Annotated in this window: 49 protein-coding genes and 1 pseudogene (2 of these 50 cut by a window edge); 22 read left to right on the top strand and 28 right to left on the bottom strand. The window is 65.5% G+C overall.

Annotated features, from left to right (window positions below; translation table 11 throughout):
* Positions 1-860 carry the 5' portion of an IS21 family transposase gene (istA, locus tag VSR34_RS13165; protein WP_342962691.1) on the bottom strand. It extends 157 nt beyond the left edge of the window, so only the first 860 of its 1017 coding nucleotides appear in the window; the start codon lies at positions 858-860; the stop codon falls past the left edge of the window.
* 507 nt (positions 861-1367) lie between these two features.
* Here istA and VSR34_RS13160 point away from each other — a divergent pair.
* The 4 genes and pseudogenes from VSR34_RS13160 to VSR34_RS13145 all read left to right on the top strand — a co-directional run.
* The gene (locus VSR34_RS13160) at positions 1368-1550 is read left to right on the top strand and encodes a hypothetical protein (RefSeq protein WP_028211711.1); all 183 of its coding nucleotides are present in this window, start codon (positions 1368-1370) and stop codon (positions 1548-1550) included.
* Between the two features lie 96 nt (positions 1551-1646).
* Positions 1647-2837 carry a hypothetical protein gene (locus tag VSR34_RS13155; RefSeq protein WP_342962663.1) on the top strand — a complete coding sequence of 397 codons (1191 nt, stop codon included), beginning with the start codon at positions 1647-1649 and terminating at the stop codon, positions 2835-2837.
* On the top strand, positions 2837-4036 hold the full coding sequence (locus VSR34_RS13150; protein ID WP_028211713.1) for an MFS transporter: 1200 nt from the start codon (positions 2837-2839) through the stop codon (positions 4034-4036). Before VSR34_RS13155 ends, VSR34_RS13150 begins: the two co-directional genes overlap by 1 nt.
* Positions 4036-4521, top strand: a pseudogene (locus VSR34_RS13145) (methyltransferase domain-containing protein); the annotation flags it as partial. The gene VSR34_RS13150 and the pseudogene VSR34_RS13145, both read left to right, overlap by 1 nt.
* Positions 4522-4609: 88 nt before the next feature.
* Here the strand turns inward: VSR34_RS13145 and VSR34_RS13140 are convergent.
* The 3 genes from VSR34_RS13140 to VSR34_RS13130 all read right to left on the bottom strand — a co-directional run bounded on the left by VSR34_RS13140 (position 4610) and on the right by VSR34_RS13130 (position 6456).
* The gene (locus VSR34_RS13140) at positions 4610-5200 is read right to left on the bottom strand and encodes a YceI family protein (protein WP_028211714.1); all 591 of its coding nucleotides are present in this window, start codon (positions 5198-5200) and stop codon (positions 4610-4612) included.
* A 54-nt stretch (positions 5201-5254) separates the two neighbouring features.
* Positions 5255-5830 (bottom strand): YceI family protein, encoded by a 576-nt coding sequence (locus VSR34_RS13135; protein WP_342962662.1) that lies wholly within the window; start codon positions 5828-5830, stop codon positions 5255-5257.
* A gap of 62 nt (positions 5831-5892) precedes the next feature.
* Complete coding sequence (locus VSR34_RS13130) at positions 5893-6456, bottom strand: cytochrome b (RefSeq protein ID WP_238327782.1); 564 nt, start codon at positions 6454-6456, stop codon at positions 5893-5895.
* A 105-nt stretch (positions 6457-6561) separates the two neighbouring features.
* Here VSR34_RS13130 and VSR34_RS13125 point away from each other — a divergent pair, with 105 nt between their 5' ends.
* Positions 6562-7479, top strand: a complete 918-nt coding sequence (locus VSR34_RS13125; protein WP_028211717.1) for a LysR family transcriptional regulator — start codon at positions 6562-6564, stop codon at positions 7477-7479.
* Positions 7480-7754: 275 nt separating this feature from the next.
* Complete coding sequence (locus VSR34_RS13120) at positions 7755-8132, top strand: hypothetical protein (RefSeq protein WP_342962661.1); 378 nt, start codon at positions 7755-7757, stop codon at positions 8130-8132.
* Between the two features lie 56 nt (positions 8133-8188).
* Here the strand turns inward: VSR34_RS13120 and VSR34_RS13115 are convergent, their stop codons facing one another.
* Complete coding sequence (locus VSR34_RS13115) at positions 8189-8338, bottom strand: hypothetical protein (protein WP_342962693.1); 150 nt, start codon at positions 8336-8338, stop codon at positions 8189-8191.
* A gap of 260 nt (positions 8339-8598) precedes the next feature.
* Here VSR34_RS13115 and VSR34_RS13110 point away from each other — a divergent pair, with 260 nt between their 5' ends.
* A complete protein-coding gene (locus tag VSR34_RS13110; RefSeq protein WP_028211719.1) occupies positions 8599-9411 on the top strand; it encodes a mechanosensitive ion channel family protein in 813 nt (270 codons plus the stop codon).
* A gap of 111 nt (positions 9412-9522) precedes the next feature.
* Here the strand turns inward: VSR34_RS13110 and VSR34_RS13105 are convergent, their stop codons facing one another.
* Positions 9523-10209 (bottom strand): VTT domain-containing protein, encoded by a 687-nt coding sequence (locus VSR34_RS13105; RefSeq protein ID WP_028211720.1) that lies wholly within the window; start codon positions 10207-10209, stop codon positions 9523-9525.
* A gap of 223 nt (positions 10210-10432) precedes the next feature.
* On the opposite strand from VSR34_RS13105, the gene mutL reads away from it, so the two are divergent.
* The 6 genes from mutL (at position 10433) to VSR34_RS13075 (ending at position 18631) form a co-directional block, all read left to right on the top strand.
* Entirely contained in the window at positions 10433-12589 is a 2157-nt protein-coding gene (gene mutL, locus VSR34_RS13100; protein WP_028211721.1) for a DNA mismatch repair endonuclease MutL, read from the top strand.
* Positions 12586-13599: a tRNA (adenosine(37)-N6)-dimethylallyltransferase MiaA gene (gene miaA, locus VSR34_RS13095; protein WP_342962660.1), complete on the top strand. Its 1014-nt coding sequence runs from the start codon at positions 12586-12588 to the stop codon at positions 13597-13599. Before mutL ends, miaA begins: the two co-directional genes overlap by 4 nt.
* Positions 13600-13825: 226 nt before the next feature.
* Positions 13826-15232 carry a D-arabinitol 4-dehydrogenase gene (gene dalD / locus VSR34_RS13090; protein ID WP_028211723.1) on the top strand — a complete coding sequence of 469 codons (1407 nt, stop codon included), beginning with the start codon at positions 13826-13828 and terminating at the stop codon, positions 15230-15232.
* A gap of 131 nt (positions 15233-15363) precedes the next feature.
* Complete coding sequence (gene xylB, locus VSR34_RS13085) at positions 15364-16845, top strand: xylulokinase (RefSeq protein WP_028211724.1); 1482 nt, start codon at positions 15364-15366, stop codon at positions 16843-16845.
* A gap of 44 nt (positions 16846-16889) precedes the next feature.
* On the top strand, positions 16890-17837 hold the full coding sequence (locus tag VSR34_RS13080) for a sugar-binding transcriptional regulator (RefSeq protein ID WP_028211725.1): 948 nt from the start codon (positions 16890-16892) through the stop codon (positions 17835-17837).
* A gap of 260 nt (positions 17838-18097) precedes the next feature.
* Positions 18098-18631 carry a hypothetical protein gene (locus VSR34_RS13075; RefSeq protein ID WP_342962659.1) on the top strand — a complete coding sequence of 178 codons (534 nt, stop codon included), beginning with the start codon at positions 18098-18100 and terminating at the stop codon, positions 18629-18631.
* A gap of 470 nt (positions 18632-19101) precedes the next feature.
* Here the strand turns inward: VSR34_RS13075 and ugpC are convergent, their stop codons facing one another.
* The 6 genes from ugpC to VSR34_RS13045 form a co-directional block, all read right to left on the bottom strand.
* Positions 19102-20211: a sn-glycerol-3-phosphate ABC transporter ATP-binding protein UgpC gene (gene ugpC / locus VSR34_RS13070; protein ID WP_028211726.1), complete on the bottom strand. Its 1110-nt coding sequence runs from the start codon at positions 20209-20211 to the stop codon at positions 19102-19104.
* A gap of 42 nt (positions 20212-20253) precedes the next feature.
* Positions 20254-20940, bottom strand: a complete 687-nt coding sequence (locus tag VSR34_RS13065) for an HAD family phosphatase (protein ID WP_238327784.1) — start codon at positions 20938-20940, stop codon at positions 20254-20256.
* A 40-nt stretch (positions 20941-20980) separates the two neighbouring features.
* Complete coding sequence (locus VSR34_RS13060) at positions 20981-21850, bottom strand: carbohydrate ABC transporter permease (protein ID WP_342962658.1); 870 nt, start codon at positions 21848-21850, stop codon at positions 20981-20983.
* Positions 21847-22791 carry a sugar ABC transporter permease gene (locus tag VSR34_RS13055; protein ID WP_028211729.1) on the bottom strand — a complete coding sequence of 315 codons (945 nt, stop codon included), beginning with the start codon at positions 22789-22791 and terminating at the stop codon, positions 21847-21849. Before VSR34_RS13055 ends, VSR34_RS13060 begins: the two co-directional genes overlap by 4 nt.
* Positions 22792-22922: 131 nt before the next feature.
* Entirely contained in the window at positions 22923-24257 is a 1335-nt protein-coding gene (locus VSR34_RS13050) for a sugar ABC transporter substrate-binding protein (RefSeq protein WP_028211730.1), read from the bottom strand.
* Positions 24258-24338: 81 nt separating this feature from the next.
* Entirely contained in the window at positions 24339-25121 is a 783-nt protein-coding gene (locus VSR34_RS13045) for an L-iditol 2-dehydrogenase (RefSeq protein ID WP_342962690.1), read from the bottom strand.
* 353 nt (positions 25122-25474) lie between these two features.
* Here VSR34_RS13045 and VSR34_RS13040 point away from each other — a divergent pair, with 353 nt between their 5' ends.
* The 3 genes from VSR34_RS13040 to VSR34_RS13030 are packed head-to-tail and all read left to right on the top strand — an operon-like array spanning position 25475 to position 28209.
* The gene (locus VSR34_RS13040; RefSeq protein ID WP_081715976.1) at positions 25475-26464 is read left to right on the top strand and encodes a metal ABC transporter solute-binding protein; all 990 of its coding nucleotides are present in this window, start codon (positions 25475-25477) and stop codon (positions 26462-26464) included.
* Between the two features lie 22 nt (positions 26465-26486).
* Positions 26487-27434 (top strand): ABC transporter ATP-binding protein, encoded by a 948-nt coding sequence (locus VSR34_RS13035; RefSeq protein WP_081715977.1) that lies wholly within the window; start codon positions 26487-26489, stop codon positions 27432-27434.
* Positions 27427-28209 (top strand): metal ABC transporter permease, encoded by a 783-nt coding sequence (locus VSR34_RS13030; RefSeq protein ID WP_028211734.1) that lies wholly within the window; start codon positions 27427-27429, stop codon positions 28207-28209. Before VSR34_RS13035 ends, VSR34_RS13030 begins: the two co-directional genes overlap by 8 nt.
* 123 nt (positions 28210-28332) lie before the next feature.
* Here the strand turns inward: VSR34_RS13030 and VSR34_RS13025 are convergent, their stop codons facing one another.
* A complete protein-coding gene (locus tag VSR34_RS13025; RefSeq protein ID WP_342962657.1) occupies positions 28333-29808 on the bottom strand; it encodes an FGGY family carbohydrate kinase in 1476 nt (491 codons plus the stop codon).
* Positions 29809-30411: 603 nt separating this feature from the next.
* Here VSR34_RS13025 and VSR34_RS13020 point away from each other — a divergent pair.
* Positions 30412-31884, top strand: coding sequence for a nucleobase:cation symporter-2 family protein (locus tag VSR34_RS13020; RefSeq protein WP_042289577.1), 1473 nt, complete (start codon positions 30412-30414; stop codon positions 31882-31884).
* Between the two features lie 215 nt (positions 31885-32099).
* Here the strand turns inward: VSR34_RS13020 and VSR34_RS13015 are convergent, their stop codons facing one another.
* From VSR34_RS13015 to VSR34_RS13005, 3 genes are read right to left on the bottom strand one after another with little or no spacing between them, the layout of a single operon-like run.
* Positions 32100-33638: an efflux transporter outer membrane subunit gene (locus tag VSR34_RS13015; protein ID WP_028211736.1), complete on the bottom strand. Its 1539-nt coding sequence runs from the start codon at positions 33636-33638 to the stop codon at positions 32100-32102.
* 1 nt (position 33639) lies between these two features.
* Positions 33640-36906: an efflux RND transporter permease subunit gene (locus VSR34_RS13010; protein WP_028211737.1), complete on the bottom strand. Its 3267-nt coding sequence runs from the start codon at positions 36904-36906 to the stop codon at positions 33640-33642.
* A 15-nt stretch (positions 36907-36921) separates the two neighbouring features.
* On the bottom strand, positions 36922-38184 hold the full coding sequence (locus tag VSR34_RS13005; protein WP_028211738.1) for an efflux RND transporter periplasmic adaptor subunit: 1263 nt from the start codon (positions 38182-38184) through the stop codon (positions 36922-36924).
* A gap of 430 nt (positions 38185-38614) precedes the next feature.
* On the opposite strand from VSR34_RS13005, the gene VSR34_RS13000 reads away from it, so the two are divergent.
* Positions 38615-39268, top strand: coding sequence for a TetR family transcriptional regulator (locus VSR34_RS13000; protein WP_028211739.1), 654 nt, complete (start codon positions 38615-38617; stop codon positions 39266-39268).
* A gap of 81 nt (positions 39269-39349) precedes the next feature.
* Here the strand turns inward: VSR34_RS13000 and VSR34_RS12995 are convergent, their stop codons facing one another.
* A complete protein-coding gene (locus tag VSR34_RS12995) occupies positions 39350-39985 on the bottom strand; it encodes an isochorismatase family protein (RefSeq protein ID WP_342962656.1) in 636 nt (211 codons plus the stop codon).
* Positions 39986-40148: 163 nt separating this feature from the next.
* Here VSR34_RS12995 and VSR34_RS12990 point away from each other — a divergent pair, with 163 nt between their 5' ends.
* Positions 40149-41174, top strand: a complete 1026-nt coding sequence (locus VSR34_RS12990) for a helix-turn-helix domain-containing protein (protein WP_342962655.1) — start codon at positions 40149-40151, stop codon at positions 41172-41174.
* Between the two features lie 56 nt (positions 41175-41230).
* Here the strand turns inward: VSR34_RS12990 and VSR34_RS12985 are convergent, their stop codons facing one another.
* From VSR34_RS12985 to VSR34_RS12960, 6 genes are all read right to left on the bottom strand, one after another.
* Positions 41231-41977, bottom strand: a complete 747-nt coding sequence (locus VSR34_RS12985; protein ID WP_028211742.1) for an SRPBCC domain-containing protein — start codon at positions 41975-41977, stop codon at positions 41231-41233.
* Positions 41978-42010: 33 nt separating this feature from the next.
* A complete protein-coding gene (locus tag VSR34_RS12980) occupies positions 42011-42376 on the bottom strand; it encodes a DUF427 domain-containing protein (RefSeq protein WP_028211743.1) in 366 nt (121 codons plus the stop codon).
* A gap of 305 nt (positions 42377-42681) precedes the next feature.
* Entirely contained in the window at positions 42682-43191 is a 510-nt protein-coding gene (locus tag VSR34_RS12975; RefSeq protein WP_238327788.1) for a carboxypeptidase-like regulatory domain-containing protein, read from the bottom strand.
* Between the two features lie 268 nt (positions 43192-43459).
* On the bottom strand, positions 43460-44962 hold the full coding sequence (locus tag VSR34_RS12970; RefSeq protein WP_028211746.1) for a DegQ family serine endoprotease: 1503 nt from the start codon (positions 44960-44962) through the stop codon (positions 43460-43462).
* 135 nt (positions 44963-45097) lie between these two features.
* Positions 45098-46399: an ATP-binding protein gene (locus VSR34_RS12965; RefSeq protein ID WP_342962654.1), complete on the bottom strand. Its 1302-nt coding sequence runs from the start codon at positions 46397-46399 to the stop codon at positions 45098-45100.
* 85 nt (positions 46400-46484) lie between these two features.
* A complete protein-coding gene (locus VSR34_RS12960) occupies positions 46485-47147 on the bottom strand; it encodes a response regulator (protein ID WP_028211748.1) in 663 nt (220 codons plus the stop codon).
* Between the two features lie 382 nt (positions 47148-47529).
* Between VSR34_RS12960 and dacB the strand changes: the two genes are divergently transcribed.
* From dacB to VSR34_RS12945, 3 genes are all read left to right on the top strand, one after another.
* Entirely contained in the window at positions 47530-49200 is a 1671-nt protein-coding gene (gene dacB / locus VSR34_RS12955; RefSeq protein ID WP_028211750.1) for a D-alanyl-D-alanine carboxypeptidase/D-alanyl-D-alanine-endopeptidase, read from the top strand.
* A gap of 271 nt (positions 49201-49471) precedes the next feature.
* Entirely contained in the window at positions 49472-50443 is a 972-nt protein-coding gene (locus VSR34_RS12950) for a sterol desaturase family protein (RefSeq protein ID WP_342962653.1), read from the top strand.
* Positions 50444-50612: 169 nt separating this feature from the next.
* On the top strand, positions 50613-51995 hold the full coding sequence (locus VSR34_RS12945; protein ID WP_342962652.1) for an acylhydrolase: 1383 nt from the start codon (positions 50613-50615) through the stop codon (positions 51993-51995).
* 92 nt (positions 51996-52087) lie between these two features.
* On the opposite strand, the gene VSR34_RS12940 is transcribed toward VSR34_RS12945, so the two are convergent.
* The 5 genes from VSR34_RS12940 to fba form a co-directional block, all read right to left on the bottom strand.
* The gene (locus tag VSR34_RS12940; protein WP_342962651.1) at positions 52088-53152 is read right to left on the bottom strand and encodes an L-threonylcarbamoyladenylate synthase; all 1065 of its coding nucleotides are present in this window, start codon (positions 53150-53152) and stop codon (positions 52088-52090) included.
* Between the two features lie 14 nt (positions 53153-53166).
* Positions 53167-54384 (bottom strand): 5-(carboxyamino)imidazole ribonucleotide synthase, encoded by a 1218-nt coding sequence (locus VSR34_RS12935; RefSeq protein ID WP_342962650.1) that lies wholly within the window; start codon positions 54382-54384, stop codon positions 53167-53169.
* Between the two features lie 146 nt (positions 54385-54530).
* Positions 54531-55049 (bottom strand): 5-(carboxyamino)imidazole ribonucleotide mutase, encoded by a 519-nt coding sequence (gene purE / locus VSR34_RS12930; protein ID WP_028211755.1) that lies wholly within the window; start codon positions 55047-55049, stop codon positions 54531-54533.
* A 39-nt stretch (positions 55050-55088) separates the two neighbouring features.
* Positions 55089-55979 (bottom strand): phosphoribosylaminoimidazolesuccinocarboxamide synthase, encoded by an 891-nt coding sequence (locus tag VSR34_RS12925; RefSeq protein WP_028211756.1) that lies wholly within the window; start codon positions 55977-55979, stop codon positions 55089-55091.
* Between the two features lie 252 nt (positions 55980-56231).
* On the bottom strand, positions 56232-56675 hold the 3' end of the coding sequence (gene fba / locus VSR34_RS12920; protein ID WP_028211757.1) for a class II fructose-bisphosphate aldolase. 621 nt of this gene lie beyond the right edge of the window; the window shows 444 of its 1065 coding nt (coding positions 622-1065); its start codon lies beyond the right edge, outside the window; it ends in the stop codon at positions 56232-56234.

Raw genomic sequence — 56675 nt, 5'->3', positions numbered from 1 at the left:
GCCGGGCGCTCACGTGTCGTCGCATGAACGCGTACGTTAGCGACTTCGGTGAGCCACCGCCCAATGTGCGCGTTCGCGGCATCGACGTCCAACGTCAGCCCCGATTGCTTGAGGGTAGCCGCGAGCGGCACTACGAAACTCTCCTTCAAATAGCGATTAAAACGTTCGACCTTGCCCTTGGTCTTGGCTCGATAGGGGCGGCATACCTTCGGCGTGAAGCCGTACGTTTCCGCCAACGCGAGTAACTGCGTATTCCATCGATGCTGCCCTTCGCCGAATGCATCACGCTCGATAATCACCGACTTCGCGTTATCGAACAGCACTTGCTCCGGCGTGCCACCGAAGTGGAAGAACGCTTCGCGCAGACATTCACACAGCGTCGTCGCGTCCTCGCTGACAGTAAAGCGCACGAAGCTCGCACGGCTGTAGCCAAGAGTCGCGACCAACGCCAACAACGGCGCGCGGCCCCGGCGAATGACCGTAAAGTCGGCCTGCATCTGCTTGCCCGGCGCAGTCTCGAAGCGAACCACCGGCTCGGCGGCAACGTGCTTGTGCGGCGCTAGGAACGCCTTCAACTGACTGATGCCGCCTTCGTACCCGACGTCGCGCAGTTCGCGAAGCAGCACCGTCGCCGGAATCCAGTGCGGCCGCGCCGCCGCCACACGTTCGAGCACATAACTCTTAAACGGCTCGAGCTTCGTCGCACGCGGCTCGCGCTGCTTATAGTGCCCGGCCTGTTCGTCACGCAGATAGCGACGCGCCGTATTGCGCGAGATGCCCAACTGCCTCGCTATCTCCCGTACGCCCATTCCACGTCTTGCCAACACCTTGATTTCCACTGCTTGCTCCTGACTCAGCATCGGCGGCAAAAAGCCGCCATCTTGCACCCCCGAGGTGGGTCAAGTTTACTTCGGCGAGGTGCGTCATTTTTACATCGGCGCTAACAAGTATGCGTGCCGTCCGTGCAAAACCCGCCTGTTAGCGCGATATCCAGCGCGCGAAAGCTAAATGATTGAGCTATCCGAAAATCATAATGTCGCGCGAATTGAAGACGACACATATGGCAATTTTTGCGCAATGTATGGTGAGTTCCACATCGCCTAAAGCGTTAGGCAAGAGCGCTAAGATTTAGGAAAACTCCTAAAAATGATAGATCACGTTTTATTTTCAAATTTATTGTCTAGACTGAAGACGTGCTTCCAATCAATACGACACATCGAAACAGGAAAAATGTTCTTGCCTGGCCCGTCTAATCAGGGCAGGGCCAGGACGATTGAATAGATCCCGATTTCGTCTACGCTGCAAGTCGATCAAGGAAGTGCGCATCACCTGCCATAAATGCAATTCGGTTAAAAAGGAGCATCAAAATGACGATTTCCCTGGAAAAGGTAAAGATAATTCATGAATTGACCGCTGACGAGGTCGAGCCCGCCGTGGCCAACGTCAAATACGCACAGCGCAATGATGTCGAGGTAGAGCCGGTTGTGGCCAATGTCAAATACGCGCAGCGTAATGATGAAGAAGTCATGGCTGTCGCCGAGGCTGCCTGAACGCTGCGGTAATGCTCTGCATTGCTGTTCCACTCCCGGAGCAAGGGCTTTGCCCCTTGCTCAATTCTCCATATTTTTCCGAACGAAGAGTCGAATATGGTCGCATTATTGTCAACGCAATTTGCAAAAGAATTATGGGGTAGGCAAGCGGCGGAGCTGGATATATCGCGGATCCCATTCAAGGATAAAGACGTGCTGGGTGCGCTCAAGGAATATGCGGTGTGCGCGAACGACATTCGATCGTGCAACTCCCGGTCCGAAGCCATAACCGCTTTCAATGGAAAGCGCACATCAGTACCGCGTCATGATTTTCTTGCGCTTCCGCCCGATAACACACTCGATGATTATGTATCGAGAATTGGAAGTCTTGCCGGCGACGACGAATGGATGGTCATGTACTACGGGCTTCATACGGCAAGCCCCATTATCTGGGATGTTGCAAAAGCGTTTTCCGACCAGCTCGCCTTGTCATTAGGCTATCGGCCTGGCGGCCGCGTGGATATTGATTTCTTTATCGGTCGATATTCATCCACATATATCGGCATTCATGCGGATCATGCACATAATTTCGGGTTCACCCTGCGAGATGGGAAAACAATGTTCACTTGGCCCGGAAACCGGTCGGATCTCCTTGGCGTGCGATTTCCCTATTATGAATCATTCAAGTCTGAAGGAAGTCCGCTTGAGAACAAAATCAATCGTGTAACCTATTTCCCCCATGACTGGCTGCACGTTGCAGAAACTAAATCGGACGTTTCGGTAAACGTGAATATCGCTTTTTGGGAAACCGGCAACGATTCCCAGCAAAATGTGAACTACCTGAAGGGCCTGCTTCAGGCACCCAATCGTACCCGCCATGACGTACGCTCCTCGGGCATCGCAAAGCTGAACCCTGATGGCGAGCTTCTGCTTTCATCCCTGAAGATCTTGCTTGACGGTGCGTTTCTGAAAAGACGCATGATCATTTCTCAACTGATCTCGGACACCAGCAGCCGTATGAATGTCGGCCGTCCAATCGTCGAAGTCGAAGAGTTGGACGATGTCATCGCCCTCAACGCCGTCAGCACCCTGCAGTGGACGCCAGTAATGCAGGCGGGCGAGGTGCTGGTCGCGGCCAACGGCCATTGCGGCAGCTTCAGATACAGCGACGCATTGCATGAATTTCTGAATTGCCTGTCGGCCGGTCAGCAAGTGAACATTTCGGATTTATCGAGCGGGAAAGACGAGCTGCTGAACGATGATCTCTTGAGTGTCGCCGCAACGCTGACGCGGTGGGGAGCACTTTGATGGGCATCAAAGGTCGATGGGCGTTTGCTCTTATTTGTATCTCCCTGTCGTTTGGCAGCTTCGTCGATGAAGCGGCTCAAGTGACCTTTGCCCTGAGGCTGGCTGACCAGACTTCCAGGGTATCGATATTGCTCGCCGCCGGCCTCATCGGAGGCATGCTTTCCAGCCCGATCTCACCGATGATCCTCCGGCGAATCGAGCCCCGCAAAACGATTCCCGCGGTATTTCTCCTACAGTCGATTCTGATAACGGTCGCGTCCTCGGCCGATCAGTTCTGGAGCTACGTCGTCGTGTCAATGGCGCTCGGATCCACGGGGTCCGTTCTTTGGGCAGCAATCATGGTCGCCATTCCAGGCTATACAAACGACGATCGGTACATCGATCGCGTAAACCGGATTACGCAATCGGTGCGGAACATGGGTTACGTGGGCGGCCCGGCTCTCGGCGGGCTGCTGTATGGCATGGCCGAGCGTTCACGGGGGCTGTTGCTGCTGGCATTGTTGGTGTTGGTCGCCGCGCCTGTTACCGCGCTAGGTTTCAAGGTACTGGATTCTTTCAATCAAAAATCCGTTCAGGCGCCCACGCAAGTAAAGCAGAAGGGACGATTCGACCTGCTCGATCTCTTTCGCACAGCAGGCGTGATCCGTGCGGTAGTGCCGGTATTGATCACGATCGTGCTGACATCCACGCTCAATGTGCTGTTGATATTTCGAATTCGCACCGAACTGCAGTTCAGTGCCGAGACCTACGGGTTCGTCGTCAGCGCGTTGAGTATGGGGCTGATCGTCGGTCCCATGGCTTTTGCCGGAATGTTTGCGAAATTCGGCGACGCTGCCGGCGCCTCCATTGCCGCAACTATCATCGGCTTCGGCATCTTGGGGCTCGCATTGAGCGACGCGGCATGGATCATCATGTGCGCCACGTTTCTGATCGGATCGGCAAACGGCATCCAGAACGCGCTCACAGCAAGTTTCATGATGAAGGCAATCAATCCGCAGCGGCGTATCGACCTGATGCCGGCCTACATATTTTGCATCCAGACTTCGGTATTTCTCGGATTCCTGAGCGCCGGCATGATTAGTACGGCCCACGTGAGCATGGCCCTCATGGCTGTTGGAGTCGCAACGGCGATCATCGGCGCATGCGGCATCGCACTGAATGTCAAAAACCGACCAGGCATGGTTCCCAAAGGAGCTTAATGATGGATGGCATAGGACGCTTCGGATCGAAGCCAAAAGATCCGAGATCAATCAAACTGCAAGCCCCTTTGGATCGCATCGTGACATCGGGCATGGCGGATCTCAGAGTCAGCCACTACTACTTCGACGAACCGCTATTCGACGAGTATGAATTGACGACAGTCCGTGCGACATGGGATTTTTCCGCCGCGGAATCCATTGTCCGCGATGGGCACAATATTCTTGATCTGGGCTGCGGTGATGGTCGCCTGCTCCTGCACCTCGCCAAAAAATTTTCGTTGGAGGAGAGTTTTGGCATCGACATCTCTCCCGTCGCCATTGATCGCTTCAATGCGTCCGTAAATCACAGCCATATTCATGCGCTCCAGGGCGACATATTTGATCTGCCGACGCCGATAACACAACGACGCTTCGACGTCGTTACGTTTGGCGATGCGACCGTCAATTTCGTTCTGGACGACGATAGACTCGAAGCGTTGTTGCGTACATCCACCGCATCTGCAAAAAAGCCCGTACGCCTGACAGCGCACGGGCTCCAAATCAAGCCGGGCGCGGCCTCTGCCGCGCGCAAACTCAGTCTGCCTTGACGCCTTCGACCTGGATCTGCAGCGTCGTGGCCGTCTTGAAGCCATACGACTGGCCCCAGTTCACGCCGTAGTCCGCACGGTCGAATTGCGCGGATGCGTCGGCGCCGCACACTTCGCGCTTGAGCATCGGGTTCTGGAAGCACTTGAACGAATCGATCTTCAGGTTCAGCGGCTTGGTCACGCCGTGCAGCGTGAACGTGCCGATCACTTCCACCGGCTTGTCGCCTTCAAAACGGATCGACGTGCCCTTGTAGGTGGCCGTCGGGTACTTTGCGATGTCGAGGAATTCGGCCGAGCTCACGTGCTTGTCCAGCTTCGCGTTGCCGGTATCGATCGACGATGCATCGATCGTCACGTCCACCGTGCCCGTCTTCGCTTCGCGATCGAGCGTGACCGTGCCCGAACTCTTCGTGAACTTGCCGCGCCACACCGAGACGCCGCCGAAGTGATCGGCCTGGAAGCTCGGGTACGTGTGCATCGGATCGAGGTTGTAGGTCGTGGCGGCCGCCAGCGCCGGCGTGGCCACGACAGCAGCGAGCGAAGCGGCAACGGCCGCGGCGATAAACGTGATCTTCATATGGCGATTCCTGGTGCGAGAGAAACTGCGTGAAAAAGCGATGTCCCGGGCGCGTCAGTGCGCGGCGGACACGATGTGAAACTTGATCTGGACGTCGTCGGCAACGACCGAGGTGTCCTTCCACTCGCCCGCGCCGATGTTGTACGCGAGGCGCTTGATGGGCAACGTGCCGTCGAACACCTGGTTGGCGCCGTCCTTGCGGTACTGGACCGGCACGACGACGTCGGTCGTCTTGCCCTTGATCGTCAGTTTGCCGGCCACGCTGAATGCACCGTTCGCGCCCGGCTTGATCTGCGTCGAGATGAAAGTCGCGTGCGGGAAGCGGGCGGCATCGAACCACTCGTCGCTGGCGACTTCCTTGTTGTACTCGGGCGCCCCGATGTCGAAGCTCGCCACTTCGACGTCGAGCTTCGCGCTCGATGCCGCGATGTTGGCCGGATCGAAGCGCACGTCGGCGCTGAAACGGTTGAAGCGCCCTTCCACCGGCACGTTCATCTGCTTGAAGACGGCGGTCACGGAATTCTTCGCGGCTTCGGCGGCAGCATCGGCGTTCGTCGCGAAAACCGCGCCGGCGGCGAGCGCCGCGCCGAGCGCGACGACGGAAGCGGTATGGGCAAGACGTTGGATCATGGGCGTTCAGTCCAGGGTGGGAGGCATCGGGATTGGGTATCGGAACGGGGTGCGCCGGGCGATCAGTCGCGCGGTGCGCCGAACGGCAGCATGCGCGAGAGGATGTTCTGGCGGTCGATCAACTGATGCTTGATGACCGCGAGCACGTGCAGCACGACCAGGATGAGCAAGGCGTAGTTGAGCGCGACATGCACGATGCGCAGCACGCCCTTGAGCTGGGTATCGGGGTCGATCAGCACGGGCATCGGCCAGATGCCGAGGTACACCACCTGAATGCCGGCTGCCGAACTGTAGAGGTAGCCCGTCACCGGAATGGCGACCATCAGCACATAGAGCGCAAAGTGGCCCACGTGCGCGGCGAACTTCTCCCAGCCATGCATGGAGCCGGGCAGCGCCGGCGCGGTGTGCGTGGCGCGCCACAGGACGCGCACGAGCACGAGCGCAAGCACGGTCACGCCGATCCACTTGTGCCACGAGAAATACCGCAGCTTGGTGGGCGTGATGCCGGGAATGTCGGTCATGACCCAGCCGAGCGCGAAGCCCCAGACGATCAATGCGGCAATCAGCCAGTGCAGCAGCATGGCGACGCCGTTATAACGGCCGACGGGCTTGACGGTAGGGTTCATCGACATACGGCTCCAATATTCAAAGGGGGCACTTTACCCGGTCAATCCTATTCAAACAATCGTCTACAATGGATCGTTACCATCCACTTTTTCGATAGATTGACGATGGACCGCTCCCCGAGCCTCGAACAGTTGCGCGCGCTGATCGCCGTTGCCGAAACCGGCAGCTTCTCGGCGGCGGCGCGGCAGCTCGACCGCGCGCAGTCGGTCGTCAGCTACACGATTGCCAATCTCGAAGCGCTGCTGGGCGTCGCGCTCTTCGAGCGCGGCAAGCGCAAGCCGGCGCTCACGGCCGCGGGCCGCGCGATCCTCGCCGACGCGCGCCGTCTCGATCTGCTCATGGGCCAGCTTAACGCCAAGGCGGCCGGCCTGCAGCGCGGGCTCGAGGGTGAGGTCTCGCTGGCCGTGGACGTGATGTTTCCGTCGCAACGCCTCGTCGAGGCGCTGCAGGCGTTCGCGCTCGCGTTCCCCACCGTCGCGCTCAATCTGACGATGGAAGCGCTCGGCGGCGTGCTCAAGCTCGTGCTCGACGGCGACTGCGCATTCGGCATCAGCGGGCCGAATGACAACTGGCCGCATGTGATCGAGGCGCAGTCCATCGGCACCGTGGAACTCGTGCTCGTGGCCGCCCCCTGTCATCCGCTTGCCCAGGCGGATCAGCCAGTGCGCATTTCGGATGCGCGCGAGCACACGCAGCTCGTCCTGACCGACCGCAGCCGCCTGACCGAAGGGCAAACCTTCGGCGTGTACAGCAATCGCGCGTGGAAGCTCGGCGACCTCGGCGCAAAACACAGGCTGTTGCTCGCGGGCCTCGGCTGGGGGTCCATGCCGAGGCATCTCGTGCAAGCCGATCTCGATGCCGGACGGCTCGTGTGCGTCGCGCTCGCCGACCGGCGCTCGGTGAACTACCACGTCTCGCTGATTCACCGCACGGATGCGGCAAGAGGCCCGGCGAGCGAATGGCTCGGCCATTACCTGACACAAGGCACGCCGCTGGAATCGCCCTTGCCCGATGCGGGCTGAAGCTGCGCTGCGCGCCCGGGCGCGAGAGAGTTGTGCGAACGCAACCCGTGCGCACACCTGACAATGCTTCACAAACCCGCGCAAGCCGCGTCCGGCCGCGCTCGCGCGGCCACGCGCCCCGACCGTGCGCCAGCGGATGCGGTGCGCCCGCATTTATCGAGATGCATCTCCGTGCCAAGATCGCGCCACCCGTCGCCCGGGGCCGGCGCGCGCAACGATCGCGAGCCCCGCTGCCCCGCGCGAGCATTGCGTCGCTCGTCCGGTCAACTCGCGTCATGGTCAACTTCGTCTCTTTTCTGATCTCGAATCTCGCCCTGCTCGTCGCCGTCCGCGCCGGCTGCTGGCTCGTCCGATGCGCGCGCCCCGATGTCACGCTCAATGGCACACGCGTCTTTGCCGGTTTGATGGCGATTGCCCTCACGTTCGATACGGCAGTCACCTTCCTCGTCTTCGCCGACGCAGGCGGCAACTGGCAAGCGCACAACCCGAGCGAAACTTACCCGGAACGCGCCCTCTCCTACGCGCTCGCCGCATTGCTCGCCCTACTTCTGGCGTGGCGGACGCGCCGGCGGAAAGCGCGCAAGGCACGCGCACGCCCCGGCGAACTCGAAATCGAAACGTCTGCCTACAGCAAATCGACGCTGCCGATGTGAGGCGCAGGCCGCGTATCGCGCCGATCCCTCGTCGGCCTTTCTTGCCCTTGGCGGTCTTACGAACGTTTTGCGCGGCTCCTCTTGCCGAGCGTATTCCAGTGCGCGCGCCTGGCGCTGACTTCGCGACAGCCGACCGCGATCTGCGTGGAGCGCAGTTCATCCAGCTTCTCGGTGTTGGCATTGAGCCCGGTGTTGTGAAGGTTCATGGCGGCTTCCCGGTTCGTATCCGTGCCGCTTTGCGCAACGAAAGTGGCGAAGGGCTATGCGTGCAGTATTGCGCGCCTGCGCATCGCGCGGCGCCCAGGGTCCACGCGGAGGCGATCGGGCACGTTCGATGCGCGCTTCCGCCACTTCGCCTATAAATAGGCACCGAGGGATAGACGCCGGCCACGACGCGCGCCGGACTCCCCGCCAATGTCAGTTGTACGTTCCTACCGGCTCAATCAACGGCACAAGCGAGGGCATCTTGGATCTCGAAACCATCCGTACATTCGTCATGACCCGAGGCATCGACTTCGGGACCAAGGTCCTGGCGGCGATCGTCCTGTGGATCATCGGACGCTGGGCCATCAACTTCATCGCCGGCCTCCTGCGCAAGGTGCTCGCGCGCAACGAGCGCGTCGACCCGACGCTCGCGCATTACCTCAGCTCGATTCTCGCCGCCGTGCTGAACCTGCTGCTGGTCCTCGCGATCCTCCAGGTGTTCGGCGTGCAGACCACCTCGTTCGCCGCGCTGCTCGCCGGTCTCGGTCTCGCCATCGGCACCGCGTGGGGCGGCCTGCTCGCGCATTTCGCGGCAGGCGTGTTCATGCAGGTTCTGCGGCCGTTCAAGGTGGGCGACTTCGTCACGGCGGGCGGCGTTACGGGCACGGTGAAGGAGCTGGGAATTTTCGGCACGACCATCATCTCGCCGGACAACGTGGTCAACATCGTCGGCAACAACAAGATCTTTTCGGACACCATCTCGAACTACAGCGCGACGCCCTGGCGCCGCGTAGAGCTAACCGCAAAGATCGCAAACGGCGTCGATGCCGTCGATGCAACCCGGCGCCTGCGCGCGGCCATCGCGAAAATTCCGAACGTCTCGCAGGAGCCGCCGCCCGACGTCGAGATCCTCTCGTTCACGCCGGAAGGCCCATTGCTCGCCGTGCGTCCCTACACGAACAACGAAAGCTACTGGCAGGTCTACTTCGACACCAATCGCGCGATCGTCGAGACCTTCAAGGACGCCGGCTATCCAACGCCCGAGACGCCATCGATCGTTCGCCGCGTCGGCTGAATCGCCCCTCGCATCGGCATATCGGCGCACCAGAGACGCACCAGACAAAACGGCATCGCCTTCGCAGGCGATGCCGTTTTTTCATGCACTAACGATGTTCGGGCGCAGCGTTCAGCCGCCGTTCGGCTTGCGCACCGTAGCGGCGCGCGAGTTCTTGCGCATCATCTTCCATACGCCGCCCAGCACGACCGGCACGACCGCCGCGCCTATGCCGACCAGCACGATCACGTTCAGATACTGGCGAATGAACGGGATGTTGCCGAAGAAGAAGCCGAGCAGCACGAGCAGCAGCACCCAGAAGAACGCGCCCGCGAAGTTGAAGACCTGAAAGCGCTGCATGCTCATTTGCGAGACGCCGGCGACGAACGGCGCGAACGTGCGCACGACAGGAATGAAGCGCGCCAGCACGATGGTCTTGCCGCCGTGACGCTCATAGAAGTCATGGGTTTTCTGCAGCGCGGCGCGATCGAGGAAGCGCTCGAGCACGGGGATGTGCGTGTTGAACACCTTGGGCCCAATGGCGCGGCCGATAAGGTAGTTGACCGTGTTGCCGGAAACCGCCGCGAGAACCAGAAGGAAAATCAGCAGCCCGAGATGCATCTCGTGCGTGGCGGCGAACGCGCCGCCGATGAAAAGCAGCGAGTCGCCCGGCAGGAACGGCAGGATGACGAGGCCCGTTTCGCTGAACACGATCAGGAACAGCACCGCGTAGACCCAGGCCCCGTACTGGTGGATGAAGACGCCAAGAAACGTGTCGATGTGCAAGACAAGGTTGGCGAACTGCAGAAGCGTATCCAAAGGTGTCCCTTATTGAACGTGGGTCGCGGACCTGAAAAGGCGCGTTCGCCCGGTGTTGCGCGAGAAGGCAAATTGACCGCGCCATGATACCGAAAGTGCCCGGCCGTCACGAAAAAATCCCGCCAAATTCGGTGATTTCACGCACAAAGCACCCCGAGATGGGCGTTTCGCGCGAGAGAGACGCACGCCGGGCTCGCCACGCCGACTCGCTATAATTGCGCGCATGTCTTCGAATCCCGAATCCACCGGCGGCACGCCCGATTCCGTTCGCGCCGCCGAAGCCGCGACCGCTGTCCTCAACGCGGCCGCACAGCGCGCCGCGCAGCCCGCGCGGGCGATCCAGGCGCTGCCCGATCAGCTCATCAGCCAGATCGCCGCGGGCGAGGTGGTCGAGCGGCCCGCCTCCGTCGTCAAGGAACTGCTCGAAAACGCGCTCGACGCGGGCGCAAGCACGCTGCGCATCCTGCTGGACGAAGGCGGCGTGAAGCGCATTTCCATCGCCGACGACGGCTGCGGCATTCCCGAAACGGAACTGCCGCTTGCGCTCATGCGCCATGCCACCAGCAAGATCCGCTCCCTCGCCGAACTCGAGAGCGTCGCGACGCTCGGGTTCCGCGGCGAGGCGCTGGCGTCGATCGCCTCGGTGGCCGAAATGTCGATCACGAGCCGCAGTGCCGACGCGGCGCACGCCGTGAAGATCGACGCACACACGGGCGCGATCTCGCCCGCAGCTGGCGGACAAGGCACGACCATCGAGGTGCGCGAGCTGTACTTCAACACGCCCGCGCGCCGCAAGTTCCTGAAGAGCGAGCAGACCGAGCTCGGCCATTGCCTCGAAATGATCCGCCGCAGCGCGCTCGCGCGCCCCGACGTGGCGATCTCCGTGCTGCACAACGGCCGCGCCGTCGAGCACTGGAATGCGAGCGACCCCGCCACCCGTGTCTCGAAGATCCTTGGCGAAGTCTTCGCGACGGCCCACCTGCCGCTCGACGAACGCGCGGGGCCGCTCGCCGTCTACGGCTGCGCGGGCCTGCCCACGGCGAGCCGCAACCGGGCGGACCAGCAATACTTCTTCGTGAACGGCCGCTTCGTGCGCGACAAGCTGCTCACGCATGCGGTGCGCTCGGCCTACGAGGACGTGCTGCACGGCGACCGCTACCCGTCGTACGTGCTGTTCCTCGACCTGCCGCCCGAGGCCGTCGACGTGAACGTGCATCCCTCGAAGATCGAAGTGCGTTTTCGCGACTCGCGCTCGATCCACCAGTTCGTGTTCCATGCCGTGCAGCGCGCGCTCGCGCGCCACGCGGGCGCCTCGCCGGAAACGACCGCGGGTGGACATGCCGCGCTCATCGAGCCGCGGCCCTTGCCGGGCGCGGGCGTGCTCGGCGCCTCGGCCGGGCTGGCTTCGGGCGCTGGCGGCAGCTCCGGCGCGGCAGACTACGCGCGTTCCGGCGGTTCGCACAGCGTGTCCGGCGCGAGCGGCGGCTTCGGCGCGGACGGCAGGTTCGGCACCGCGAGCGTCGCGAGCAGCTTTGGCGGCGCGGGCGGCGCAAGTTCGCGCGCGTCCGGTTTCGGCCCGGCAGGCGGCAGCGCCGGCGCGGGCAGCGGCAACACCTGGCTGCGCCAGTCGCGCATGACTCAAGGCAGCCTGCCCGTCGCGCAGCCGCTTGCACTTTACGACGCCCTCTTCGGCCGCAAGGACGTAGGCGCGGGCACGGCGCAAGGCGCAACGGTGGCGCAGGCGGAGGACGCAGCGGACCCGGGTGCGCCGCAGCCCGCCTTCGCAGCGGGCGAAGACCACCCGCTCGGCTTCGCGCTCGGCCAGGTCCACGGCATCTACGTGCTCGCGCAAAACGCGCGCGGCCTCGTGATCGTCGACATGCATGCCGCGCACGAGCGCATTCTCTACGAGCAGTTCAAACAGGCGCTGGCCGAACGCTCGCTCGCCGTGCAGCCCTTGCTGATCCCGATTTCGATGACGGCGGATCCCGTCGAGACTGGCACCGTCGAGGAAGAAAAGGCGACGCTCGAAGCGCTGGGCTTCGACCTCGCCGTGCTCTCGCCCACCTCGATCGCGATCCGCGCGGTGCCCGCGCTGCTCAAGGACGCCGACCTCCAGGCGCTCGCGCGCGCCGTGCTGGCCGACCTCCACGAGTACGGCGGCTCGCGCGTGCTGACCGAGCGCCAGCATGAAATGCTCGGCACGCTCGCCTGCCACCATGCGGTGCGTGCAAACCGGCGTCTCACGCTCGACGAGATGAACGCGCTGCTGCGCCAGATGGAAGCGACCGAGCGCGCCGACCAGTGCAATCATGGCCGGCCGACCTGGTACCAGCTCACGCTCGCCGATCTCGATCGGCTCTTCATGCGCGGTCAATGACGCAGTCCACGAAACACGGAAGCGGCGCAGAAGGCAACGCGTTGCCCGTCGCGTGCCTGCTCGGGCCCACGGCCTCGGGCAAGACGGCGGCCGCGCTCGCCTATGCCGCGCAGTCGGCGGCGCGCGGTCGCACGGTGGAGATCGTGAGCGTGGATTCGGCGCTCGTCTATCGCGAGATGGATATGGGCACGGCCAAGCCGACCGCTGCGGAGCGCGCGGCGGCCGCGCATCACCTGATCGACATCGTCGATCCGCTGGATGCGTACTCAGCCGCCGATTTTCGCGCCGACGCATTGCGCGTAACCGGCGAGATCGTCGCGCGGGGCAACGTGCCCCTGCTCGTGGGCGGCACGATGCTCTACTACAAGGCGCTCACGCAAGGCCTCAACGATCTGCCCTCGGCCGATCCCGCGGTGCGCGCGCAACTCGACGCCGAAGCCGCGCGCGACGGCTGGCCCGCCATGCATGCGCGCCTCGCGCTCGTCGATCCGGCCACGGCGGCGCGCCTCGCGCCCAACGACTCGCAGCGCATCCAGCGCGCGCTCGAAATCTTCATGCTGAGCGGGCAACCGATGTCGGTGCTGCTCGCCACGCCGTCCACGCGCGAGGACGAAGCCGCGCGCTACCGCTTCGTGCCGGTCGCGCTCGAACCGTCGGATCGCGGCGTGCTCCACGCGCGCATCGAAGCACGCTTCGACGCGATGCTCGCGGGCGGGCTCATCGACGAGGTCAAGGCACTGCGCGCGCGCGGCGACCTGAACGCCAACCTGCCGTCCATGCGCTGCGTGGGCTACCGTCAGGTGTGGGAATACCTCGACGGCGAGATCGACTACGACACCATGCGCGACAAAGGCGTGTTCGCCACGCGCCAGCTCTGCAAGCGGCAGCTCACCTGGCTGCGGGCGATGCCGGAGCGCATCGTCGTGGATTGCTGCGCGGCGGATGCGACCGCGCGGGCGGTTGCGGCGGTCGAGCGCGTCGTGGAGCCAGGCGGCGACCAGGGCGGCTAGCCCTTCGTCGAATTCCCCCGGCGCCTTGTGCGCCACAACATTCCCCATTGACGTTCGCGCGCCGCGCGTTTGAGCGCCGCGCGCCCCTTCCCGCCCGCCGCAACGCGCCACGGAAAACGGCCGCCGTCCGCTTGACTTTCGGTCGACCGGATACGATCATTCGTTCATCAATAGAGCAATTGCTCAATCTCGAGCCGGTCGGCCGGTTCGAGCAAGGAGACACCGAATGAACACCGAACGCAGCGATGCGAACGTGATCCTGCACATCGGCGCCGGCTCGTTTCACCGGGCGCATCAGGCGTGGTATCTGCACCGCGTAAACCTCGCGCGCAAGGCCAACGAGGCCGCCTGGGCGCTCACCGTCGGCAACATCCGCTCCGACATGAACGCCGTGCTCGACGCGCTCGCCGCCCAAAACGGCGTCTATACGCTGGAAACCGTGACGCCCAAGGGCGAGCGCGCCTACGAGGCGATCCACTCGATCACGCGCGTGCTGCCGTGGTCCGCGGATCTTGCGGGCCTCATCGATGCGGGTGCGCACGCATCGTGCAAGATCATCGCCTTCACGGTGACCGAAGGCGGCTATTACCTCGACGAGCACGACCGTCTCGACACCGCGAACCCCGATCTCGCCGCCGATCTCAATGGCGGCCGCACGACGATCTACGGCGCGCTCGCCGCGATCCTCGAAGCGCGGATGGCGCGCAACGGCAGCCCCGTCACGCTGCAAACCTGCGACAACCTGCGCAGCAACGGCAAGCGCTTTCATGCGGGCATGCGCGAATTCCTCGCGCTGCGTGGCGCGATGGATCTGCGAGACTGGTTCGACGCGAACACGGCCTGCCCCGACTCCATGGTCGACCGCATCACGCCGCGCCCCACACCGGACGTGCGCGAGCGCGTGAAAGCAGCGACCGGCGTGGACGACGCCTGCCCCGTGATGGGCGAGGCGTTCATCCAGTGGGTGATCGAGGATCACTTCTGCGCGGGGCGGCCCGCCTGGGAGCGCGCGGGCGCCGAGATGGTCGAATCGGTGATGCCTTATGAGGAGGCGAAAATCCGCATCCTCAACGCTACGCACAGCTGCATTGCGTGGGCCGGTACGCTCGTCGGGCTCGACTTCATCCACGAAGGCACGAACGACGCCGACATTCGCACCTTCGCACGCGAGTACGTGAGCGAAGACGTGATTCCCTGCCTCACGCCGAGCCCGCTCGATCTCGCGACGTATCGCGACGTCGTGCTCGAACGCTTCAGCAATCCGTACATCCAGGACACGAACCAGCGCGTGGCCGCAGATGGCTACTCGAAGATCCCCGGCTTCATCACGCCCACGCTGGCGCAACGCATCGCCGGGGGTGCGACGCCGGGCGCCACGGCCATGCTGCCCGCGCTCTTCCTGCGCTTTCTCGAACGCTGGCACAAGGGCACGCTGCCCTACCGCTATCAGGACGGCGTGATGGACGAAGCGGCCGTGCATCGCATGTTCGAAAGCGGCGACCCCGTCGCGGCGTTTCTCGACGACAAGCTGCTGTGGGGCGGTCTCGCCGGCAATCCTGCACTCGCAGGCGCCGTGCGCGGCGCGCTCGCGCGTGTCGATGCGTGGCTCGCCTCGCGCGGGTGCAGCGTTTGAAGCAAGGCATCGAAGCGCACAAAGAAGGGCGCTCGACACCTGCGCCACGCGCCGTCCGGGTCGGCGCGCATGGCGTCGCGCCCGGCGCGCGGCTAAAGTAGCGCAACCCCCATCACCACTTGCGCGCGCCCATGTATCTCGGCATCGACCTCGGCACCTCCGAAGTGAAAGTCCTGCTGCTCGCGCCCGATGGCCGCGCGATCGGCACCGCCGGCTCACCCTTCACGGTGTCGCGTCCGCATCCGCGCTGGTCCGAGCAGAATCCCGCCGACTGGTGGGACGGCACCCGCCGCGCGCTCGCGGCGCTGCGCGAGGCGCACCCGCACGAATTCGCGCAGGTGCGCGGCATCGGCCTCTCCGGGCAGATGCACGGCGCCGTGCTGCTCGATCGCCACGACAACGTGCTGCGCCCCGCGATCCTCTGGAACGACATGCGCGCCGTCCAGGAATGCGCGGAACTCACCGCGCGCGCGCCGCAGCTGCATCGCATCGCGGGCAATCTCGCCATGCCGGGCTTCACCGCGCCCAAGCTGCTGTGGGTCGCGCGCCATGAGCCGCAGGTCTTTCGCGATACGGCCTGCGTGCTGTTGCCAAAGGACTACCTGCGCCTGTGCCTCACGGGCGGCAAGGTGTCCGATCCTTCCGACGCAGCAGGCACGCTCTGGCTCGACGTGGCCAAACGCGACTGGTCCGACGCGCTCCTCGACGCCTGCAACCTGACGCGCGCGCAAATGCCCTCGCTTGCCGAAGGCAGCGCGCCCTCCGGCACGCTGCTGCCCGAACTGGCGCGCGAACTCGGTTTGCGCGACGACGTGGTCGTCGCGGCCGGCGGCGGCGACAACGCGACGAGCGCGATCGGCATAGGCGCAACGCAGCCCGGCGACGGCTTCGTCTCGCTCGGCACGTCTGGCGTGCTCTGCGTGGTCGGCGACCGCTTCCGGCCCAATCCCGCCTCGGCAGTCCACGCGTTCTGCCATGCGATTCCGGACCGCTGGCATCAGATGAGCGTCGTGCTTTCGGCTGCCAGCTGTCTGCGCTGGGTCTGCAAACTCACGGGCACGGACGAGCCCACGCTGCTCGCCGAAGTCGAACGGCTCAGCGCCGAAGCGCTGGCCGAAGCGCCGCTCTTCCTGCCGTATCTCTCGGGGGAGCGCACACCGCACAACGACCCCTATGCGCAGGGCGTCTTCTTCGGCATGACGCACGCGACCGATCGCGCGCTGCTCGGCTACGGCGTGCTCGAAGGCGTGACGCTCGCGCTCACCGACGGCCTCGACGCGCTCGCGGCCGCGGGCACCGAAGTCGGCGCGCTCTCGATGCTGGGCGGCGGCGCGCGCAGCGGCTACTGGGCGCAACTGGTTGCCGACGCATTCAATACGCCCACGCGCCAGCACGGCGGCGGCGAGACCGGTGCCGCGCTCGGCGCGGCGCGACTCGGCTGGCTGGCGGCGGGCGGCGCCGCGAGCGACGTGCTGAGCAAGCCGCCCGTCGTGGCCGAGTACACGCCGAACGCCGCGCGCCATGCGGCGCTGCGCGAGCGGCTCACCGCCTACCGCGCGCTGTACCGCCACGTGCGCCCGCTGTTCGAACCCTCGCGCGAACGTCTCGCGTGAGGCGTGCAGTACACTTCGGCCCCGATCCCGCCTCGAACACCACCGTGCCCAAGTCCACCGAAAAACTCGATCTCGCGACCCGCGCCGCCTGGCTCTACTACGTGGCCGGCAACACCCAGAACGAAATCGCCGAGAAATTGCAGGTCTCGCGCCCGGTCGCGCAGCGTCTCGTCGCGTTCGCGGTCGAGAAGAACCTGATACGCGTGCGTGTCGATCACCGGCTCGCCGATTGCCTCGCGCTCGCCGATAAGCTCTCGAAGCGCTACGGCCTTTCGGTCTGCGAAGTGGTGCCCGTGGACAACGACACGCGCGAGGAGATCGACCGCAAGCTCGCGGTGGCGGGCGCGCAGGTCATGGAGCGCTATCTGACCGAAGAGCGGCCGATGGTGGTGGCCGTGAGCAGCGGCCGCACACTCAAGGCCGCTGTCGACCAGATCGCGCAGCTGGAGCGGCCGCAGCACCGGCTCGTTTCGATGGTGGGCGCCATCGCGCAGGACGGCTCCTCGAACCGCTACGACGTCGCGCTGCACATCTCCGAGAAGACCGGCGGCAAGCACTTTCTGCTGCCCGCACCGCTCATCGCCGACAGCGAGGCCGAGCGCGCGCAATGGTGCAATCACCGGCTCTACCGCATCGTCGAATCGCTGTCGGGCGAGGCCGATGTCGCGTTCGTGGGCATCGGCAATATCGGCGAACATTGCCCGCTCCATGAGGATGGCTTCATCACCTCGGAGGAAGTGCGCGAACTGATGAGCCAGGGCGCCGTGGCCGAGATGCTCGGCCTGCCCATCGACGCGGCCGGCAAGCGCGTGGATTCGCCCACTGGCCGCCGCGTGACGAGCGTGCACCTCGACTCGCCGCCGCGCCGCCCGACCATCGGCTTCGCGGGTGGGGCCCGCAAACGCGAAGCGGTCATTGCGGCGCTCAACGGCGGCTGGCTCTCCGGGCTCGTCACCGACGAGCTCTGCGCGCGCGCGGCAATCGAACGCTGAGCGCCTGAAGACTCTCGTTGAGGGCGGGAAAATTGATCGCGGGTTTTCCGGGGAGACGCTTTGTGGACAGGCTGTAGTCGGCCCAGGTGCGGTCATTTCCAGCAACGCCCCGAACCGGACTCTCGTGCGAGTCGCCAGTGTGACGTTCGCAACGCAGCTATTGCTTTGGCATCGGGGCCCGGGTAAGGTCGACGTCGTCCAGTTTGTTGATTGCATTGCGAGATGGATTAAAGACAAAAACTATGCGTTGAAGGACGACCATGATCGTATTTGAAATAGCTACCCCAGGCACTTGGCTCGACTGCGAAGATAGGAACTGGGCATGGCGAATTCAGGGGCAGCTTCGATCGCTTGAATCGCAATTTTTCGAAGCCAATGCGGCGTTAAACCTGTTTATTGGTGCACAGTCGATTCGCCCGTCGTTTGCAGATCGTGAAAACTGGGAGCGCGATTCGCAGCGTCGGTCTGAAATTTGGCGCATCATTGAGCAAGAGGCTGGCGTCCAGCCTTGCGAAAATTTTGACGAAATTCGGTTTGAAACCGAAGTGCGCTTCAAGCGAGAAAAGTGGGCGGCCGGAGGTGTGCCGCGCGAGTTCGAACATAACTTGCCGTTCATCTATGCCCGCGCATTTTTGTATGCACTTGATGCTTTCGACAAATTCCTCGGCGTTCTTGCGAAGGAAGAAAATGTCCCTGAGGAAGTGGCAACTCATCATGAGAAGATCGCAGATGCTTTCCCTCATCTTCGCGGTGTTCGCAACACAGCTCAACACCTTGAAGATCGTGCCCCTTGAGCTTAAACCAATTGAAAACGGGTTCATCAATGCGCCAAGGGGCGGCGTTCTTGTACTGAACTGTCTTAACGGCTCAAAGTATGGTTCTACAATGTCAGACGGTCATTATGGCGAGATCGATGTATCAGCTGAGTCAATGCTGCGTTTAAAGGAAATTCTGGAAGCAGTTTTGTCGTCATTTAAGTGGCGTGGACCAAGACCACACGCTCCGAGTGTGTGATGCAAACCCTGTGCTTAACATTGAGCCCTACCCACGGCTTCGCGACTTTACGGTTGCCGTAAGCTCCACGTCGAAGGTCCGCTTACCCAAATTCCCTCGGACCGTTTTGGGTCGAACTGAGCCCTACCGGCAAATCTGCGAAGAGCCGAAAAAAAAAGCCCGCGCAGCGGGCTCACAAAGGCAACTTCCGGTACCTCGCCTCACCACACCGCCTCACCATCGAGGCGGTGCGTCCAGCGAGCCAGTGAAATCACGCAGCCAGTTGCTGCGCGAAGCGACGCTCGAACGCCTGGCCGTTCGCGTCGAAGAGATGGCAATGATCGGGCGTCGATCCGACCTTGAACGCCTCGCCACGCGCGTGCTGCTCGAGTGGCGGAACGCGCGCGATCAGGCCGTCGGGGGCGACCGGACATTCTGCGTAAAGATAAGCGGCGTCGCCGAGCGACTCCACCGTCATCGCTTTCGCGCTCACGCCTTCCTCGCCCGTCATGATGTGCAGGTGCTCGGGACGGATGCCCACCGTCACCTTGTCGCCTTCGCGAGCGTTGCCCGGCTCGACGCCCACCTTCTGCGTATCGCCCGTCGCGTAGCGCACGACGATGCCGTCGCTCCCGACCTGCTGCACCGTGCCGTCGAGAAAGTTCATCTTCGGCGAGCCGATGAAGCCCGCCACGAAACGGTTCGCGGGCGCGTGATACAAACGATTCGGACTGCCGACCTGTTCGACATTGCCTGCGGAAAGCACGACGATCTTGTCCGCAAGCGTCATCGCCTCGACCTGGTCGTGCGTCACGTAGATCATCGTCGTCTTCAGGTCGTCGTGCAGCCGCGCGAATTCGAGGCGCATCTTGACGCGCAGCGCGGCGTCGAGGTTCGAGAGCGGCTCGTCGAACAGGAACACCTTCGGCTTGCGCGTGATCGCGCGCCCGATCGCCACGCGCTGGCGCTGGCCGCCCGAAAGCTGCTTCGGCTTGCGGTCGAGCAAGTGGTCGATGTGCAGGATCTTCGCGGCGTTTTTCACGGCCGCATCGATCTCGGGCTTCTTCGCGCCCGCGAGCTTGAGCCCGAACGCCATGTTGTCGTAGAGCGTCATGTGCGGATAGAGCGCGTACGACTGGAACACCATCGCAATGCCGCGCTTGGCGGGCGGCACGTCGTTCATGCGCGTGCCGTCGATCAGCAAGTCGCCACCGCTGATGTCCTCGAGACCCGCGATCATACGCATGAGCGTGGTCTTGCCGCAGCCGCTCGGGCCCACGAACACGACGAACTCGCCGTCGCCGATGTCGAGATTCACGTCGCGCAGCACTTCGTTGTCGTCGTAGCGCTTGAGGACGTCTCTGAGGATCACGCTTGCCATGATATGTCTCCGTTCCGTTGCGGCGGATTTGCGCAGCACCGCTCAGTAAGAGCGCGCTTGCGCCTGGTTGATTCGTTGCGCCACCCGCGCGGGCAGCGTCGTCATGTCGTCGAAGATTTCGATCGCGCCCGCTTCGCGCAACTCGTGCGCGTGCGCGTCGCCACCGACGTGCGTACCGCCCACGAAGCCGAGCACCGTCATGCCCGCCGCGCGCGCCGCACTCACGCCCGCCACGCTGTCCTCCACCACGAGGCATGCGGCGGGTGCGAGGCTCATGCCCTGCGCCGCAGCGAGGTAGACATCGGGCGCCGGTTTGGGCTTCGCGACCATATCGGCGCAATACACGCGCTCACCGAAGAAGCGCGTGAGCCCGTTGCGCGCCAGCACTTCGCGCACCACAGCGGTGTAGCTGTTGCTCGCACAGGCCTTCGTGAGCGCCACGGCTTCCAGCGCGGCGAGCACGCCCGGAAAAAGCGGCGCCTCGCGCGCATTCGCCTCGGCCACGGTGCGGATCGCATCGATATCGGCTGGCGTGAGGCTGCGCCCGAGCGCCGCGCCCGCGCCGCTCAGCACGCGCTCGATGCGCAAACCGAGCAGCGGCATCACGACGGGCGCCGCCGCCACGCCGGGCCATCGCGTTTCGAGTTCGCGCACCAGCACGCCGGCCGCCACGGCTTCGCTGTCGATCAACACGCCGTCGCAGTCGCAGATCAGGGCTCGAATGGGCATGGATTCGTCCATTTCGCTGGGTTCAATTCCCTTTGTCGGCTTACTTGACCGCCCCGAACGTAAGGCCGCGCACCAGCTGCTTCTGCGAAAGCCAGCCGACGATCAACACCGGGGCCACCGCGAGCAGCGACGCCGCGGAGAGCTTCGCCCAGAAGAGCCCTTCCGGACTGGAGTACGAGGCGATGAACACGGTGAGCGGCGCGGCGTTCGAGCTCGAGAGGTTGATGCTCCAGAATGCTTCGTTCCACGAAAGAATGATCAGGAGCAGCGCCGTGGAAGCGAGCCCGGGAACGGCCATCGGCATGAGCAGATAGACGATTTCCTGCCACGTGGCCGCGCCGTCCATGCGGCCGGCTTCGAGAATGTCGCGTGGAATTTCGTTGAAGTACGTATAGGCCATCCATACCGCAATGGGCAGGTTGATGAGCGTATAGACGATGATCAGCCCGCTCACGGTGTCGAGCAGCCCCGTATTCTTCCACAGCAGGTAGATCGGAACGAGCACGCCCACCGAAGGCATCATCTTCGTGGAGAGCATCCACAGCAGGATCTTCTGCGTGCGATGGTTCGGGAAGAACGCCATGGCGTAGGCCGCGGGCACGGCAAAGATCAGGCACACGATCGTCACGCCGGCCGAAATCATCACCGAATTCCAGGCGAACGCGAAGTAGTTGCTGCGCGCGAACACCTCGCGGAAGCTGTCGAGCGTCGGCGCGAAGAAGATCGTCGGGATATAGGCCTGCTGCTCGGTCTTGAAGGCCGTGATCGTCATCCAGAAGATCGGGAAGAACAGCGCGATCGCAATAAGCCACGCGAGCAGCCCGGGCAGCACGCGGCCGATGAACTGCATCGGCGAGGAATGGTGGACTGCGTCGGCCGATTGCACGGGTGTAGCGGTAATCTGGCTCATTTTTCGTACTCCCCTTTGAGGTTGCGCGCGAGCATGCGCACGAGGAAGAACGACACGATGTTCGCGAGCACGACGGCGAGAATGCCGCCCGCCGAGGCGATGCCCACGTCGAACTGCTGCAGGCCCAACGAGTAGATCAGGTAAGTGAGGTTGGTGGTCGCGTTGCCGGGACCGCCGCCCGTGGTCGTGTAGATCTCGGCGAAGATCGAGAGCAGGAAAATGGATTCCATCATCACGACAACGGCAATCGCGCGCCGCAAGTGCGGCAGCGTGATGTAGAAAAACAAGGCGATCGGGCCCGCACCGTCGATCTTCGCCGCCTCCTTCTGCTCCTGGTCGAGCGACTGGATCGCCGTGAAGAGAATGAGGAATGCGAACGGCAGCCACTGCCACGCCACGATCATGATGACCGCGGTGAGCGGATACACGGCGAACCAGTCGATGGGCGTCATCCCCAGCGAGCGCATCGCGACCGCCACGAGGCCATACACGGGATGCAGGATCATGTTCTTCCAGATCAGCGCGCTCACCGTGGGCATCACGAAGAACGGCGCGATCGCGAAGAGCCGCGCCACGCCCTGGCCGACGAATTTGCGGTCGAACAGCACCGCCATCAGCACGCCGCCGACCACGGTGATCACGAGCACCGCCGCGATCAGTTCGATGGTGTGCAGGATCGACGGCACGAACGAGGGATCGGTGGCGAGGAACCGGTAGTTGTCGAAGCCCGCGAAACCCTTGAGGTCGGGGTTCAGCAGGTTGTAGCGCGTGAACGAAAACCAGATCGTCATGGCGAGCGGAATCGTCATCCACAGCAGCAGCACCGCGACGGACGGCGACACGAGCCAGCGTGACGCCGAGCGGCGCGCTTCGACCTGCTGCGGTTTCTGTGGCGTGCGCGCTCGATTGAATAGAGGCATGGGGAGATGGAGATGACGCATGAGGACCACCCTTCTCTGTTGAGCGCCTGCCGGAGCACGGCGCCGCATCGGCTTGGCGAGGGTGCGCGCGACGGATGGCCCGGCGCGCGCTCGCGGTACTACGCTTGCCGCTTCGCTTTGCGGCGTTGCGGTTACTTCTGGTACCCGGCCTGCGCCACGGCGCGATCGGCAGCCGCGTTGCCCGCGGTGAGCGCTTGATCGACGCTCATCTGCCCGGCCACCGCGCCGGCGATGCCCTGGCCCACCACTGTGCCGAACGACTGGAACTCAGGAATCCCAACGAACTGGATACCCGTGTACGGTACCGGCTTCGCGGTGGGATGAGTCGGATCGGCGGTCTGAATCGCCTTCAGCACGAAGTCCGAGAACGGCGCGGCCTTCTTGTACTCGGGATTCTGATACGTCGAAATGCGCGTACCCGACGGCACCGAAGCCCAGCCTTCGTCCTTCGCGACCATCTCGACGTACTCCTTCGAGGTGGCCCATTCGATGAACTTCTTCGCGGCGTCCTGCGACTTCGAAGACTTGGGAATCGCGAGCGCCCATGACCACAGCCAGTGCGCGCCATTGGGCGTGGCCTGGGTGGGGGCCGCCGCGAAGCCGATCTTGTCGGCCACCTGCGACTGCTGCTTGTTGTAGAGAATGCCCGCGGCCACCGTGGCGTCGATCCACATCGCGCACTTGCCCGACGACATCAGCGTGAGGTTCTCGTTGAAGCCGTTCGAACTGGCTCCCGGAGGGCCGTCCTTCTTCAGCATATCCACATAGAAGTTCACCGCCTTCTTCCACTCGGGGGAGGTGAGCTGCGCGTGCCACTTGTCGTCGAACCAGCGGCCGCCGAAGGTGTTCGCGACCGTCGTCACATACGCCATGTTCTCGCCCCAGCCGGCCTTGCCACGCAGGCAGATGCCGTACGTGCCGGCGGACTTGTCGGTGAGCTTGTCGGCGAAGTCCCTGATCTGGTCATAGGTCGGCTGCTCGGGCATCTTGAGGCCCTTCTTGTCGAACAGGTCCTTGCGGTAATACGTCATCGAGCTTTCCACGTAGAACGGCAACGCATAGAGCGTGCCGTTGTACGAGAGGCCGTCGCGCGCGGTTTTCACCACGTCTTCGAGGTCGTAGCTGGCAGGCAGGTTCGTCATCGGCACGATCCAGCCGCGCTTGCCCCACTGCGGCGCCTCGTAGGTGCCGATCATCATCACGTCGAACTGGCCGCTGTTGGTCGTGATGTCGGTGGTCGCGCGCTGACGCAGCACGTTCTCTTCGAGGATCACCCAGTTCAGCTTGATGCCCGGATTCGCCTTTTCGAAAGCCGGCGAGAGCTTCTTCAGCTCGATCATGTCCGGGTTGTTCAACATGGCGATCGTGACCGTCTGCGCGTGCGCTGCGCTAGCCGCGGCGACGAGCGCGCCGACGCTCACGGCGCGGCTTATGCACGTTGCTGCGGTCTTGAAAGCAGGTTTCATGGCGATGTCTCCTTGTTCGTTGCGTTATGTCGTGCTGCAGTCGAGCTGTCGTGTCGCACCGGGCAGGCGTTGCGGGAAAGGTCAGCTCATCCAGTTTCCGCCGTCCACGTTGAGTGTCTGCGCGGTGATGTAATCGGCGTCGGCCGATGCGAGAAAGAGCGCGGCGCCCGTGAGATCTTCGGGCAGACCCATGCGCCCTAGCGGCACGGCCTCGCCCACGAGGCGCTTTTTTTCGCCGGGCTTCCGGTGCTCGTAGCGCGCGAAGAGCGCGTCCACCTGCTCCCACATCGGCGTGTCGACCACGCCCGGCGCAATGCCGTTCACGTTGATGCGATGCGGCGCGAGCGCGAGCGCCGCCGACTGCGTGTAGCTCAGCACCGCGGCCTTGGTTGCACAGTAGTGGGAAACGAGCGCCTCGCCGCGGCGGCCCGCCTGCGAAGACATGTTGATGATCTTGCCGCCCTGCCCCTGCTCGACCATGCGGCGCGCCACGGCCTGCATGAGGAAGAACATGCCCTTCACGTTCACCGCGAAGAGGCGGTCGTACACGTCCCACGATTCGTCGAGGAGCGGGCGCATGTCGAAGAGCGCCGCGTTGTTGAAGAGGATGTCGATGCGGCCAAAGCGCTCGACCGCGCTCAGCACGATACGGTCGATGTCCTCGCGGCGCGTGACGTCGGCCGTGAGCGCGAGCACGCGCTCCGGGTACGCGGCGGCCAGCGCAGGTGCGATGGACCCGGCGGGCTTCACGTCGACGAGCACGCAGCGCGCGCCTTCGTCCAGATAGCGCCGTGCGACCGCCTCGCCAATACCGCTCGCCGCGCCAGTCAGCACGGCTACCTTGTCTTGCAATCGTCCTGCCACCGGGGTCGCGGGATGTGCCACAGGTTTGTCTCCAATTTCGCTCGTTCGGGCGCGCGCGGAAACACTTTGGGATATATCTGAGCGTTCGCCCGACGCGTGAGCATTTGCTCTGTCGTTGATCGAATGATCGGATACGAGTAGGAGCCTGTCAAGGCGAACAAACGCGATCGGCCGACATTTCAATGGTGCGATGCGCAATCCTCCTGTGGCTGTGGTCTCGCAACGGCCCCTGACTGAATGGCCGGATCGCGGCACGACTCGCCAATCCGAGTGATACGTTATATCATCGCGCCTTCGCGACACCGATGCATTCGCGGTCTCCTCTCGCTTCGGCTCAAGACAAGGATAGAACCATGCTGACGTTCACCCGCGCGAATTTCACCCGCTGTCCCGCTATCGCGGCGGCGCGCCATCGCCTGGCGCCGGCTCTCGCCCGCCTGGCGGCGGGCGTCGCCCTTGCGCTTGGCGCGACGTTTGGCGGCGCGAGCGCCGCCCTCGCGGCGCAAGCGGGCAACGCGGCGATTCCCGTGGTCGCGGCAGAGAACTTCTATGGCGACGTCGTCAAGCAGATCGGCGGCAGCTACGTGGATGTGACGAGCATCCTGAGCAACCCCGACCAGGACCCGCACCTCTTCGAAGCGAGCCCGAAGACGGCGCGAGCGCTCCAGAGCGCGCGCCTCGTGGTCTACAACGGCGCCGACTACGACCCGTGGATGACGAAGCTGCTCGGCGCCACACAGGGCAAGGACCGCACGACGATCGTCGCGGCGGACCTGGTCGGCAGGAAAGCGGGCGACAATCCGCACCTCTGGTACGACCCGAAGACCATGCCCGCCGTGGCGCGCGCCGTGAGCGCCGCGCTCGGCACCGCCGATCCGGCGCACAAGAGCGTGTACGATGCCAACCTGGCGGCGTTCCTCGCCTCGCTGCAGCCGGTCGACGCCAGGGTCGCGGCACTGCGCGCGCGCTACCGGGGCCAGCCCGTCACGGCCACGGAGCCGGTGTTCGGCTATATGGCTGATGCGATTGGCCTCGACATGCGCAACCAGCGCTTCCAGCTCGCGGCGATGAACGACACGGAGCCGAGCGCCTCCGACATCGCCGCGTTCGAGCGCGACCTGCGCGAGCGCCGCGTGCGCGTGCTGATCTACAACAGCCAGGCGACCGAAGCGCTCACGCGGCGCATGCTGGCGTTGGCGAGCCAGTCGAACGTGCCGTCGGTGAGCGTGACCGAAACGCAGCCGGCCGGCGTGAATTTCCAGCAATGGATGCTCGCGCAGCTCGATGCGCTCGACAAGGCGCTCGCGGCGAGCGCTCGCGCGCAAAAGCCGGCGCAACATTAACCGTACTCAGCAAGGACATTTCATGACAGGGGCCGGCCCTTCGCCCACGCATCACGCACAGCCCGGCGCCGCTCACCATGCGCCGGTGCCCGTGCTCACCGTCGCGGGCGTGACGCTCGCCCTTGGCGAGCGCACGATCCTGCGCGATGCGAACTTTGCGGTGAACCAGGGCGAATTCATCGGCGTGCTCGGGCCGAACGGCGCCGGCAAGACCACGCTCATGCGCGCGATTCTCGGCCTCGTGCCCGCCGCGCGCGGCGCGATCCGCGTGCTGGGCGAGCCGGTCGCGCGCGGCAACGCGAAGATCGGCTACATGCCGCAAACGCGCACCGCACTCGCGAGCCGCAGGGTGCGCGGCCGCGACTTCGTGGCGATGGCAGCGGACGGCCACCGCTGGGGCCTGCCGCGCGCCGACGCCGCCACGCGCGCCGACGTCGCCCGCGTGCTCGACCTCGTCGGTGCGAGCGCGCTTGCGGATCGCCCGCTCTCGGAACTCTCGGGCGGCGAGCGCCAGCGCCTGCTGCTCGCGCAATGCCTGCTCGGCGACCCGAAGCTGCTGCTGCTCGACGAGCCGCTCATCAGCCTCGACCCGAATCATCAGCGCGGCGTGGTCGAACTCGTGCGCCGCGTGCAGCGCGAGCTTGGCATCGCGGTGCTGTTCTCCGCGCACGAACTCAATCCGCTCCTCAACGCGCTCGACCGCGTGCTCTACCTCGGCAATGGCGTGGCGGCGCTCGGCAGCGTGGACGAAGTCATCACCGCGCCCATGCTCTCGCGTCTCTACGGCTCGCCCATCGAGGTCATGCGCATGAAGGGCCGCATCTTCGTGATGTCCGGCGACGTGGAAGTCGAAAAGCACGACCACGAGCATGAGCATGACCATGGCGGCCACGGCCATGGGCACGATCACGGGCACGGACACGACCACGGCAACAACGACAACGCACACGGCCACACACACGATGCTTGAATACGATTTCATGGTGAACGCCTTCGCGGCGTCGGGCATCGTCGCGGTGCTCGCGGGCGTGGTGGGCTATTTCCTCGTGATGCGCGGACAGACCTTTGCGGGCCACGCGCTCTCGCACGTGGGCTTCACGGGCGCCACGGGCGCCGTGCTGCTCGGCATTTCGCCGATGTGGGGCATGGTGGGCTTCACGCTCGCCGCGGGCGTTTCGATGGGCGCGCTCGGCGAAAAGCTCGCGGGCCGCGACGTCGCGATCGGCGTGATCCTCTCGCTCGCGCTCGGCTTCGGGCTCTTGTTTCTGCACTTCTTCACGGCGTACGCCACGCAAGTCACGGCGCTGCTGTTCGGCAACGTGCTGGGCGTGAACCGCGAGACGCTCGGCGTGCTCGCCGCGCTCGCCGTGGCGAGCCTCGTCGCGCTCGCGGCCATCATGCGTCCGCTGCTGTTCGCCTCGCTGCAGCCCGAACTCGCCGAAGCGAAGGGCGTGTCGCTGCGCGCGGTCTCGATGCTGTTCCTCGCCATCGCCGCGCTCGCGGTGGCAGCGTGCACGCAGATCGTCGGCGTGCTGCTCGTCTTCACATTGATGGTCGGCCCCGCCGCCGCCGCGCAGAATCTCACCACGCGCCTTTCCACCGGCCTCGTGCTCGCCGCGCTGCTCGCGCTAGCGCAAGCGTGGCTCGGCGTGACGCTCGCCTTCTACACCGACTGGCCGACCAGCTTCTGGATTACCGCGCTCGCTGCGCTCGTCTATGGGGCGAGTTTGATCGGGCGGCGCTAGGTCGTTGCGCGCGCATCGAAAAAGGCGTTGCCTCCTGACGGTGGCAACGCCTTTTGCGCTTCTACGGCACGCAGGATGGCCGCCCAGCGGGTTTGCACCGCCCGGGTTTCGCATCGGGCGAAATCAGCGCGATGCCGGTGCGAACCAGGTCCTCACGCGACCATAGAGATCGATGAAGCGCGCGTAACGCTGTGCGAGCGCGGCGTCCTCGCGCGGCGACGCGACATGGATCGCCGCCGGCGCGAGCGCGGCGAGATCGCTCATGCGCCAGTGCCCGCAAGCGAGGCCCCCCAGCAGCGCGGCACCGCGCGCGGCCGCGTTCGGGCAGTCGATCGCATAGAGGTTCGCGCCGAGCGCGTCGGCGAGCAACTGCCGCCAGCGCGGGTCGACGGAACCGCCGCCCGCGAGCTTGAGGCTCGCCACAGGGTGCCCGTCGCCCGTGCCTTCCTGCGTACTGCGCACGGCGTCGAGACCCGCACGCAACGCGAATGCCACGCCTTCGAACGCCGCCCGCATGAGCGTGCCGCGCGAATCGCCAATCGAGGCACCGAGCCAGCCGCCGCGCGCCGCCGGGTCGAGCCACGGCGAGCGCTCGCCGCTCAGGTAAGGCAGGAACGCGAGCGTGGCGGATGGCGGGACGGCGAACGCATCGGCGTACGCGCGCGCCCAGTCGTAGGCCAGCCATCCGCGCACCGCTTCGAGCGCCACGCCCACGTTTTGCATCGCAGCCATCGTGTACCAGCCGCCCGTGGCCGAACGGTAACGATGCAGGCCGCGCCGCGCATGCGGTTCGCTGGCCGCGGTCACGACGATCTGGCCGCCGGTGCCCGTGGTGAGGAGTGCGTCGCCCTCGGCGTCTTGAGCAAGACCGCTGGCGAGCGCGGCGCAAGGCGTGTCGCCCGCGCCCGTCGCGAGCACCGCGCCGGTGGGCAGGCCCAGCAGCCGCGCGGCCGCCGGATCCAGCGTGCCGCTCGCCTCGCACGATGCGGCGAGCGGCGCGAACCAGCGCGATGGCAATTCCAGTTGCTCGATCAACGCCAAATCCCACGCACCATCGGGCGCGGCGAGCGCTGTCGCGCACGCGTCCGACGGGTCGGCGACGAACGCGCCGCCAAGCGCCACACGCAGCCAGTCTTTCGGCTGCAGCGCCCAGCGCGCGGACTGCGCGACTTGCCGCTCGTGCTGCGCGACCCAGCGCAGCAACGGCCCAGCCATGCCGGGCGCAACGGGATTGGGTTGCGGATGCGCGGGCTCATCGGGCCATGCATCGAGCAGCGCATGCGCGCGCGTGTCGGGCCAGAGCATCGCGGGACGCAGCGCGCGCCCCGTTTCGTCGGTCAGCACCACGCCATGCATCTGCCCGGAAAAGCCGATCGCACGCACGGCGGCGCGTTCGCTGCCGGGCAGTTGCGCGCAGGCCGCGACGAGCGCTTCCCACCAGCGTTCGACAGCGATCTCGGCCCAGCCGGGCTGCGGCGTTTCGAGGGCGTAGGCAACGCTCGCGGCGGCGCGCTCGACGCCGTCGCCATCGAAGATGCCGAGCTTGAGCGAGCCGGTGCCGAGATCGATGCCGAGGAAGCGTGTTTCAGTTGAGCTCATGGGAGACGTACGCGATGCGGGGTTGAGGGCAAGCCATCATACCGACAGGAGGCGCGACGCGAATCGAGTTGAATTCGCCGTCAAAGGCAGATTTCGAGCATGCCGCGAATCCGCTCGCAACGCAGCCGATTTCGATGCGAAAAGCACGTATTCGCGGGTTAACCCGATGGATGAATGCGCAACGGAAAAACGCTCACATACCGTCTCCGAAATGGCGAGCATAAGGACTCCGCCATATGCGGAATGACAGGCGCGCATCTTGTCGCGATGGCGAATCCGCGCACGGACCCGTCATCACGGCTCGACGCTGCCGGGCTCGCGCCGCGTCGCGCTACCGGGCAAACCCCTTCGACAGCTTTAAACAGGGGCCTTCGCGCCCTGCGCCGCCTCTCGCGCGGCCGCAAGCACCGCGCGCGGCAGCCAGCGGAACGCCGTCGCGCGCGGTCCGCCGGGGCGGATCGCCCCCTTATGCGGCCCCTCCGCCGGGGCGTGCGCATATCGTCGCCGGAAAGCACGGAATAGCCACCAGCGGTCTTGTTGCATGTTTTCGTACCGCATACCTTGGAGGCCACATTCTTCAACAAAGAGACGGAGACAGACGACATGCAAGCGAACGGCATCGAGGACCAGGCCGCCCAGCGATCCGGCCAACGGCGGGTCCACCCCTGCGACGAGCGCCTGCCGTTCGGCCAGTTGCTGACACTCGGCATCCAGCACGTGCTAGTGATGTACGCGGGCGCGGTCGCGGTGCCGCTCATCGTCGGCGGCGCGATCGGCCTGCCGAAGGACCAGATCGCGTTCCTCATCAGCGCCGACCTGTTCGCCTGCGGCATCGCCACGCTGATCCAGACGCTCGGCCTGTGGATCTTCGGCATCCGCCTGCCCGTCATCATGGGCTGCACGTTCGCCTCGGTCGGCCCGATGATCGCCATCGGGACCAACCCCTCGCTCGGCATCCTCGACATCTTCGGCTCGACCATCGCCGCGGGCGCGATCGGCATCGTGATCGCGCCGACGATCGGCAAGCTCCTGCGCTTTTTCCCGCCCGTGGTGGTCGGCACCGTGATCGCGGTGATCGGCCTCTCGCTCATGGAAGTCGGCATCAACTGGGCCGCAGGCGGCGTGGGCAACCCCGACTACGGTAACCCCGTCTATCTCGGCCTCTCGCTGCTGGTCCTGACGCTGATCCTGCTCATCAACAAGTTCGGGCGCGGCTTCATCGCCAATATCTCGGTGCTGCTGGGCATCGTCGCAGGCTTCGCGATCGCGCTTGCGCTCGGCCGCGTGAATCTCGCCGGCATGGCAAGCGCGCCGTGGGTCGGCATCGTCATGCCGTTCCACTTCGGCATGCCGCAGTTCCACATCCTGCCGATCGCGACGATGGTGATCGTGATGTTCGTGACTTTCATCGAATCGACGGGCATGTTCCTCGCCGTGGGCGACATGGTCGAGCGCCCCGTCGATCGGGCCACGCTCGTGCGCGGTCTGCGTGTGGACGGTCTCGGCACGATGATCGGCGGCATCTTCAACTCGTTCCCGCATACGTCGTTTTCGCAGAACGTCGGCCTCATTGGCGTGACGGGCGTGAAGAGCCGCTACGTGTGCGCCATGGGCGGCGTGATTCTCGTGCTGCTCGGCCTCTTTCCGAAGATGGCGCAGATGGTCGCCTCGGTCCCCTCCTTCGTGCTGGGCGGCGCGGGGATCGTGATGTTCGGCATGGTCGCGGCGAACGGCATCAAGGTGCTCTCGCGCGTGGATTTCGTGAAGAACCAGCACAACCTCTTCATCGTGGCCGTGAGCGTGGGCTTCGGCCTCGTGCCGGTGGTGTCGCCGCACTTCTTCGCAAAGCTGCCGCCCGCGCTCTCGCCGCTGCTCCATAGCGGCATCCTGCTCGCTTCGGTTTCTGCGGTGGTGCTGAACCTGATCTTCAACGGCGCAAAGAGCGCGAAGAGCGAAGGGGCCGGCGAGCGCGCCATCCGCCGCGCCGGGCACGATCTCGAAAGCCGCCATGGCGCGGAGCAAGTGCCGCACGGGCCCGATGCGCGCCACGAAATGCCCCGTTCGGCCGCGCACTAAGCGGACCGTATGGGTTCGACCAGTTCGATCGTATTGAGTTGACGCGAGAGGTACCCGCTCGCAGGTGTCTCAGGCGGGCGGGGTCTTTTGCTGGTTCGGCGCCATGGGAAACCGTGGCGCTTTTTTTTCGATGCCCCTCTCTTCGCTCACACGCGCATAAAAAAACGCCACAGTCTCCCGTGGCGTTCTCGCTTCGTGCTGTTCAAGCCGTAGCGTTACCCCGCCGTCGCGGCCGAAGCGGCCACCGGCGCGCTGGCCGCGCCGTAATCGACCGGCGCATCGGCCGGGCGCGGCGTCTCGCCCGCGTGCTCGATCCAGCCGCCGCCGAGCGCACGATAGAGATCGACGAGGTTGGTCAGCCGCGCGAGCCGCGCCGTGATGAGCGCTTTTTGCGCATTGTAGAGACTCGTCTGCGCGGTGAGCACGGGGAGATAGCTGTCCACGCCGTTCTTGTAGCGCAGTTCCGAGAGCGAGAGAGAGCGCTGGTTCGCAAAGGTGCTGCGCTCGAGCGCTGCGATCTGCTCATCGTAAGTGCCGCGAGCAGCGAGGCCATCGGCCACTTCGCGGAAAGCCGACTGGATCGACTTCTCGTAATTGGCGATTTCGATGCGCTTCTCGACATTGGCGAGTTGCAGGTTCGCGATGTTCGAACCGCCCTCGAAGATCGGCAGCGTGATCTGCGGCACGAAACTCCACGCCGCCGTGCCTGCCTTGAAGAGCCCGCCAAGCGAGAGGCTTTCGGTGCCGAACGCCGCCGTGAGCGAGATCTTCGGGAAGAACGCCGCACGCGCCGCGCCAATATTGGCGTTTGCCGCGAGCAGCGACTCCTCGGCCTGCATGATGTCGGGACGCCGCGTGAGCATGTCCGAAGGCAGTCCTGCCGGAATGTCGTTGAGCAGGGCCTGGCCGTCGAGCGGCAGGCCTTGCGGCAAATCCGCCGGCAGCGGCTCGCCGATCAGCAGCACCAGCGCGTTCTCGGCCTGCGCGCGGGCGCGCATTTGCGCCTGCAGGTTGGCCTGCGCATCCTCGACCACGGTCTGCGCCTGGCGCAAATCGAGTTCGGTGCCGGTGCCCGTTTCGAACTGCGCCTTCGTGATGTTGTACGAGTCCTGCGCCGTCTTCAGCGTTTGCTGCGTGATCTTGAGCAGGTCGTCGTCGGAGAGCATCGTCAGATATTGGTCCGCGACTTCCGAAACGAGCGTGATCTCGGCCGACTTGCGCGCATACGCCGTGGAGAGATACTGCGCCAACGCCTGGTCTTTCAGGCTGCGGATGCGCCCCCAGAAGTCGATTTCCCACGACGCCTGCACGCCCACGTTGTAGACGCTGTACGGATTGTCCACCGTGGTCTGAAATTTCCTCGGCACGCGCGTGCGCGTGTCCGTTGCCACACCGTTGATCGCGGGGAACAACTCGGCGCGCGTGATCTGATACTGCGCGCGCGCCGCATCGACGTTGAGCACCGAGACGCGCAGATCGCGGTTGTTCTTCAGCGCGATGGCGACCAGTTGCTGCAGGCGCGGATCGATGAAGAACTCGCGCCAGCCGATGTCGGTCGCCGGGGCACCATTGGCGCTCTGGGCGGCCTGACCGTTCTGGCCGGTCGCGCCGGGTTGCGTCGCATAGACGCCGCCCTGCGGGAAGGTCTGCGAGACCGGCGCCTCGGGCCGGTGGTACCACGGCTCCATCGTGCAACCCGCGAGGACGGTGGTGGCCACTGCGGTGGCCACTGCAATTACGGATAGTTTATGCATCTCAATGTCCTTCCTTGCCCGGGCCGTCGCCGCCGTTGCCGCCGTTGCCACCGCCCGTGCCGCCCTGACCGCCGGCGCCATCGCCATTCGCGCCGTTTTCGTCGTCATTGTCGTGAGCGTGGTGCTCTTCGTAGTGCTGGAGCGCGACGTCCGCGTCTTCCTTCTCGCCGGCGAACTTCGCGCGAATCACGACGAAGAACATCGGGATCATGAAGATGGCGAGGAACGTGGCCGTGATCATGCCGCCGATCACACCCGTGCCGATGGCGTGCTGCGAAGCCGAACCCGCGCCGTTGCTGATCGCGAGCGGCAGCACGCCGAGAATGAACGCCATCGACGTCATGAGAATCGGCCGCAGACGCAGTCGCGAAGCTTCGAGTGCCGCCTCGATCGGCCCCATCTTCCCTTCGGCTTGCAGGTCGCGCGCGAACTCCACGATCAGAATCGCGTTCTTCGCCGAGAGACCCACGGTGGTCAACAGCCCCACCTGGAAGAACACGTCGTTCTCGAGGCCGCGCAAGGTCACCGCGAGCAGTGCGCCGAGCACGCCGAGCGGTACCACCATGATGACCGCGAACGGAATCGACCAGCTTTCATACAGCGCCGCGAGACACAGGAACACGACGAGGATCGAGATGCCGTAGAGGATCGGCGCCTGCGAACCCGACTGGCGTTCCTGGTACGACAGACCGGTCCATTCGTAGCCGATGCCCGGGGGCAGCTTCGCCGCGATCTGCTCCATGGCCGTCATGGCTTGGCCCGTCGATTTGCCCTGCCCCGCCTGGCCCTGGATTTCCATCGACGAAATGCCGTTGTAGCGCTCGAGCTTCGGGGAACCGAACGACCAGTGGCCGCTCGCGACCGAGCCGAACGGCGTCATCCCGCCCGAACTATTGCGCACGTACCAGTTGTTCATGTCGTCCGGCGTCATGCGGAACGGCGCATCGGACATGACGTAGACCTTCTTGATACGGCCATCCGTATCGAGGAAGTTGTTCACGTACGCCGACGCCCAGGCAATCGAGAAGGTCTGGTCGACCGCCGCCGAGGTCACGCCGAGCGCGTTGGCCTTTTCACGGTCGATGTTCACCGTGAACTGCGGCGTGTCGTTCAGGCCGTTCGGGCGCACGACGGCGAGCGCCGGATCCTTCGCAGCCATGCCGAGCAGCATGTTGCGCGCTTCCATCAGCTTTGCGTGGCCGACGCCGCCGCGGTCCTGCAACTCGAAGTCGAAGCCGGATGCGGTGCCGAGTTCGGGAATCGAAGGCGGATTCACCGGGAACACCATCGCGTCCTTGTAGCTCGCGTAGTGCATGAACATGCGCCGCACCAGCGCCTGAACCTTCTGGTCCGCGTGCTGACGCTGCTTGTAGTCCTTCATCCGCACGAACACGAGACCCGAGTTCTGGCCGCGGCCTGCGAAGCTGAAGCCGTTCACCGTGAACACCGATTCGACGATGCTGCCTTCATCCTTGAGCAGCCAGTTCTGGATGTTGGCGAGCGTGCGCGCCGTGGTTTCCTGGGTCGAGCCCACGGGCGTCTGCACGATCACGAACATCGTGCCCTGGTCCTCATCGGGCAGGAACGACTTCGGCAGGCGCACGAACAGCATGCCGACCGCGACGATCACCGCGAGATAGATGATGAGCCAGCGGCCCGAGCGCTTGATCACGTGGTACACGCCGCTGTGATACTTGTCGCGGCTCTTCTCGAACGTGCGGTTGAACCAGCCGAAAAAGCCCTTCTTCTGCTCGTGATGACCCTTCGGAATCGGCTTGAGGATGGTCGCGCACAGCGCGGGTGTGAGAATCAACGCGACGAGCACGGACAGCACCATCGCCGCCACGATCGTGAGTGAGAACTGCCGGTAGATCGCGCCGACCGAACCGCCCGAGAACGCCACCGGCACGAACACCGCCGAGAGCACGAGCGCCACGCCCACCAGGGCGCCCGTGATCTGGCCCATGGCCTTGCGCGTGGCTTCCTTCGGTCCCAGCCCCTCTTCCGCCATCACCCGCTCGACGTTCTCCACGACGACGATCGCGTCGTCGACTAGCAGACCGATGGCGAGCACGAGGCCGAACATCGAGAGCGTGTTGATGGAGAAGCCCACCATCGCCATGATCGCGAACGTGCCCAGCAGCACCACCGGCACGGCGATCGTCGGAATCAGCGTCGCGCGCAGGTTCTGCAGGAACAGATACATCACGAGGAACACCAGCACGATGCCTTCCAGCAGCGTCTTGATCACTTCCTCGATCGACAGGCGCACGAACGGCGTCGTGTCATACGGGTACTTCACGACGAGGCCGTGCGGGAAGTACCGCGAGAGGTCGTCGATCTTCTGGCGCACGAGCTTCGCCGTTTGCAAGGCGTTGGCGCCCGTCGCGAGCTGGATGCCGAGGCCGGCTGTCGGCGAACCGTTGTACTTCGTGTCGAAGTTGTAGTTCTCGCCGCCGAGACCGATGCGCGCCACGTCCTTCAGCCGCACCTGCGAGCCGTCCTGGTTCACCTTCAGCAGGATGTTGCCGAACTGCTCGGGCGTCTGCAGCAGCGTCGATTCGGTGATGGTCGCCTGGAACGACTGCCCCGCCACCGCCGGCGTGCCGCCCAGCTGGCCGCCCGCGATCTGCACGTTCTGCGCGGTGATCGCAGCCGTGACGTCGGAGGGCGTGAGCTGGAAGTTCGTGAGCTTGTGCGGATCGAGCCAGACACGCATCGCGTATTGCGAGCCGAACAGCGTGACCGTACCCACGCCGTCGATACGGCTGATCGGGTCCTTCACGTTCGACGCCACGTAGTTCGCGAGGTCGTACTTGGTCATGCTGCCGTCTTCGGACACGAACGCGAGCACGAGCAGGAAGCTGCTGCTCGACTTCGTCACGCTGATACCGAGCTGCTGCACCACCTGCGGGAGGACCGGCGTGGCGAGCTGCAGCTTGTTCTGCACCTGCACCTGCGCGATGTCCGGGTTGGTGCCCGCGGCGAAGGTCAGCGTGATGGTGGCCGTGCCGGAGTCATCGGAAGTCGACGAGATGTACAGCAGGTGGTCGAGACCGCTCATCTGCTGCTCGATCACCTGCGTGACCGTGTTTTCCACCGTCTTGGCCGAGGCGCCCGGGTAGTTCGCGCTGATCTGGATGGACGGCGGTGCAATGGTCGGATACTGCGCGACCGGCAGCGTGAAGACCGACGCCACGCCCGCCAGCATCAGGATGATGGCGATCACCCATGCAAAGATCGGGCGATCGATAAAGAACTTTGCCATGAAGCAGGCTCCCGGTTATTGCGCTGCGGAAGCGGCAGGCGCAGCCGAGGCGCCATGCGCGGCCGATGCCGCGCTGGCAGCGTTGGTATTGCCCGAGGCCGTCGCCATGTCGGCCGAAGGCGCGCCCGCCACCGGCGGCGGCGGCAACTGCGCGGGGACGGGCTTGACCTGCAAACCCGGCTTGACCTTGTCGGTGCCCTGCACGATCACGCGGTCGCCCGGGTTCAAACCGCTCTGGACGACCCAGTCCTGACCCTGCGCGGACCCGATCGTGACCGGCGTCGACACGACCTTGTCTTCCTTGTTCACGACATACACCGATGCCTGACCCTTCTGGTCGTGCTGCACGCCGACCTGCGGCACGAGGAACGCGTTGTTGTCGATACCTTCCTCGATGCGCGCGCGCACGAACATGCCGGGCAGCAGCACGCGGTCGGGGTTCGGGAAGATCGCGCGTACCGTGACGGAGCCCGTGGTCTGGTCGACCGTGACGTCGCTGAACTGGAGCTTGCCCTTTTCCACGTAGGTGCGGCCGTCTTCGAGGACGAGCGCGACCTTCGTGGCGTTCGGGCCGCTCGTCTTCAGGCGCCCTTCCTGGATCTGGCGGCGCAGCTTGAGCCCATCGAGGCTCGATTGGGTGACGTCGACGTACATCGGGTCGAGCTGCTGCACCGTCGACATCAGCGTCGCCGCGCTCGCCTGCACGAAGGCGCCCGGCGTGACCTGCGAGATGCCGACCTGGCCCGTGACCGGCGAAACGACATCGGTGTAGCCGAGGTTGATCTGCGCGGTGTCGACCGCGGCCTTGCCGGCAGCGACGTCGGCCACCGCCTGGCCTTGCGCGGAAACCGCGTTGTCGTAGTCCTGCTTGCTCACCGCGTTGGCCTGCACCAGCACCTTGTAGCGCGCCACCAATGCGTTCTGCGTGACGAGGTTCGCCTGCGCCTTGGCGAGCGTGGCCTTGGCGTTGTTGAGCGCGGCGATGTACGGCGCCGGGTCGATCTTGTAAAGCCGCTGGCCGGCCTTCACGAGCGCGCCTTCGGTGAATTCGCGGCGCAGGACGATACCGTCCACCCGCGCGCGCACTTGCGCGACGAGGTAGGCGCTGGTGCGGCCGGGAAGTTCGGAGACGACCGGCACGGCGGTCGGCTGGAGGGTGACGATACCGACTTCGGGAGTTTGCGGCGGGGGCGCCGACTGCTTTTGCCCGCAGGCTGCGAGCACGATGGCAGCCGTCGCGACACTGATTAGGCGGAATGGAACCCGTTCGACGCGCATGGAGCGACCTCTGTCTATAACTGACAATAAAAGCGTGCGGCGTCCCGCGACGAGGGGGACGACCACGCACGCCAACATCTGGCAAATACCTGACGGATAAACCCGGTACTTCTTCTCGAAGGCGCGATCCGGTCTGCAAATCCGTCCGGGCGATACGGCCGCGCGCCGCCCGAGCGGCGTCTCGGCATTGGGGTTTCTACGACCACCAGGCCAGTCACGGATATTAACCGCACATCACCCCTTGAGGCATACAGGTGGTGGGGTGCTATTATAGATACATTCGCGAACGAATGTAAAAAGACGTTATGTAACCGCTGAAGCCCGCTTCAGGAGCGATCCTGCGCAGGGCATGCATTAAAAATCAATATATTGCGGTTCGAGCCCTAAATACTTTTTTGACCCCCATCAAATCCACGCATTCGTTTACAACATGGTCCGCCGAACGAAAGAGGAAGCGCAGGAGACGCGCAACCGTATCCTCGATGCCGCCGAATATGTCTTTTACGAGAAGGGCGTGTCGCGCACTTCGCTTGCGGATATCGCCCAGGCAGCGGGCGTCACGCGCGGTGCGATCTACTGGCATTTCGAGAACAAGGGTGACCTTTTCACGGCCATGTTCGACCGCGTGGTGCTGCCGCTCGACGAGCTGAAGGTGGCATCGACGGACCCCGGCGAGCCCGACCCGCTCGGGCGGATGCGCGAGCTCTGCATTCTGTGCCTGCGCAACACGGCAACCGACGTGCGCCGCCGCCGCGTGTTCGAGATCCTGTTCCTGAAGTGCGAGTTCGTCGAGGAGATGGGGCCCGTCATGGCGCGACATCAGACGGACATGCGCGAAGGCCTCGCGAGCATCGAGCAAGGCTTGCGCAATGCGATATCGAAGGGCCAGTTGCCCGCCGACCTCGCTCCCAGGCGCGCCTCGCGCGTGCTGCATTCGTTCATCGGCGGCGCGCTGCGAGACATGGCGATCCTGCCCGACGTGTTCGACGTGGCGAGCAACGCCGAACGGCACGTCGATGCGATGCTCGACGCGCTGCGCTACAGCCCGGCGCTGCGCCTCGGCGCGGGCGAGCAGGACGACTGACGCCGCCCTGCCCTACTGCCGCCCTTTATCGAGGCGGCCTGTCGGCGGGGCCGCCACCGAAGGCATCGCGCAGCCCGCGGTTCAAGCCGGCACGCGGTTCGCGCGGGCCCGCTGGTTCGACGCGTAGATGGTGTCGCGCGCGAGCGGCACGCCTGCCTCGACGGCGGCAAGCCATGCATCGGTGCTCGCGACCGCGGCGAAGCGCGAGTGCATCACCACGCTGAACACGCGGTGGATGTCCGCCGCGCTCGCCGAGCCTGCGTCGTTCGCGTACGGCACCGCGCCCGTTGCGTCGGCGAGAAACTCCACGGCGAGACCCGCGTGGGTCGCCTCGAACACCGTGGAAGCGTCGCAGTTGTGCGTCATGAAGCCGGCCACCGCGATCGTGTCGATGCCGCGCCCGGCCAGCCAGGCCTTCAAATCGGTCCCTGCGAACGCGCTGGGCAGCGATTTTTCGACGTAGTGATCGCGTTCTCGCGAGGCCACGACCGGATGCAACTCGGCGCCCACGCTGCCGCGCGCGAAGAGCGGGGAGTTGGCGGGCGCGAAGTTCTGCACCACCACGACCGGCACGCCGGCCACGCGCGCGGCGTCCATCGCGCGGCCGATGTTGGCGAGCGAGGTGTCGATGGGGGGAAACTCGATCGGCAGGTCGCCGCTCACATATTCGTTCTGCACGTCGATGACGACGAGCGCCCGGCGCGGATTCGCGGACATGGCATTGCCTCCTGGCGTGGGTGTGTGGGTGCTGATATCGGGAGAATCGACCGGTCGGAAGGACGCGAAGTCGATGGCGGGATTGTTGCGCCGCTTGCGCGCGCGCGACAGTGGCCCAAACGACAAGATTCGCTAGAATCGGGCCATTCGTCCCAGGATCGCCATGACCGATTCCGCCCGCCCGAGCCGTGCTGCAGCCGCCGATGCGCGCGTCGAGCCAGCCGCGACCGCGCCTGTCCGGCTGCGCGTCGCCGTGATCGCATTCGATCGCATCAGCCCTTTCCATCTCTCCGTGCCTTGCGTCGTGTTCGGCGAGGACCGTAGCGAAGGCGGCGTGCCGCCGTTCGAACTGGCCGTATGTGCCGCGGAACCGGGTACGCTCACGACCACGGCGGGCTTCACGATTGGCGCGACACAAGGCCTCGACGCGCTGCGGGGCGCAGACGTGATCGTCGTCCCGAGCTGGCGGGACACCCGCGAAGCGCCGCCTGCCGCGCTGTGCGAAGCCTTGCGCGACGCGCATGCGCGCGGCGCGATACTCGTCGGCCTTTGCCTGGGTGCTTACGTACTCGCGCATGCGGGCCTGCTCGACGGCCGTCCGGGCACGACGCACTGGGCCGCCGCCGACGACTTCGCCCGGCGCTTCCCCGCCGTGCGCTTCGATCCGGAGGTGCTCTACATCGACGACGGCGATCTGCTCACTTCTGCGGGCACGGCGGCGGGGCTCGACTGCTGCCTGCACCTCATGCGGCGCCTGTGCGGCGCGAGCGCCGCGAACTACGTCGCGCGCCGGCTCGTCGTACCGCCGCATCGGCAGGGCAATCAGGCGCAGTACGTGCAGCAGCCGCTCGCTGCAGCCGGGCGCGGCGACCGCCTGGCTGGCCTGCTCGACTGGATTCGGGCGCATCTCGATACGCCCCACACGCTCGATTCGCTCGCGCAGCGCGCACTGATGAGCCGCCGCACATTCACGCGCCAGTTTCGCTCGACGACGGGCTCGACCGTGAGCGCCTGGCTGCTAGGCGAGCGCCTAGCCCGCGCGCAGCAGTTGCTCGAGACCACCGATCAGCCGATCGACGCCATCGCACAGCGGGCGGGCTTTGGCTCGGCGGCGTCGCTGCGCCAGCATTTCGTGGACAGGTTCAGGAATACGCCGTCCGCATGGCGGCGCGAGTTTCGGGGATCGTGAGCGCTTGCGCGCGAATGGGAGTGCAACGCCGGGCGGCGAACGCCGCGCCGGCGTGTTCAGGTGGCAGTGAACCAGCGCGCCGCATAAAGCAGCACCGCCACGAAAAAGATCATAGCGGCCCATGCCCAGTACGGCATGGCGTGCGGAGACGGCTCGTGATGCAGCGCGCTCGCCGCCCGGCCCGATAGCGTTCCTCCGGCGTGCTGCGGGAGGATGTGCGCGCGCCGGGCGAGGCCGGCGAGATTGATCGGCCGCAGGAACACGTGCTGCCGGCGCGGCGGCTCGCCCGCCACGCGGTTCGGCGCCTGCCCGTGCTTCGCGGCAACCACGGCGCAGAATTCCGTGAAGAAGTCGTCGGCAAGTTCATGCAGCGCGTTCTCGATCTGGCGTGACGGCAACTCGGAAAGCGGCCCCGTCAGGGTGGCCCATACCGAGTAATCGATGCGCGTGCTCGCGTCCTGGCCCGCAGGCGTCTCCTTGCTCGCGCCGCGCTCTTCCGGGCGCAACGCCACGTCGATCTGTCCGCGCAACGAGCCGATGCCATCGGCGCGCGCACGAAAGCTCAGCACGCGGCGCGGTGTGAGCGGCACTTGAGCGGTGTCGTTCGCGATGTGAGCGCGCACTTCGTAACGCGCACGCAGCGGCCCGAGCGGCACGGTGAGCGTAATCGCGTATTCGCCGGGCCCGAGCCGGCGGAAGGACTCGCAATGCTCCATGCTCGCGCGCACGAGCGCGACGTCCTGCAACGCCGCCCATACGGCGGACGGTTCGAGCGGAATCCTCAACGCATCGTTCAGTTCCATGGCGGCTTCCCCTTTGCGCGCGAACTGGCCTTTTCAGGATGTCTGGTCGATCCGGTCCACGCGGGACCCGTAGAAGGCCAGATAGCCCTTGATCGCGCTTGCTTCGTCGAGCGGCGCTTCGTAACTCCAGGCGGCGTCGTCGACGCGCCCGTCTTCGGTGCGCAAATGGTAGTACGAGGCCTCGCCCTTGTAGGGGCAATGCGAGGTACGTGTGGAGCGTTCGAGCCGCGCCATGTTCACGTCGGCGCGCGGGAAATAGAAGACGTCGGGGTACCCGGTCTCGCGCAGGGTAACGGCGTGCAGCGTATCGGCAACGGTGATGCCGCCGTGGATTACGCGTACACGGTGACGGTTAGCCACGATGTCGATGCGATGTGCCGCATCCGGTTCGACCGCCATGTTCGGCCCCCTCCTGGTTGGCGGCGCCTTGCGGCGCCATGCCCTCACCGGGCGGCACGCCGCGCCGGCTGGCGTAGCGCGCACGCGCGCGTGCAATTCCGCGGGTTGGCCGCTCGGCGACCGCTGCGTCAATCGCCGGATCGATGGCGACAGTCAGGACGCTCGCCTTGCACGCGATCCGCCGAATTGACCGAGGCCTCCCCCTTCACGTCATTATCGGCCAAACTGGGCCGCCCTGCGTGGTTGTTATGGGCCGCGTGCGTGCGGCAGCGCGCCATGCGCGCACACGGGCATAGCCCGGCGGCCTACCACACGAACGACGCGCGCGCGCTGCCGTTCGAGCTGACCGTCACCGTGCTCGTCTTGTCGACGCCCGCATGGCTCACATGCACGTTGTAGCGGCCCGGCCGCACCCTGACGAGCATATAAGGGCCGCGCGACGTCGTATCGAGCACGCTCGCGCCATGCGAATCGGTGATCTGCACGCGCACATCCGCCACATACTCGCCGCTGCGCTGGGTGAAACGCAAGGAGAGCGGCCAGTCGGACTGCGCGCCGAGCAACGCCCTCGATTCGTCGAGGCCGACGCCGCCCGAGACGAACGACACGTCGCCCTGTTGCTGCACTTGCGGCATGCCGGTGCCGTTGGTGTTGCCTGCGCTCGTGTTGTCGGCGGTGGAGCCGCCGACCGTGCCCGATGCATCGGCTTGCTGCGCTGCCGCACCGCCCGCGTAGCCGAACGCCAAAGTGGCCGCGAGAAAGGTTGCACAAGCGGTGGAGTGGACGGGGCGCGAGTTGGGAACCATATTCATCATCGATCGCCTCCTTTCAGGTTGGCTCCTGCGTGAAGCTTTACGCAAGGTGCATGCCCAGGTGCCCTGCCGGCGCTTGGGAACGCCGACGACATCATCAGGAGAGATAGGCGATCTCGAAGCGAAGAGCGCGTTGCATGTCCAGAAACGCCGCTGCCGCCGGGCGCGAGGCCAACGGCGGCAGCAGAAGCACAACGAACGGACGACTACTTCGAATATCCTGCTCTCGCCGCGAATCCGGCGCACGGAGCCGGATTCGCGACAGCAGGGATCAGCCGAGATCGACGGGCACGAAAATCTGTGCGTCGTCTCGCTGGATCAGGAGCGCAATGCTGTTGCCGGCATGCGAAATCATTTGCTTGAGCTGGTCGGCGCTCGTCACCGGGCGGCCATTCACGGCGAGGATGACGTCACCAGGCTGAACGCCGGCGTTCGCCGCGGCGCCGCCCGCCTGCTCGACGACGAGGCCGTGATCGAGCGAGTTGTTGCTCTTCTCGTCCGGCGTGAGCGGACGCACCGCGACGCCGAGGCGTCCCTGCATCTGCGATTGCGGCCCGTCGTTCGAGGCCACCTTCGCGTCGCCGAGCGCGCCGATGGTCGCCGTGAGGTTCTTCGTGCCCTTGTCGCGCCACACCTGGATGTCGGCCTTCGTGCCCGGCTTCATGCCGGCGATCAACGAAGGCAGATCGGACGACTCGTCCACCGCCTGGCCGTTCACGGACAGGATCACGTCGCCGGGCTTCAAACCCGCCTTCGCAGCGGGGCCGCTCGCGTCCACCGAGCTCACCAGCGCGCCACGCGGCTTGTCCATGCCAAACGAATCGGCCAGCGTCTGGTTCATCGCCTGCACCGCGACGCCGAGGCGCCCGCGGCTCACGTGGCCCGTCTTGACGAGTTCGTCCTTGACCTTGATCGCCTCATTGATCGGGATTGCGAACGAAAGGCCCTGGAAGCCGCCCGTCTGCGAGTAGATCATCGAGTTGATGCCGATCACTTCGCCCTGCAGATTGAAGAGCGGGCCACCCGAGTTGCCCGGGTTCACCGGCACGTCCGTCTGGATGAACGGCGTGTAGTTCTCGTCGGGCAGCGTGCGCGACTTCGCGCTGATGATGCCCGAGGTCACCGTGTTGTCGAAGCCGTAAGGCGAGCCGATCGCCACCACCCACTGGCCGACCTTGCTCTGGCGCGGGTCGCCGATCTTCACGGTCGGCAGATCCTTCGCGTCGATCTTGAGCACCGCGACGTCGGACTGCTTGTCCGCGCCCACGACCTTCGCCTTGAATTCGCGCTTGTCGGTGAGCTTCACCGTCACGACGTTGGCGCCGTCCACGACGTGCGCGTTCGTGAGAATGTAGCCGTCCGCGCTGACGATGAAGCCCGAGCCGAGGCTCGCGCTCGGCGTGTCGGGCTGCGCGCCGCCATCGCCGCCGCCCATGCCCGGGACGCCGCCGTAGAAGTGCTTGAAGAACTGGTAGAACGGATCGCTCGGATCGATCGGCAGTTGCTGCGAACCCCTGCCGCCGCTGCGCATGGCCGTCTGCTTCACGACGTGCTTCGCGCTGATGTTGACGACTGCGGGCCCATACGTTTCAACGAGGCCCGAAAAGTCGGGGATGCCAGTCTTGGCCGCCGCTTCGGCCGGCATCATCGCGGCCTGCGCCTGCGAGATGACCTGCGGGGCCGGCACGTCGCGGTGTCCCGCCACGTAGCCCGCCGACAATGCGACGGCCACGGCGACTGCCACGGCACTACGGGAAAGCACTTTCGTATTCATTGCGGACTCCTTGCGCGGGTACTCATCTCGACGTACCGAAGCGTAAGCCGTGTCACTTAAAGGAGTCTTAAGTACGCGCAATTTGCAGAAATCGGCCAAACGCCCGTCGTGCGGGCGTTTGCAGGCACTGCCGGATCAGAACCGCAGATCCACGAGCAGGCCGCCGGCAGGCGAATCGCCAAGCGTGATCGTGGCGTCATGCTGATCCGCAATCCGCCGCACGATCGCGAGGCCCAGCCCCGTGCCCGCGATGTCGGTGCGCGCGCGGTTGGCGCCCGCGCCCACGCGATAAAAGCGATCGAACACCCGGGCGCGCTCGTCCAGGGGAATGCCCGGCCCGCTGTCCGCGATGCGCACGCGCGGATGTCCCTCCTCGACGACGAGGCTCACATCCACGCGGCCGCCAGCCGGCGTGTATTTGGTTGCGTTGTCGAGCAGATTGTTGAACATCACGCGCAACGCATCGGCGTCGCCGTGCACGGTCGCGGCCGCGCTTTGCTCGATGCCGAGATCGACGCCGCGCTGCTGCGCGAGCGGCGCATAGTTGAGCACGCAATCGTCGAGCAGCGCATGCAGGTCGACGGTCTGGGCCCGCGCATGAGCATCGGGCTCCGAGCGCGCGAGCGCGAGCAGCTGTTCGGCGAGACGCGTGGCGCGCGTCACGCCCGCCTGAAGATCGGCAATCGCTTCGCTGCGCGCTTCGTCGTTCCTTGCGCGCGCAACGAGCTGCGCCTGGATCTGCACGGCAGCGAGCGGCGTGCGCAATTCGTGCGCGGCATCGGCAACGAAGGCCTTTTGCGTGTCTAGCGCCTGTGCGAGGCGTTCGAGCAGCGCGTTCAATGCGTGCACGAGCGGCGTGACTTCGCGCGGCAGGCGCTCTTCGGGCAGCGGATCGAGCGCCTCGGGATGGCGTGTGTCGAGCGCGCGCGCCACGCGCGAAAGCGGCTTGAGCCCGCGCCCCACCACCACCCACACTGCGAGCCCGAGAAACGGCAGCACCACGATGAGCGGCCAGAGCGTGCGCAGCGCGACGTTCGCAGCGAGCCGGTTGCGCACCGATACGGGCTGTGCGAGCTGCACGACGTTGTCGCCGACGATGGCGCCATACACGCGCCAGTCGCCGCGATCGGTGCGCTCGGTCGAAAAGCCGAGCTCCGCGCGCGGCGCGAGCGGCGCGCGCGGATGCGAGTAGTACATGAGCACGCCGTTGCGGTTCCAGATCTGCAGCACAATGCCTTCGTTGCCGGTGTCGCGCGAGCTGAGGATCTCGTTGAACGACTCGGAGGGCAGCGCCGCGGCGATTTCCTGCAACTGGTAGTCGAACAGCTCGTTGGCTTCGGCGAGCGCCTGGCGATAGATCAGCCAGCCCGCGAGCCCCACGCCCGCAACGACGATCGCGAGCAGCCAGAACAGCAGTTGTCGTCGGATGGAACTCATCGGCTAAACGGGTCTCCCGTGCGCGTCGTTTCTCGCATCGTGCCTGGCGTTGTCGTTCGATTCATGCGGCGCTTCACGGCAGACTTCATGCATCCTTGGCGATCATGTAGCCGAGGCCGCGCACGTTGCGGATCAGATCCGCGCCAAGCTTCTTGCGCAGCGCGTGAATATAGACCTCGACGGTATTGCTGCCGATCTCCTCGCCCCAGCCATACATCTTCTCTTCGAGCTGGGTTTTCGAGAGCACCGCGCCCGGGCGCGCGAGCAGCGCTTCGAGCAGCGCGAATTCGCGCGCCGAGAGTGCGACGGGCGCGCCGTCCTGGGTGACCTGGTGCGAAGCCGGATCGAGCGTGAGCGAGCCGTGACGGATCGTCGAATCGCTGCGCCCCGACTGGCGGCGGATCAGCGCGCGCATGCGGGCGCCCAGTTCGTCGAGATCGAAGGGCTTGATGAGATAGTCGTCGGCGCCGGCGTCGAGCCCTTTCACGCGATCGGCCACGGCGTCGCGCGCCGTGAGGATCAGCACGGGCAGCGCCGCGCCGCGCGCGCGCAGCGTGCGCAATACGTCGATGCCGTCACGCCGCGGCAAGCCGAGATCGAGCAGCATGAGATCGTAAGAATCGGCGCTCGCAGCCGAGAGCGCGGCGTCGCCGTCCTCGACCCAGTCGACCGCAAAGCCTTCGCCGCGCAGCGCCTTGCGCACGCCCTCGGCAATCATGCGGTCATCTTCGACTAGCAGTATGCGCATCGTAATGAATTGGCAAGGCGGCAACGCGGCGCCGCGCTGAGTGAAAGATGGCGATGCGTGCATTCTAGCGCCTGAACAGGGACGGCGCGCCGCATGGGATGCGTGGCCGCCGCGAGCCGCGCCGCCCGCGTTGCTCATATTGCGCGCTTTTCCCCGGCTTTTCTCGCGCGCAATGCGCGCGAGCCACGCGAGGTCTTTACAATGAGCGCTTTTGCGGCGCAACGCCGCGATGCGCGCGAGCCGGCCTGCACGGCACGCTACGGCATGCGCATCGCGCAAAGCGCGCCGCCCGAATTTCGCGTCCGCGCGCAGCGCCGGTGGGACCCTCTCGCGGTTCGCCGCGCACGGGAAGCGCACCGCACGCACTCGCCCTAACGTTTTCATGCCGCTCGCCTCGCTGTCCCGCCTACGCTCCTTGTTCAGACTGCCCGCCTCGCGCACCGACCGGGCGCAAGGCGCCTGCGCTCATCGCAGTGCCCTGCCGCCCGCGCTCGCCTTGGCCTGCGCGGCGCTCGCCGCGGGCTTCGTTGCCGCGCCGGCCGCGCAAGCGCAGCCCGAAGGCGCACGCGTGCCCACGGTCAACGTGACCACCGTGCTGCCGCCCACCGTGATGGCGGGCCTCGAGCGCGCGCACGTGCCGCTCTCGTCGGTGAGCGTGGTGATCGAAAAGGTGGGCGACCGCCTGCCGAGCGTCGCCGTGAATGCCGGCCAGCCGATGATGCCCGCGTCGACGATGAAGCTCGTCACGACGTGGAGCGGTCTCTCGATGCTCGGTCCCGACTATCGCTGGAAGACGAGCGCCTACACCGACGGAGAGATCGATGCGAGCGGCACGCTGCACGGCAATCTCTACATCAAGGGCACGGGCGACCCGAAGCTCGTGCCCGAAGAACTCATCGACCTCGTGCAGAAGATTCGCACGGCGGGCGTCGCGCGCATCGACGGCGCGCTGGTGCTCGACAAGAGCGAGTTCGACGCGTCCACGCGCGACCTCCCCTCGTTCGACGGCGACGACAGCGCGCCCTACAACGTCGGCCCCGATCCGCTGATGTACGCGTTCAAGGCGGTCTCGTTCACGTTCTCGCCCTCGCGCGAGGGCGTGTCGATCGACGTCGTGCCGCCCGTCGCGCAGTGGCAGATCGACAACCAGATCCGCGAGCGCCGCGGCGCGTGCGGCGGCATGCTGCCGAGCCCGCAGGTCTCGCCCGGCGGCAACGGCGTCGTGACCGCGAGCTTCGCGGGCAGCTACGCCATGGGCTGCGGCGACCGCACGCTCAACATGGCCGCGCCCGTCGACCACAGCACGTTCTTCGCGGACGGCTTTCTCGCCCTTTGGCAGCAAGCGGGCAGCAGCCTCTTCGCCAATCCGGGCGGCGCGGTGCGCGAAGGCGTCGTGCCGCCGCACGCGCGTCTGCTCGCTGTGCATCAGAGCCCGCCGCTCTCGGACGTCGTGCACGACATCAACAAGTTCAGCAACAACGTGATGGCGCGCAATCTCTTCCTTACGCTCGGCGCAGTCGCCGGCAAGCCGCCTTCGACTACCGCGAAGGCCGGCGCCGCCGTCAATGCGTTCTTGCGGCGCAGCGGTCTTTCCATGCCCGAGCTGGTGCTCGACAACGGCTGCGGCCTCTCGCGCGAAGAGCACATCAGTGCGCTTTCGCTCGCGAACCTGTTGCAGAACGCGAACGCGAGCCCGGTCGCGCAGGTCTTCATTGATTCGCTGCCCGTGGCCGGCGTGGACGGCACGATGCGCAACCGCCTGACCAACGCGGGCGTGGGCGGCAATGCGCACATCAAGACGGGCACGCTGCGCGACGTGCGCGCCATTGCCGGCTACGTGGCGGCTGAGAACGGCGAGAGCTGGATCGTGGTGAGCCTCATCAACGACCCGCACGCCGAGGCCGCGCGTGCCGCGCATGACGCGCTGCTGGAGTGGGTCTACAAGGGTATGCCCGAAGAAAAGCCCGTGTACGTCGAGCCCCATCCCAAGCGTGCGGCGAAGGCATCGAAGGCCACGCACAGGGCAGAAGTCAAACGGCGCGGCGCACATTGACGCGGCGCTCCAACGCGCTCGCCCGCCCGTCTCCTCGGAGCCCGCCGCCTCGCGCCGGGCTCGAAGTTTTCCTCTAGCAAAGCGCCGCCCGTCCAGCGTGCGAGGCGTGTACTCTGGCGGGCACAGGCCAAAGCGCGTCATATCGATCCGACAAACGCGCAGCCATCGAGCCGCCCGCCCTTCGAAGGCGACAAGACGGCCAAAAACGACACGAGAATACATCTGCCGCGCTGACCCACAGCGCGCTCACGAGACAAGGAGGACGACGTTCGTGCAGTTCGATGCGCAATGGCTGCTGCTCGCCCTCGCCCCCGTGTTTCTCGCCTGCATCGGCTGGGAAGCGTGGCACCTCTCCCGCACGCGGCCGCGCACCGCACCGAACGCCGCCGCGGCAGATAACGCACGCTACACGTGGCCCGACACGCTCTGCAACGCCGCGCTCGCGCTCATGCATCAGGGCGCCGACAAGCTTGCCTGGCTCGTTGCGGTTCCGGTCTACGCTTATGTCTACCGTCATTTCCGGCTCGTTTCATGGCAGCCGGGCTTCGTCGCCTGGTTCGCGCTCTTTGTCGCGCAGGACCTGCTCTATTACGCCTTTCATCGCGCGAGCCATCGCGTGCGCTGGCTCTGGGCCGCGCACGTCGTCCATCACTCGTCGGAACGCCTGAACCTTTCCACCGCGTTCCGCCAGAGCCTCATGTATCCCGTCGCGGGCATGTGGATGTTCTGGATTCCGCTTGCCCTGCTCGGCTTCACGCCGGAGCAGGTCGTCGCAATCGTGCTCGTCAACCTCGCGTTTCAGTTCTTCGTTCATACGCAGGCTATCGGCAAGCTCGGCTGGCTGGAATACGCGCTCAACACACCGTCGATGCATCGCGTCCACCACGCGCGCAACGCACGCTATATCGATCGCAACTTCGCAGGCGTGCTCGCGATCTGGGACCGCATGTTCGGCAGCTACGTCGAGGAAGACGCTCGGGAAGCGCCCGATTACGGCATCGTCAAGCCGCTAGCGTCGTGCAATCCGCTCAAGGCGACGTTTCACGAATGGCTCGCCATGGCCCGCGACTTCGCACGTATGTCCGGCTGGCGTTCACGCGCCGCCGCGCTGTTCGCGCCGCCCGACTGGTGCGAGCGATACGACGCGCTGGGCCTCGCATCGGTAACGGCGGCGGCGGCGCATGCACGGCACGTCGTGCCCGAAAACGATACTGAGGCCGAGTTCGGGTCGCGCAATCCCTGAGAGATTGCCTGATCCTTTTGACCTTGGCGCCGACCCGGGGCCAGCAGCATGCAGGGGGTTGCATGCACGGCCCGCGATCGAGAACAACAGCAACTCGCAGCGCGAGCACCTGTAGCAAGAGCAATGAGACATGGCACCAAAGGCCACACACAGAGGAGATGAAGTGAACATGAAGCATCAAGGACCGAGACACCGTACGCTGTTGCGCGCCACCCAGATCGCTGTCGCGAGCGCGGCTTTCGCGCTGCTCGCCGCCTGCGGCGGCGGCAGCGGGGGGAACAACAACGCGAGCACGCCGCCGCCGTCGGGCGTCAGCTTGCAGGTGGTGGCGTTCGGCACGAGCCTGACCGACGCGGGCACGTATTCCGAGCAGATTCTGCCGGGCTTCGGCGGTGGCCGCTTCACGACCAACCCGGGCGAAGTCTGGGCGCAGAAAGTTTCCGAGTATTTCGGCAGCACGCTTTCGCCGGCCTTCGAAGGCGGCTTCGGCCTGCCGCTCACGGCGACCGGCGGGCTCGATTACGCGCAGGGCGGCGCACTGGTTACCGGCGGCGGCGTCGCGAATACGAGCGCTGTGATCCCGGCCGCCAGCGAGCAGCCGGTGACGTGGCAGCTCCAGCAGTATCTGGCGCAGCACGGCGGCTTCAATGCGAATCAGCTCGTGCTCGTGGAAGGCGGCGCGAACGAGATTCTCAACCTGCTGGACAACAAAGGCGCAGGTCTGACGGCATTCGGCACGGCACTCGCGGCCACGCCGTTCTCGAGACTCGTCATCGATCCCGCGACGCAACAGAGCACGGTTGCGAGCCTGATGAACGCCGGCTTCACGCAAGCACAGGCCACGGCCCTGGTGCCGGCAGCCATCGCGCTCCAGATTGTCACCAACCCGGCCTACGCTGCCAGCTTCACGTCGATTCTGCCGGTTCTCACTGCCGCTCAAACGCTGGCGAACCTCGTCAGCACGCAGATTGCGGGCACACCCAAAGTAGCCGTCGCGACGGTGCCCGATATCGGCAAGACGCCGGCAGCGCTGGAAGCCGATGCGAGCACGGGCGCAACTCCCGGTTCGTCGAGCTCGCCCGATCAGGCGCTCTCGCTCGTCTCGGCCATGTACAACCTCACGCTGCTGAAGGAAATCGGGCCCTCGGTGGCCGCCAAAAAGGTCGTCGTGGTCGACGTGTTCTCGTGGCTAGACCAGTCGATCCAGAACGCGGCCAGCCTCGGCTTCACCGTGACGAACACGGACACCGCCTGCAATCTCACGCAGATGACAACCAGCGCGACCAACTATGCGCTGGCCAATCCGAAGGCAACGTTGGGTCTGGACCCGGCCACGACGCCGCAGGCAACGATCAACGCAGCGGCGCAGGCATACGGTACGAGCTTCGGCAGCGCACTGTTCTGCTCGCCGCAGACGCTGAAGGCGGCCAACGCGCCCACGACCTACATGTTCGCGGATCAGTTCCATCCGACCACGGCGCTGCACGCGCAGTTCGCCACGTTCGTCGAAACGCAGCTGGCTGCCGCGGGTATCGGCAAGGCACCGCAATAGCGCCTCACGCACCGGTCCTCTGGTGCAAAGAAAACACCCCACGGACCATCAGGCTCGTGGGGTGTTTTTTTCGACAGCGCGAAAAGCCGTGCTCAACGTTGCTGCGCTTCGAACGCCGCCGCGGCGCGCCCCAACCGGTCATTGACCGCGATCCACTCGATCGTCTCCGGCAGCTTCTCGATGAGGATGCGCGAGACATTCGCGCGATCGAGCGCGCGCAGCAAGCCATACAGCTCGCGCGCATATTCCTGCGGCTCTTCCGGTGCGGCGACGAAATGCACATGCGGCGCCTGCGTCCAGGCGTGCGCGCGCGAGGCACGCGCCACCAGCGCCACCGTTTCGCCGGCATCGCGCGCCGCCGCGAGCAACGGCTCCAGCGCTTCGAACGGCAGCAGCGCGAGCGGCGTGCGCGGCGCGTAATGGGCCTTGAGCGTGCCAGAGGCGCGCGGCGCAGTGGCGTCCGAGCCGTCGGGCAGGCGCGGCGCCTCACCGAGCACGCGCGCGATATCGTGCGGCGTCACGTGGCCGGGACGCAGCAGCGCGGGAAAGCCGCGCGACAAATCGAGAATCGTCGATTCGATCCCCACATCGCACGCGCCGCCGTCGAGCACGTGCACCGTGCCGCCGAATTCGTCGCGCACGTGCTGCGCCGTGGTGGGGCTCACGTGGCCGAAGCGGTTCGCCGATGGCGCCGCCACGCCGCCATGGCCGCCGCGGCGCTGCGAAAACGCCGCGAGCAGCTTCTGCGCGACCGGATGCGACGGGCAGCGCAACCCCACGGAATCCTGCCCACCGCTCACGGCGTCGGGAATGCGCTCGTGGCGCTTGACGATCAGCGTGAGCGGGCCGGGCCAGAAGGCTTGGGCGAGCTTTTGCGCCGCCTCGGGCCACTCCGCGGCCCAGTACGTCGGGTCGCCGCCCGGCGGCAGATGCACGATCACCGGGTGATTCGCCGGCCGCCCCTTGGCCGCGTAGATGCGCGCGACGGCTTCGGGGCTCGCCGCATCGCCGCCGAGGCCATAGACGGTCTCGGTCGGGAACGCGACCAGTTCGCCCGCGTCGAGCAGCGCTGCGGCCTGCTCGATCTCCGCGGCGGACGGCTGCGGTTCGGTCGGATGCGGCGTGCCAGCGGGCGGCGCGTTCTGCTGATCGGACATGATGCGGCCCAACCTCAGCTCGTGGCGATGTGCAACAGGCGCGCGCAGTCGCGGGCGGCCGTGCGCGCTTCGTCGAGCGTGGGCGCGGTGAAGTTCACGTGGCCCATCTTGCGGCCCGGGCGCGCTTCTTCCTTGCCGTACAGATGCAGGCGCGCGGCCGGCATTGCGGCCACCTGGTCCCACGGCGGCGTGACGGGCGCGGCGCCCTTCTGGGGCTTCGCCTCGCCCACGGCACAGGGGAACCAGACATCGCCGAGAATGTTCAGCATCACGGCCGGCGAGTGCTGGCGCGTGTCGCCGAGCGGCATGCCCGTCATCGCGCGCACCTGCTGCTCGAACTGGCTCGTCGCGCAGGCGTCGGTCGTGTAGTGGCCGGAGTTGTGCGGGCGCGGCGCCATTTCATTGGCGACGAGCGTGCCGTCTTCGAGGATGAAGAATTCGACGCACAGCACGCCCACATAGCCAAGCTTGGCCGCGATCTGGATCGCCGCCTGCTGGGCCTGCTGCACGAGCGCCGGGCTCGCGTCGGGCGCGGGCACGATGGTGTGCGAGAGCACGCCGTTGCGATGCGTGTTCTGCGCGAGCGGATAGACCACGGCCGCGCCGTTCGTGCCGCGCGCGATCAGCGCGCTCACCTCGAACTTGAGCGGCAGACGCTTTTCGAGCACGCACGGCACGCCGCCGAGCGAGGCATGCGCTTCGCGCACTTCCTCGGCGTTGCCCACGCGAACCTGGCCTTTGCCGTCGTAGCCCATGCGCGCGGTCTTGAGGATGCCCGGAAGCACGGCAGAGAGCGCGGTGTCGTCGATGCCGGCGAGCGCCTGCGACGACTCGATCACCACGTGGGGCGCGACCGGCACGCCGGCCGCCGCGATAAAGCGCTTCTCGGCGATGCGGTCCTGCGCCACCGCCACGCAGCGCCCGGCCGGGCTCACGAAGGTCGACTTCGCCAGCGCGTCGAGGCTGGCCGCGGGCACGTTCTCGAACTCGGTCGAGATCGCCGCGCACAGGCGCGCGAGTTCGGTGAGCGCGGCTTCGTCGTCGTAGGCCGCGCAGATGTGGCGGTCGGCTACGGTGCCCGCTGGGCTCGTCGCGTCGGGATCGAGCACGGCGACGCGATAGCCCATCGCCTGGGCGGCAAAGCAGAACATGCGGCCGAGCTGGCCGCCACCCACCATGCCCAGCCAGGCGCCGGGCAGGATCGGTGAAACCGGAGAGTTGTCAGGAGTCATCTTCGTGGTCGGTCGCGGCTGGCCGCGCATGTGGGGACGTCGCGCGGGCCAGGCCGGTGTTTAACGTCCGGGCGCTGCGCTCGCGGCGCGGCCTGGACGGTGATACTTCTGTCGGGCGGCGTCGCCCGGATCGATCGAATGCCAGATTACAGCGGGGGCAGCACCATGGCGTGGGCCGCTTCGTTCTGGCGCACGCGGAAGGCCGCGAGCTTGTTGGCGTATTCCGTATCGGTGACGCTAAGGATCGACACGGCGAAGAGCGCCGCATTGGCCGCGCCCGCCTCGCCGATGGCGAAGGTCGCGACCGGCACGCCCTTGGGCATCTGCACGATCGAGTGGAGCGAATCCACGCCCTTCAGATACTTGCTGACCGCCGGCACGCCGAGCACGGGCACCGTGGTCTTGGCCGCCAGCATGCCCGGCAGATGCGCCGCGCCGCCCGCGCCCGCGATGATCGCGCGCAGGCCGCGCTCGCGCGCCTTTTCCGCGTACTCGAACATTTCGTCGGGCATGCGGTGCGCCGAAACGACCCTGGCCTCGTAGGCGACGCCGAACTCCTGCAGGATCGCGACCGCGTGCTTCATCGTTTCCCAGTCGGAGCTGGAGCCCATCAACACGCCGACGAGCGGCGCCGCGTGCTGGTGAGCCGTCTGAACTTCGCTCATTGTGCTTCCTTCTTCCCTCTTTGCGCTTGCTTGATTGCCTTAAGCGAGCTTCTGACCCGTGAGACGCTCGAGCGCCTCCTGATACTTCGCCGATGTCTTCTCAATTACCTCATCGGGCAGCTTCGGCGCCGGCGGCTCTTTCTTCCAGTCCTGGGTTTCGAGCCAGTCGCGCACGAACTGCTTGTCGAAGGACGGCGGGTTCGAGCCGACCTGGTATTGATCCGCGGGCCAGAAACGCGACGAGTCGGCCGTGAGCGCCTCGTCCATCAGATACAGCTGGCCGTGGTTGTCGAGACCGAATTCGAACTTCGTGTCGGCAATGATGATGCCGCGCGTGGCCGCGTAGTCGGCGGCTTCCTTGTACAGCTTGATCGAGATTTCCTTGATGGTGCGCGAGAGCTCCGTGCCGATGCGGCGCTCCATCTCTTCGTAGGTGATGTTCTCGTCGTGGTGGCCCATTTCGGCCTTCGCTGCCGGCGTGAAGATCGGCTCGGGCAGCTTCTGCGCGTTCTGCAGGCCCGGCGGCAGCTCGACGCCGCACACGGCGCCCGTTGCCTGGTAGTCCTTCCAGCCGCTGCCAGCCAGATAGCCGCGCACCACGGCTTCCACGAGGATCGGCTCGAGGCGCTTCACCACCACGGCGCGGCCCTTGACCTGATCGACTTCGTCGGCGGCGACCACGGTCTCGGGCGCCACGCCCGTGAGGTGGTTCGGCACGACGTGCTTGAGCTTCTCGAACCAGAAGTCGGCCATCTGGTTGAGCACCTCGCCCTTGCGCGGAATCGGCTCGCCCATGATGACGTCGAACGCCGACAGACGGTCGGTGGTGACGATCAGCAGCTTGTCGTTGCCCACGGCATAGTTGTCGCGGACCTTGCCGCGGCCGAGGAGCGGCAGCGAGCGGAGCGTGGATTCGTAGAGGGTAGACATCGTCGTGATTCGCTAAAAGAACAATCGGAACGAAAAGCGGGTCCGGGTCAGATTCGCGCCCGTGAACGGCGCAAGAAGACCGGAATCCTGAAGGTATTGCGAGGGTAAACCAAAATTCCCAGAAAAGCCCATCGCCGCTCCCCCGAAACAGGCGGAAACGGCGATGTTTTTACGACAACAGGCGCGTGGCGGACCTTCCCGGCGGAACCTCCGAGCCGGACCGGGCCCGCGCGCCCGGCGCATCAGGCGCCGTTAGCGGACGATCTGCGCGAGTTCACCCGACTTGTACTTCTCCGCGATCTTGTCGAGCGAGACCGGCTTGATCTTGCCGGCCTGGCCTTCGCAGCCGAACGCGAGGAAGCGATCCACGCAAACCTTCTTCGCGGCTTCGCGGGCCGGCTTGAGGTAGTCGCGCGGGTCGAACTTCGACGGGTTTTGATACATATAGCGACGGATCGCGCCCGTGATCGCCAGGCGCAGGTCGGTGTCGATGTTGATCTTGCGCACGCCGTGACGGATGCCTTCCTGGATTTCCTCCACCGGCACGCCATACGTTTCCTTCATGTCGCCGCCGAACTCGCGGATTTCCGCGAGCAGCTCCTGCGGCACCGACGACGAACCGTGCATCACGAGGTGCGTGTTCGGAATGCGCGCGTGGATTTCCTTGATGCGCTGGATCGACAGGATGTCGCCCGT

It is taken from the genome of Paraburkholderia sp. JHI2823 (genome assembly GCF_038900695.1).
GTDB lineage: Bacteria > Pseudomonadota > Gammaproteobacteria > Burkholderiales > Burkholderiaceae > Paraburkholderia > Paraburkholderia mimosarum.
The sequence above is the reverse complement of the archived record's forward strand: the minus strand, read 5'-3'. Positions and strand labels throughout refer to the sequence as shown.

What these genes read in the sequence shown, in the direction of transcription:
- VSR34_RS13055 (WP_028211729.1), bottom strand. Translation starts at nt 22,791, where the DNA reads ATGCGTCATCTCCATCTCCCCATGCCTCTATTCAATCGAGCGCGCACG.
- VSR34_RS13000 (WP_028211739.1), top strand. Translation starts at nt 38,615, where the DNA reads ATGGTCCGCCGAACGAAAGAGGAAGCGCAGGAGACGCGCAACCGTATC.
- VSR34_RS13030 (WP_028211734.1), top strand. Translation starts at nt 27,427, where the DNA reads ATGCTTGAATACGATTTCATGGTGAACGCCTTCGCGGCGTCGGGCATC.
- VSR34_RS13050 (WP_028211730.1), bottom strand. Translation starts at nt 24,257, where the DNA reads ATGAAACCTGCTTTCAAGACCGCAGCAACGTGCATAAGCCGCGCCGTG.
- VSR34_RS12975 (WP_238327788.1), bottom strand. Translation starts at nt 43,191, where the DNA reads ATGATGAATATGGTTCCCAACTCGCGCCCCGTCCACTCCACCGCTTGT.
- VSR34_RS13130 (WP_238327782.1), bottom strand. Translation starts at nt 6,456, where the DNA reads ATGAACCCTACCGTCAAGCCCGTCGGCCGTTATAACGGCGTCGCCATG.
- dalD (WP_028211723.1), top strand. Translation starts at nt 13,826, where the DNA reads ATGAACACCGAACGCAGCGATGCGAACGTGATCCTGCACATCGGCGCC.
- VSR34_RS13120 (WP_342962661.1), top strand. Translation starts at nt 7,755, where the DNA reads ATGGTCAACTTCGTCTCTTTTCTGATCTCGAATCTCGCCCTGCTCGTC.
- VSR34_RS13125 (WP_028211717.1), top strand. Translation starts at nt 6,562, where the DNA reads ATGGACCGCTCCCCGAGCCTCGAACAGTTGCGCGCGCTGATCGCCGTT.
- purE (WP_028211755.1), bottom strand. Translation starts at nt 55,049, where the DNA reads ATGAGCGAAGTTCAGACGGCTCACCAGCACGCGGCGCCGCTCGTCGGC.
- VSR34_RS13020 (WP_042289577.1), top strand. Translation starts at nt 30,412, where the DNA reads ATGCAAGCGAACGGCATCGAGGACCAGGCCGCCCAGCGATCCGGCCAA.
- VSR34_RS12995 (WP_342962656.1), bottom strand. Translation starts at nt 39,985, where the DNA reads ATGTCCGCGAATCCGCGCCGGGCGCTCGTCGTCATCGACGTGCAGAAC.
- VSR34_RS12980 (WP_028211743.1), bottom strand. Translation starts at nt 42,376, where the DNA reads ATGGCGGTCGAACCGGATGCGGCACATCGCATCGACATCGTGGCTAAC.
- VSR34_RS13010 (WP_028211737.1), bottom strand. Translation starts at nt 36,906, where the DNA reads ATGGCAAAGTTCTTTATCGATCGCCCGATCTTTGCATGGGTGATCGCC.
- VSR34_RS13135 (WP_342962662.1), bottom strand. Translation starts at nt 5,830, where the DNA reads ATGATCCAACGTCTTGCCCATACCGCTTCCGTCGTCGCGCTCGGCGCG.
- VSR34_RS13150 (WP_028211713.1), top strand. Translation starts at nt 2,837, where the DNA reads ATGGGCATCAAAGGTCGATGGGCGTTTGCTCTTATTTGTATCTCCCTG.
- VSR34_RS12990 (WP_342962655.1), top strand. Translation starts at nt 40,149, where the DNA reads ATGACCGATTCCGCCCGCCCGAGCCGTGCTGCAGCCGCCGATGCGCGC.
- VSR34_RS13060 (WP_342962658.1), bottom strand. Translation starts at nt 21,850, where the DNA reads ATGAGCCAGATTACCGCTACACCCGTGCAATCGGCCGACGCAGTCCAC.
- VSR34_RS13035 (WP_081715977.1), top strand. Translation starts at nt 26,487, where the DNA reads ATGACAGGGGCCGGCCCTTCGCCCACGCATCACGCACAGCCCGGCGCC.
- xylB (WP_028211724.1), top strand. Translation starts at nt 15,364, where the DNA reads ATGTATCTCGGCATCGACCTCGGCACCTCCGAAGTGAAAGTCCTGCTG.
- mutL (WP_028211721.1), top strand. Translation starts at nt 10,433, where the DNA reads ATGTCTTCGAATCCCGAATCCACCGGCGGCACGCCCGATTCCGTTCGC.
- VSR34_RS13040 (WP_081715976.1), top strand. Translation starts at nt 25,475, where the DNA reads ATGCTGACGTTCACCCGCGCGAATTTCACCCGCTGTCCCGCTATCGCG.
- VSR34_RS12945 (WP_342962652.1), top strand. Translation starts at nt 50,613, where the DNA reads ATGAAGCATCAAGGACCGAGACACCGTACGCTGTTGCGCGCCACCCAG.
- VSR34_RS12985 (WP_028211742.1), bottom strand. Translation starts at nt 41,977, where the DNA reads ATGGAACTGAACGATGCGTTGAGGATTCCGCTCGAACCGTCCGCCGTA.
- VSR34_RS12970 (WP_028211746.1), bottom strand. Translation starts at nt 44,962, where the DNA reads ATGAATACGAAAGTGCTTTCCCGTAGTGCCGTGGCAGTCGCCGTGGCC.
- miaA (WP_342962660.1), top strand. Translation starts at nt 12,586, where the DNA reads ATGACGCAGTCCACGAAACACGGAAGCGGCGCAGAAGGCAACGCGTTG.
- dacB (WP_028211750.1), top strand. Translation starts at nt 47,530, where the DNA reads ATGCCGCTCGCCTCGCTGTCCCGCCTACGCTCCTTGTTCAGACTGCCC.
- VSR34_RS13005 (WP_028211738.1), bottom strand. Translation starts at nt 38,184, where the DNA reads ATGCGCGTCGAACGGGTTCCATTCCGCCTAATCAGTGTCGCGACGGCT.
- VSR34_RS13065 (WP_238327784.1), bottom strand. Translation starts at nt 20,940, where the DNA reads ATGCCCATTCGAGCCCTGATCTGCGACTGCGACGGCGTGTTGATCGAC.
- VSR34_RS12965 (WP_342962654.1), bottom strand. Translation starts at nt 46,399, where the DNA reads ATGAGTTCCATCCGACGACAACTGCTGTTCTGGCTGCTCGCGATCGTC.
- VSR34_RS12935 (WP_342962650.1), bottom strand. Translation starts at nt 54,384, where the DNA reads ATGACTCCTGACAACTCTCCGGTTTCACCGATCCTGCCCGGCGCCTGG.
- VSR34_RS13140 (WP_028211714.1), bottom strand. Translation starts at nt 5,200, where the DNA reads ATGAAGATCACGTTTATCGCCGCGGCCGTTGCCGCTTCGCTCGCTGCT.
- VSR34_RS13025 (WP_342962657.1), bottom strand. Translation starts at nt 29,808, where the DNA reads ATGAGCTCAACTGAAACACGCTTCCTCGGCATCGATCTCGGCACCGGC.
- VSR34_RS13155 (WP_342962663.1), top strand. Translation starts at nt 1,647, where the DNA reads ATGGTCGCATTATTGTCAACGCAATTTGCAAAAGAATTATGGGGTAGG.
- VSR34_RS12960 (WP_028211748.1), bottom strand. Translation starts at nt 47,147, where the DNA reads ATGCGCATACTGCTAGTCGAAGATGACCGCATGATTGCCGAGGGCGTG.
- VSR34_RS13160 (WP_028211711.1), top strand. Translation starts at nt 1,368, where the DNA reads ATGACGATTTCCCTGGAAAAGGTAAAGATAATTCATGAATTGACCGCT.
- VSR34_RS12940 (WP_342962651.1), bottom strand. Translation starts at nt 53,152, where the DNA reads ATGTCCGATCAGCAGAACGCGCCGCCCGCTGGCACGCCGCATCCGACC.
- ugpC (WP_028211726.1), bottom strand. Translation starts at nt 20,211, where the DNA reads ATGGCAAGCGTGATCCTCAGAGACGTCCTCAAGCGCTACGACGACAAC.
- VSR34_RS13015 (WP_028211736.1), bottom strand. Translation starts at nt 33,638, where the DNA reads ATGCATAAACTATCCGTAATTGCAGTGGCCACCGCAGTGGCCACCACC.
- VSR34_RS13075 (WP_342962659.1), top strand. Translation starts at nt 18,098, where the DNA reads ATGATCGTATTTGAAATAGCTACCCCAGGCACTTGGCTCGACTGCGAA.
- VSR34_RS13115 (WP_342962693.1), bottom strand. Translation starts at nt 8,338, where the DNA reads ATGAACCTTCACAACACCGGGCTCAATGCCAACACCGAGAAGCTGGAT.
- VSR34_RS12925 (WP_028211756.1), bottom strand. Translation starts at nt 55,979, where the DNA reads ATGTCTACCCTCTACGAATCCACGCTCCGCTCGCTGCCGCTCCTCGGC.